General features: G+C 66.3%; 54 protein-coding genes, 1 tRNA gene and 2 pseudogenes (1 of these 57 running past the window's edge). 34 read left to right on the top strand and 23 right to left on the bottom strand.

The features are described from left to right. Positions 1-160, top strand: the 3' portion of a protein-coding gene (locus tag HWX22_RS26515) for an HU family DNA-binding protein (RefSeq protein WP_006401505.1). Its footprint begins 119 nt before the window's first position; only the last 160 of its 279 coding nucleotides appear in the window; its start codon lies beyond the left edge, outside the window; the stop codon is at positions 158-160. A 143-nt stretch (positions 161-303) separates the two neighbouring features. Here the strand turns inward: HWX22_RS26515 and HWX22_RS26510 are convergent, their stop codons facing one another. After that, a complete protein-coding gene (locus tag HWX22_RS26510) occupies positions 304-1617 on the bottom strand; it encodes a GTP-binding protein (RefSeq protein WP_175916711.1) in 1314 nt (437 codons plus the stop codon). A gap of 158 nt (positions 1618-1775) precedes the next feature. After that, entirely contained in the window at positions 1776-2225 is a 450-nt protein-coding gene (locus HWX22_RS26505) for a lytic transglycosylase domain-containing protein (RefSeq protein WP_059691488.1), read from the bottom strand. A 367-nt stretch (positions 2226-2592) separates the two neighbouring features. Between HWX22_RS26505 and gspD the strand changes: the two genes are divergently transcribed. Genes gspD through gspF form a run of 3 tightly spaced genes read left to right on the top strand, consistent with a single transcriptional unit; the run spans position 2593 to position 7635 of the window. Then, complete coding sequence (gspD, locus tag HWX22_RS26500; protein ID WP_175916710.1) at positions 2593-4917, top strand: type II secretion system secretin GspD; 2325 nt, start codon at positions 2593-2595, stop codon at positions 4915-4917. Continuing rightward, positions 4914-6413, top strand: coding sequence for a type II secretion system ATPase GspE (gene gspE, locus HWX22_RS26495; protein WP_059531283.1), 1500 nt, complete (start codon positions 4914-4916; stop codon positions 6411-6413). Before gspD ends, gspE begins: the two co-directional genes overlap by 4 nt. Positions 6414-6417: 4 nt before the next feature. Further along, complete coding sequence (gspF, locus tag HWX22_RS26490) at positions 6418-7635, top strand: type II secretion system inner membrane protein GspF (RefSeq protein ID WP_059531287.1); 1218 nt, start codon at positions 6418-6420, stop codon at positions 7633-7635. 30 nt (positions 7636-7665) lie between these two features. On the opposite strand, the gene HWX22_RS26485 is transcribed toward gspF, so the two are convergent. Continuing rightward, entirely contained in the window at positions 7666-8076 is a 411-nt protein-coding gene (locus HWX22_RS26485; RefSeq protein WP_059448336.1) for a type II secretion system protein N, read from the bottom strand. A gap of 177 nt (positions 8077-8253) precedes the next feature. Here HWX22_RS26485 and gspG point away from each other — a divergent pair, with 177 nt between their 5' ends. The 8 genes from gspG to HWX22_RS26445 are packed head-to-tail and all read left to right on the top strand — an operon-like array spanning position 8254 to position 14226. Then, positions 8254-8706 carry a type II secretion system major pseudopilin GspG gene (gspG, locus tag HWX22_RS26480; RefSeq protein ID WP_059531290.1) on the top strand — a complete coding sequence of 151 codons (453 nt, stop codon included), beginning with the start codon at positions 8254-8256 and terminating at the stop codon, positions 8704-8706. Between the two features lie 43 nt (positions 8707-8749). After that, on the top strand, positions 8750-9292 hold the full coding sequence (locus tag HWX22_RS26475; RefSeq protein ID WP_175916709.1) for a GspH/FimT family pseudopilin: 543 nt from the start codon (positions 8750-8752) through the stop codon (positions 9290-9292). Further along, on the top strand, positions 9289-9693 hold the full coding sequence (gene gspI / locus HWX22_RS26470; RefSeq protein ID WP_059531297.1) for a type II secretion system minor pseudopilin GspI: 405 nt from the start codon (positions 9289-9291) through the stop codon (positions 9691-9693). The genes HWX22_RS26475 and gspI overlap by 4 nt, the downstream gene beginning before the upstream one ends. Beyond that, positions 9671-10375 (top strand): prepilin-type N-terminal cleavage/methylation domain-containing protein, encoded by a 705-nt coding sequence (locus tag HWX22_RS26465; RefSeq protein WP_175916708.1) that lies wholly within the window; start codon positions 9671-9673, stop codon positions 10373-10375. Before gspI ends, HWX22_RS26465 begins: the two co-directional genes overlap by 23 nt. 2 nt (positions 10376-10377) lie before the next feature. Beyond that, the gene (gspK, locus tag HWX22_RS26460; RefSeq protein WP_059531422.1) at positions 10378-11505 is read left to right on the top strand and encodes a type II secretion system minor pseudopilin GspK; all 1128 of its coding nucleotides are present in this window, start codon (positions 10378-10380) and stop codon (positions 11503-11505) included. Positions 11506-11529: 24 nt separating this feature from the next. Beyond that, positions 11530-12903, top strand: coding sequence for a type II secretion system protein GspL (gene gspL, locus HWX22_RS26455; RefSeq protein ID WP_175916707.1), 1374 nt, complete (start codon positions 11530-11532; stop codon positions 12901-12903). Continuing rightward, positions 12900-13406 (top strand): type II secretion system protein M, encoded by a 507-nt coding sequence (locus HWX22_RS26450; protein ID WP_059531425.1) that lies wholly within the window; start codon positions 12900-12902, stop codon positions 13404-13406. Before gspL ends, HWX22_RS26450 begins: the two co-directional genes overlap by 4 nt. A 31-nt stretch (positions 13407-13437) precedes the next feature. Continuing rightward, positions 13438-14226, top strand: a complete 789-nt coding sequence (locus HWX22_RS26445; RefSeq protein WP_175916706.1) for a type II secretion system protein N — start codon at positions 13438-13440, stop codon at positions 14224-14226. A 29-nt stretch (positions 14227-14255) separates the two neighbouring features. Here HWX22_RS26445 and HWX22_RS26440 read toward each other — a convergent pair whose 3' ends face one another. Then, positions 14256-15806 (bottom strand): efflux transporter outer membrane subunit, encoded by a 1551-nt coding sequence (locus HWX22_RS26440; protein WP_175916705.1) that lies wholly within the window; start codon positions 15804-15806, stop codon positions 14256-14258. 275 nt (positions 15807-16081) lie between these two features. Next, entirely contained in the window at positions 16082-16366 is a 285-nt protein-coding gene (locus HWX22_RS26435) for a multidrug ABC transporter ATPase (protein WP_175907841.1), read from the bottom strand. A 176-nt stretch (positions 16367-16542) separates the two neighbouring features. On the opposite strand from HWX22_RS26435, the gene HWX22_RS26430 reads away from it, so the two are divergent. Both HWX22_RS26430 and HWX22_RS26425 read left to right on the top strand, forming a co-directional pair. After that, positions 16543-17031, top strand: coding sequence for a MarR family transcriptional regulator (locus HWX22_RS26430; RefSeq protein WP_059531315.1), 489 nt, complete (start codon positions 16543-16545; stop codon positions 17029-17031). Positions 17032-17205: 174 nt separating this feature from the next. After that, positions 17206-18768: a DHA2 family efflux MFS transporter permease subunit gene (locus HWX22_RS26425; RefSeq protein ID WP_059814597.1), complete on the top strand. Its 1563-nt coding sequence runs from the start codon at positions 17206-17208 to the stop codon at positions 18766-18768. A gap of 57 nt (positions 18769-18825) precedes the next feature. Here HWX22_RS26425 and HWX22_RS26420 read toward each other — a convergent pair whose 3' ends face one another. Continuing rightward, positions 18826-19752: a LysR family transcriptional regulator gene (locus HWX22_RS26420; RefSeq protein WP_059531322.1), complete on the bottom strand. Its 927-nt coding sequence runs from the start codon at positions 19750-19752 to the stop codon at positions 18826-18828. 140 nt (positions 19753-19892) lie between these two features. Between HWX22_RS26420 and HWX22_RS26415 the strand changes: the two genes are divergently transcribed. The 9 genes from HWX22_RS26415 (at position 19893) to fliR (ending at position 25790) form a co-directional block, all read left to right on the top strand. After that, positions 19893-20369 carry a CidA/LrgA family protein gene (locus tag HWX22_RS26415; RefSeq protein ID WP_059814600.1) on the top strand — a complete coding sequence of 159 codons (477 nt, stop codon included), beginning with the start codon at positions 19893-19895 and terminating at the stop codon, positions 20367-20369. Between the two features lie 13 nt (positions 20370-20382). Beyond that, on the top strand, positions 20383-21105 hold the full coding sequence (locus tag HWX22_RS26410) for an LrgB family protein (protein WP_059531328.1): 723 nt from the start codon (positions 20383-20385) through the stop codon (positions 21103-21105). A gap of 179 nt (positions 21106-21284) precedes the next feature. Beyond that, entirely contained in the window at positions 21285-21821 is a 537-nt protein-coding gene (gene fliL / locus HWX22_RS26405; protein ID WP_059531331.1) for a flagellar basal body-associated protein FliL, read from the top strand. 22 nt (positions 21822-21843) lie between these two features. Then, positions 21844-22842, top strand: coding sequence for a flagellar motor switch protein FliM (gene fliM, locus HWX22_RS26400; protein WP_059531334.1), 999 nt, complete (start codon positions 21844-21846; stop codon positions 22840-22842). Further along, positions 22835-23326: a flagellar motor switch protein FliN gene (gene fliN, locus HWX22_RS26395; RefSeq protein WP_059531336.1), complete on the top strand. Its 492-nt coding sequence runs from the start codon at positions 22835-22837 to the stop codon at positions 23324-23326. The genes fliM and fliN overlap by 8 nt, the downstream gene beginning before the upstream one ends. Then, the gene (gene fliO / locus HWX22_RS26390) at positions 23323-23892 is read left to right on the top strand and encodes a flagellar biosynthetic protein FliO (protein ID WP_175907843.1); all 570 of its coding nucleotides are present in this window, start codon (positions 23323-23325) and stop codon (positions 23890-23892) included. The genes fliN and fliO overlap by 4 nt, the downstream gene beginning before the upstream one ends. Before the next feature lie 36 nt (positions 23893-23928). Beyond that, positions 23929-24690 (top strand): flagellar type III secretion system pore protein FliP, encoded by a 762-nt coding sequence (gene fliP, locus HWX22_RS26385; protein WP_059465943.1) that lies wholly within the window; start codon positions 23929-23931, stop codon positions 24688-24690. A 16-nt stretch (positions 24691-24706) separates the two neighbouring features. Continuing rightward, entirely contained in the window at positions 24707-24979 is a 273-nt protein-coding gene (fliQ, locus tag HWX22_RS26380; RefSeq protein ID WP_006750427.1) for a flagellar biosynthesis protein FliQ, read from the top strand. A gap of 28 nt (positions 24980-25007) precedes the next feature. Then, positions 25008-25790: a flagellar biosynthetic protein FliR gene (gene fliR, locus HWX22_RS26375; protein ID WP_175916704.1), complete on the top strand. Its 783-nt coding sequence runs from the start codon at positions 25008-25010 to the stop codon at positions 25788-25790. Between the two features lie 78 nt (positions 25791-25868). On the opposite strand, the gene HWX22_RS26370 is transcribed toward fliR, so the two are convergent. The 10 genes and pseudogenes from HWX22_RS26370 to HWX22_RS26325 form a co-directional block, all read right to left on the bottom strand. Beyond that, a complete protein-coding gene (locus HWX22_RS26370) occupies positions 25869-26084 on the bottom strand; it encodes a hypothetical protein (RefSeq protein ID WP_175916703.1) in 216 nt (71 codons plus the stop codon). Positions 26085-26151: 67 nt separating this feature from the next. Continuing rightward, positions 26152-26412, bottom strand: a complete 261-nt coding sequence (locus HWX22_RS26365; RefSeq protein ID WP_175916689.1) for a hypothetical protein — start codon at positions 26410-26412, stop codon at positions 26152-26154. After that, positions 26409-26774 carry an RHS repeat-associated core domain-containing protein gene (locus tag HWX22_RS32075; RefSeq protein WP_244135292.1) on the bottom strand — a complete coding sequence of 122 codons (366 nt, stop codon included), beginning with the start codon at positions 26772-26774 and terminating at the stop codon, positions 26409-26411. The genes HWX22_RS26365 and HWX22_RS32075 overlap by 4 nt, the downstream gene beginning before the upstream one ends. A gap of 9 nt (positions 26775-26783) precedes the next feature. Further along, a complete protein-coding gene (locus tag HWX22_RS26355; RefSeq protein WP_175916702.1) occupies positions 26784-27254 on the bottom strand; it encodes a hypothetical protein in 471 nt (156 codons plus the stop codon). Further along, positions 27247-28064 (bottom strand): annotated as a pseudogene (locus tag HWX22_RS32290) (RHS repeat-associated core domain-containing protein); the annotation flags it as partial. The pseudogene HWX22_RS32290 and the gene HWX22_RS26355, both read right to left, overlap by 8 nt. A gap of 118 nt (positions 28065-28182) precedes the next feature. Continuing rightward, positions 28183-28488, bottom strand: coding sequence for a hypothetical protein (locus HWX22_RS26345; RefSeq protein ID WP_175916701.1), 306 nt, complete (start codon positions 28486-28488; stop codon positions 28183-28185). 543 nt (positions 28489-29031) lie between these two features. Then, positions 29032-29286 (bottom strand): hypothetical protein, encoded by a 255-nt coding sequence (locus HWX22_RS26340; RefSeq protein WP_175916700.1) that lies wholly within the window; start codon positions 29284-29286, stop codon positions 29032-29034. Then, positions 29283-33821, bottom strand: a complete 4539-nt coding sequence (locus HWX22_RS26335; protein ID WP_175916699.1) for an RHS repeat-associated core domain-containing protein — start codon at positions 33819-33821, stop codon at positions 29283-29285. The genes HWX22_RS26340 and HWX22_RS26335 overlap by 4 nt, the downstream gene beginning before the upstream one ends. 64 nt (positions 33822-33885) lie before the next feature. Next, positions 33886-36621: a type VI secretion system Vgr family protein gene (tssI, locus tag HWX22_RS26330; RefSeq protein ID WP_175916698.1), complete on the bottom strand. Its 2736-nt coding sequence runs from the start codon at positions 36619-36621 to the stop codon at positions 33886-33888. A 17-nt stretch (positions 36622-36638) separates the two neighbouring features. Beyond that, positions 36639-36890, bottom strand: a complete 252-nt coding sequence (locus tag HWX22_RS26325) for a PAAR domain-containing protein (protein WP_082725317.1) — start codon at positions 36888-36890, stop codon at positions 36639-36641. Positions 36891-37148: 258 nt separating this feature from the next. On the opposite strand from HWX22_RS26325, the gene HWX22_RS26320 reads away from it, so the two are divergent. The 8 genes from HWX22_RS26320 to HWX22_RS26285 all read left to right on the top strand — a co-directional run bounded on the left by HWX22_RS26320 (position 37149) and on the right by HWX22_RS26285 (position 48878). Next, on the top strand, positions 37149-38153 hold the full coding sequence (locus tag HWX22_RS26320; protein ID WP_059690698.1) for an ABC transporter substrate-binding protein: 1005 nt from the start codon (positions 37149-37151) through the stop codon (positions 38151-38153). Between the two features lie 121 nt (positions 38154-38274). Next, on the top strand, positions 38275-39072 hold the full coding sequence (locus HWX22_RS26315; RefSeq protein ID WP_059531344.1) for an ABC transporter ATP-binding protein: 798 nt from the start codon (positions 38275-38277) through the stop codon (positions 39070-39072). A 24-nt stretch (positions 39073-39096) separates the two neighbouring features. Beyond that, entirely contained in the window at positions 39097-39954 is an 858-nt protein-coding gene (locus HWX22_RS26310) for an ABC transporter permease (protein WP_107938093.1), read from the top strand. A gap of 73 nt (positions 39955-40027) precedes the next feature. After that, positions 40028-41395, top strand: a complete 1368-nt coding sequence (locus tag HWX22_RS26305; protein WP_175916697.1) for a sensor histidine kinase — start codon at positions 40028-40030, stop codon at positions 41393-41395. A gap of 12 nt (positions 41396-41407) precedes the next feature. Then, positions 41408-42085, top strand: a complete 678-nt coding sequence (locus HWX22_RS26300; protein ID WP_059531350.1) for a response regulator — start codon at positions 41408-41410, stop codon at positions 42083-42085. Positions 42086-42357: 272 nt separating this feature from the next. After that, positions 42358-43488, top strand: a complete 1131-nt coding sequence (locus HWX22_RS26295; protein ID WP_059814617.1) for a porin — start codon at positions 42358-42360, stop codon at positions 43486-43488. Between the two features lie 348 nt (positions 43489-43836). After that, positions 43837-45843, top strand: a complete 2007-nt coding sequence (locus tag HWX22_RS26290) for a site-specific DNA-methyltransferase (protein ID WP_175916696.1) — start codon at positions 43837-43839, stop codon at positions 45841-45843. After that, a complete protein-coding gene (locus HWX22_RS26285; RefSeq protein ID WP_175916695.1) occupies positions 45843-48878 on the top strand; it encodes a DEAD/DEAH box helicase family protein in 3036 nt (1011 codons plus the stop codon). Before HWX22_RS26290 ends, HWX22_RS26285 begins: the two co-directional genes overlap by 1 nt. A 227-nt stretch (positions 48879-49105) precedes the next feature. Here HWX22_RS26285 and HWX22_RS26280 read toward each other — a convergent pair whose 3' ends face one another. The 6 genes from HWX22_RS26280 to HWX22_RS26255 all read right to left on the bottom strand — a co-directional run bounded on the left by HWX22_RS26280 (position 49106) and on the right by HWX22_RS26255 (position 53212). Beyond that, entirely contained in the window at positions 49106-49480 is a 375-nt protein-coding gene (locus tag HWX22_RS26280) for a hypothetical protein (RefSeq protein ID WP_175916694.1), read from the bottom strand. Positions 49481-49712: 232 nt separating this feature from the next. Next, entirely contained in the window at positions 49713-49967 is a 255-nt protein-coding gene (locus HWX22_RS26275; RefSeq protein WP_059531365.1) for a hypothetical protein, read from the bottom strand. 56 nt (positions 49968-50023) lie between these two features. Further along, positions 50024-50326, bottom strand: coding sequence for a hypothetical protein (locus HWX22_RS26270; protein ID WP_059531368.1), 303 nt, complete (start codon positions 50324-50326; stop codon positions 50024-50026). A 249-nt stretch (positions 50327-50575) separates the two neighbouring features. Continuing rightward, on the bottom strand, positions 50576-51589 hold the full coding sequence (gene egtD / locus HWX22_RS26265; protein WP_175916693.1) for an L-histidine N(alpha)-methyltransferase: 1014 nt from the start codon (positions 51587-51589) through the stop codon (positions 50576-50578). Next, positions 51573-52802 carry an ergothioneine biosynthesis protein EgtB gene (gene egtB, locus HWX22_RS26260; protein WP_175916692.1) on the bottom strand — a complete coding sequence of 410 codons (1230 nt, stop codon included), beginning with the start codon at positions 52800-52802 and terminating at the stop codon, positions 51573-51575. Before egtB ends, egtD begins: the two co-directional genes overlap by 17 nt. Continuing rightward, entirely contained in the window at positions 52799-53212 is a 414-nt protein-coding gene (locus tag HWX22_RS26255; RefSeq protein ID WP_175916691.1) for a hypothetical protein, read from the bottom strand. The genes egtB and HWX22_RS26255 overlap by 4 nt, the downstream gene beginning before the upstream one ends. A 173-nt stretch (positions 53213-53385) precedes the next feature. Between HWX22_RS26255 and HWX22_RS26250 the strand changes: the two genes are divergently transcribed. Beyond that, positions 53386-53862 carry a carboxymuconolactone decarboxylase family protein gene (locus HWX22_RS26250; protein ID WP_059814637.1) on the top strand — a complete coding sequence of 159 codons (477 nt, stop codon included), beginning with the start codon at positions 53386-53388 and terminating at the stop codon, positions 53860-53862. Then, on the top strand, positions 53862-54743 hold the full coding sequence (locus tag HWX22_RS26245; RefSeq protein ID WP_175916690.1) for a sigma-70 family RNA polymerase sigma factor: 882 nt from the start codon (positions 53862-53864) through the stop codon (positions 54741-54743). The genes HWX22_RS26250 and HWX22_RS26245 overlap by 1 nt, the downstream gene beginning before the upstream one ends. A 210-nt stretch (positions 54744-54953) precedes the next feature. On the opposite strand, the gene HWX22_RS26240 is transcribed toward HWX22_RS26245, so the two are convergent. Then, positions 54954-55030 (bottom strand) — tRNA-Val (locus tag HWX22_RS26240). A gap of 697 nt (positions 55031-55727) precedes the next feature. On the opposite strand from HWX22_RS26240, the pseudogene HWX22_RS26235 reads away from it, so the two are divergent. Continuing rightward, positions 55728-55943 (top strand): annotated as a pseudogene (locus HWX22_RS26235) (Imm71 family immunity protein); the annotation flags it as partial. Positions 55944-56087 lie beyond the last annotated feature (144 nt).

The following is a 56087-nucleotide window of genomic DNA, read 5'->3' as shown; positions in this document are numbered from 1 at the left end:
TGCGGTTCAGCTGATCGGCTTCGGCAGCTTCGGTTCGGGCAAGCGCGCAGCACGTACGGGCCGCAACCCGAAGACGGGCGAAACCATCAAGATCCCGGCAGCCAAGACGGTCAAGTTCACGGCTGGCAAGGCGTTCAAGGACGCCGTCAACAAGCGTTAATTCAGCGCCTGTTCCAGGAAAAAAACCCGCCTTCCGGCGGGTTTTTTGTTGGGTGCGCGCGGCATTTTCGCCACAGTTCGCGTCACTCTTGCAAGATTTAACGGTTACTGTTCGCAGCCGTTTTTCCCGAGTTTTACCGTGTATTACGCGTGCACGATCTGCGTGTCGCCCGGGTCTTCGTCGTCATGCGAATCGACATCCCACACCGGAAACGGGTCGTCGAACGTGGCCCATTGCGGCGCGTCGAGCGCGAATTCCGCATCGGTGAGCAGGCATGTGTCGAGTTTCGCGCGCCATGCGTCGGCATCGAGCCCGATGCCGATCAGCACGAGTTCCTGACGGCGATCGCCGACCGAGCGGTCGTCGAGGTCGCCCTGCCACTCCGTGCGAATTTCGGCGAGCAACTCGTCGTCGTCCGGCCATTCCGCGCGATCCTGCGCGGCCCACCAGAGACCTGCCGGGCCATGCCGGCACACGCCGCCCGCCTGCGACAGCGAACCCGCGATGTCGTTGCGCGTCGCGAGCCAGAAGAAGCCCTTGCTGCGCAGCACGCCCGGCCACTCCTGATGCAGCAGCGCCCAGAGTCGCGCCGGATGAAACGGCCGGCGCGCGCGGTAAACAAAATTGCCGATGCCGAATTCGTCGGCTTCGCCATGCACGTGCGCGTGATGCGGATCGTGGCACTCCGGATCGTCGCAATGCGTGTGATCGTGATCGAGCGACGCGAGCCAGCCCGGCGCGTTCGCGGCTTCGTCGAAATCAAAGCGGCCGGTGTTCAGCACTTCGCCGAGCGCCACGTTGCCGAACGTCGACACGACCTGGTGCGCGCGCGGGTTGAGCCGCGCAAGGATGTGCTGCAGGCGCGCGAGTTCGTCCGCGCCGACGAGATCGGCCTTGTTGATCACCAGCACGTCGCAGAATTCGATCTGCTCGATCAGCAGCTCGACGAGCGTGCGATCGTCTTCGTCCGATGCGGCGATCCCGCGCGTCGCGAGCGCGTCGTCGGAACCGTAGTCGCGCAGGAAATTGTAGGCGTCGACCACGGTGACGAGCGTGTCGAGGCGCGCGACGCTCGACAGCGACGCGCCGTCGTCGTCGACGAACGTAAAGGTTTCGGCAATCGGCATCGGCTCCGCGATGCCGGTCGATTCGATCACGATCGCATCGAAGCGGCCGTCCGCCGCGAGATTGCGGATCTCGACGAGCAGGTCGTCGCGCAGCGTGCAGCAGATGCAGCCGTTCGACATCTCGACGAGACGTTCCTCGACGTGCGACAGCGCCTGCGCATCGCGCACGAGCGACGCGTCGATGTTGACCGCCGCGAGATCGTTGACGATCACGGCGACTTTCAGGCCCGCGCGGTTCGCGAGGATGTGATTGAGCAGCGTGGTCTTGCCGGCGCCGAGGAAACCGGACAGCACGGTGACGGGCAACGGCTGGTTCATTGCCGGATTCATAACGATTTGCACCAACGGAAAAGAGGGAAAAGCGGCCGCGGCGCCCTGGCGGGGCGCGATCGGCCCGGGCCGGTCGAAATCGCGGCGTGAGATGCGCATTGTGCATCAAACGCGCGCCGGCCGAGCGGCATGGCGTCAGCCGGCGCTGCGGCGCGGCGTCACTGCTCGGGCGGTAGCAGCTTCCACTGCGCCAGGATTCCGGCGATCTGCCGTGCGTACTTGTCGCGCAGCGACGGCGTTTCGGAATGATAGGCGCCGACGGCCTGCCATGTGTTGCCGTAGCGATTCATCTTCTGGCGCAGGTGCCACGCGGCGATGTAGACGCTCTTGCACGGCTGCATCAGCGTGTCGCGGCCGATGCCGTAGCGCGACAGCGTCGGCAGGTGGATCGAATTGATCTGCATCAGGCCGTAGTCGACCGAGCCGTTCGTGTTCTTGTTCAGCGCGTCGGGCCGGTTGCGCGACTCCTGCCACGCGATCGCGCGCAGGATCAGCGGATTGACCTTCTGGTAGCGGGCGGCTTCGTCGAAACAATCCGCGCGAGCGTTTCCGCAGGCGAACCACGCGCCGGCGGCGATCAACGCGATCGAAGCGAACCGTCTGTTCATGTTGCGGAAACGAAAAGGAAATGACGCAAGGATCGGGAAAACCCGTGTCTGTTATTCGTACGACTGGAAACGCGCCGCCCGTATCATACAGACAGTCCGTCGCGTGACGACAAGCGAAAGGCGGCAGCCCGTTTATACCGCATTTTCGTGTCGATTCATCGCAAAACGACGGCGATGGCCTGAATGCCGGGGCATTGCCGAAATCTTACATATTGCATACGGCGTGCCGGATACATGTCGTATGTGAGACAGTCTTCGGATCAATGTGATATTTCGGACATGAAAAACTGCTAATGTCGCGCCTTTAGGACCTGGATCCCAGCACTACCGCCGGAAGTGGCCTGAGCCGGCATCGACCCAATCATCCATGACAAGAAATCGCTTCGTTATGCGGCGCATCGCCACGACCTTGATGGTCGCCGGCATCATCGTCTCGCAGGCCGCCTACGCTCAGGTCACGCTCAATTTCGTGAATGCGGATATCGACCAGGTCGCCAAGGCGATCGGCGCCGCAACCGGCAAGACCATCATCGTCGACCCCCGCGTGAAGGGGCAGCTTAACCTCGTGGCCGAACGGCCGGTGCCGGAAGACCAGGCGCTGAAGACGCTGCAGTCGGCGCTGCGCATGCAGGGCTTCGCGCTCGTGCAGGATCACGGCGTGCTGAAGGTCGTGCCGGAGGCCGACGCGAAGCTGCAGGGCGTGCCGACCTATGTCGGCAATGCGCCGCAGGCGCGCGGCGACCAGGTCATCACGCAGGTGTTCGAGCTGCGCAACGAATCGGCGAACAACCTGCTGCCGGTGCTGCGGCCGCTGATCTCGCCGAACAACACGGTCACCGCCTACCCGGCGAACAACACGATCGTCGTCACCGACTACGCGGACAACGTGCGCCGCATCGCGCAGATCATCTCGGGTGTCGACAGCGCCGCGGGCGCGCAGGTTCAGGTCGTGCCGCTGCGCAACGCGAACGCGATCGACCTGGCCGCGCAACTGCAGAAGATGCTCGACCCCGGCGCGATCGGCAACAGCGACGCGACGCTGAAGGTGTCGGTCACGGCCGATCCGCGCACCAACTCGCTGATGCTGCGCGCGTCCAGCGCGTCGCGCCTCGCGGCCGCGAAGCGCCTCGTGCAGCAGCTCGACGCGCCGAGCGCGGTGCCCGGCAACATGCACGTCGTGCCGCTGCGCAACGCCGACGCGGTGAAGCTCGCGAAGACGCTGCGCGGGATGCTCGGCAAGAGCAGCAACGACAGCGGCTCGTCGGCGTCGTCCAACGATGCGAACAGCTTCAACCAGGGCGGCGGCTCGTCGTCGAGCGGCAACTTCTCGACTGGCACGTCGGGCACCCCGCCGCTGCCGTCGGGCGGCCTGGGCGGTTCGTCTTCGTCGTCGTACGGCGGCGGCGCGACGGGTAGCGGCGGCCTCGGTACCGGGGGCCTGCTCGGCGGCGACAAGGACAAGGGCGACGACAACCAGCCGGGCGGGATGATCCAGGCCGACTCGGCGACCAACTCGCTGATCATCACCGCGTCCGATCCGGTCTACCGGAACCTGCGCTCGGTGATCGACCAGCTCGACGCACGGCGCGCGCAGGTCTATATCGAAGCGCTGATCGTCGAGCTGAACTCGACGACGCAGGGCAACCTCGGCATCCAGTGGCAGGTCGCGAGCGGCCAGTTTCTCGGCGGCACGAACCTGAGCCCGCAGCTGGGCATGGGTAACAGCATCGTCAACCTGACGACGGGCGCGGCGGGCAGCACCGCGCCTGGCCTGGCGGCCAACCTCGCTACGCTGACCCCGGGCCTCAACATCGGCTGGCTGCACAACATGTTCGGCGTGCAGGGCCTCGGCGCGCTGCTGCAGTATTTCGCGGGCGTGAGCGACGCGAACGTGCTGTCGACGCCGAACCTGATCACGCTCGACAACGAGGAAGCGAAGATCGTCGTTGGCCAGAACGTGCCGATCGCGACGGGCTCGTATTCGAACCTGACGAGCGGCACGACGAGCAACGCGTTCAACACGTACGATCGTCGCGACGTCGGCCTGACGCTGCACGTAAAGCCGCAGATCACCGACGGCGGGATTCTGAAGCTGCAGCTCTACACGGAGGATTCGGCGGTCGTCAGCGGGACCACCAACGCGCAGACCGGCCCGACCTTCACGAAGCGCTCGATCCAGTCGACGATCCTGGCCGACAACGGCGAGATCATCGTGCTCGGCGGCCTGATGCAGGACAACTACCAGGTATCGAACAGCAAGGTCCCGCTGCTCGGCGACATTCCGTGGATCGGCCAGCTGTTCCGTTCGGAATCGAAGGTGCGCGCGAAAACCAACCTGATGGTATTCCTGCGCCCCGTGATCATTTCCGATCGCAACACCGCGCAGGAAGTCACGGGCAACCGCTACGACTACATCCAGGGCGTGACGGGCGCGTACAAGTCGGACAACAACGTGATCCGCGACAAGGACGATCCGGTCGTCCCGCCAATGCCGCTCGGCCCGAGCCAGGGCGGCACGCCCGCCGGGAACCTGTTCGATCTCGACAAGATGCGTCGCCAGCAACTGCAGCGCCAGGTGGCGCCGGTGCCGGCCCAGCCGTTGCCGGAGGCAACGCCCGCGCAGCCGCAGAGCGTGCCGCAGCAGTCGGTGCCGCAACAACCGCTGACCGCCACGCCGGGAGCCTCGCAGTGACCGACGTGCTCGCGTCCTCCGCCCACGACGGCGCGCCGGGCGAACGGCAGCCGCCGTCGCCGCTCGCCGCGCGCCTGTTGCCGTACGGCTTTGCGAAGAGCGGCCAGGTGCTGATCGCGCACCAGCTCGACGACACGCTCGAGGTGTGGATCAGCGAACGCACGAACGACGCGGCGCTCGCCGAAATCGCGCGCAACTTCGGCTCGATCTCCGTGCATCGCGTGCCGGCCGACGAGCTCGCGCAGGCAATCAACCAGGCCTACGCGCGCCAGGACGGCAGCGCGGCGCAGATCGTCGGCGAGGTCGAAGGCGAAGTCGACCTGTCGCGGCTGATGCAGGACATCCCCGAAGTCGAGGATCTGCTCGAATCGGAAGACGACGCGCCGATCATCCGGATGATCAACGCGCTGCTCACGCAAGCGGCGCGCGAACAGGCCTCGGACATTCACATCGAGCCGTTCGAGAACGCATCGGTCGTGCGCTTTCGCGTCGACGGCACGCTGCGCGACGTCGTGCGCCCGAAGAAGGCGCTGCACGGCGCGCTGATCTCGCGGATCAAGATCATGGCGCAGCTCGACATCGCCGAGAAGCGCCTGCCGCAGGACGGCCGCATCACGCTGCGCGTCGGCGGCCGGCCGGTCGACGTGCGCGTGTCGACGCTACCGACCGGGCACGGCGAGCGCGCGGTGCTGCGTCTGCTGGAAAAGGATGCGCAGCGCCTGAACCTCGAGGCGCTCGGGATGGGCCGCGACACGCTCGTCCAGTTCGACAAGCTGATCGGCCGCCCGCACGGGATCGTGCTGGTGACGGGCCCGACCGGTTCGGGCAAGACGACGACGCTGTATGCGTCGATGTCGCGGCTCGAAACGGCGACGACCAACATCATGACCGTCGAGGATCCGATCGAATACGACTTGTCCGGCATCGGCCAGACGCAGGTGAACGAGCGGATCGGAATGACCTTTGCCCGCGCGCTGCGTTCGATCCTGCGCCAGGACCCGGACGTGATCATGATCGGCGAAATCCGCGATCTGGAAACCGCGCAGATCGCGGTGCAGGCATCGCTGACGGGCCACCTCGTGCTCGCGACGCTGCATACCAACGATGCCGCATCGGCCGTCACGCGCCTGACCGACATGGGCGTCGAGCCGTACCTGCTCGCGTCGTCGCTGCTCGGCGTGCTCGCGCAGCGCCTGGTGCGCCAGCTCTGCCCGGTCTGCAAGGAAGAGCGGCACGAGGAAGGCCGCACCGTGTGGCATCCGGTCGGCTGCGACAAGTGCGGGCATTCGGGCTACACCGGCCGGCGCGGCGTGTACGAACTGCTGGTCGTCGACGATTCGATCCGCACGCTGATCCACCGCAACGCGGCCGATGCGGAGATTCTCGCCGCTGGCCGCGCGGAAGGGATGCGCACGCTGCGCGACGACGCCGAGCGCTGGCTCGCGGCCGGCGCGACGTCGCTCGAGGAAGTGCTGCGCGTGACGGGAGGCGCATAGCGCGATGCCGGCATTCCGTTTCGAAGCAATCGATTCGGCGGGGCGCGCGCAGAAAGGCGTGATCGACGCCGACAGCGCGCGCGCCGCGCGCGGCCAGCTGCGCACGCAGGGGCTCACGCCGCTCGTCGTCGAGCCGGCCGCCAGCGCGACCCGCGGCGCGCGCTCGCAGCGCCTCGCGTTCGGCCGCAAGCTGTCGCAGCGCGAGCAGGCGATCCTCACGCGCCAGCTCGCGAGCCTGCTGATCGCGGGGCTGCCGCTCGACGAGGCGCTCGGCGTGCTCACCGAGCAGGCTGAACGCGACTACATCCGCGAACTGATGGCCGCGATCCGCGCGGAAGTGCTCGGCGGCCATTCGCTCGCGAACGCGCTGGGCCAGCATCCGCGCGACTTTCCGGAAATCTACCGCGCGCTCGTCGCGGCGGGCGAGCACACCGGCAAGCTCGGCATCGTGCTGTCGCGCCTCGCCGACTACATCGAACAGAGCAACGCGCTGAAGCAGAAGATCCTGCTGGCGTTCACGTATCCGGGAATCGTCACGCTGATCGCATTCGGCATCGTCACGTTCCTGCTGAGCTATGTCGTGCCGCAGGTCGTCAACGTGTTCGCGAGCACGAAGCAGCAACTGCCGCTGCTGACGATCGTGATGATGGCGCTGTCGGATTTCGTCCGGCACTGGTGGTGGGCGATCCTGATCGCGGTCGCGCTCGTCGTGTGGTTCGTGAAGGCGACGCTGTCGCGCGACGGGCCCAGGCTCGCGTTCGACCGCTGGGTGCTGACGGCGCCGCTCGCGGGCAAGCTCGTGCGCGGCTACAACACGGTGCGCTTCGCGAGCACGCTCGGGATCCTGACCGCGGCCGGCGTGCCGATCCTGCGCGCGTTGCAGGCGGCCGGCGAGACGCTGTCGAACCGCGCGATGCGCGCGAACATCGACGATGCGATCGTGCGCGTGCGCGAAGGCTCCGCGCTGTCGCGCGCGCTGAACAACGTGAAGACGTTTCCGCCGGTGCTGGTGCACCTGATCCGTTCAGGCGAGGCGACGGGCGACGTGACGACGATGCTCGATCGCGCGGCGGAAGGCGAGGCGCGCGAACTCGAGCGGCGCACGATGTTCCTGACGAGCCTGCTCGAGCCGCTCTTGATCCTCGCGATGGGCGGCATCGTGCTCGTGATCGTGCTGGCCGTGATGCTGCCGATCATCGAGCTGAACAACATGGTGCAGTGACGGCCCGGGCGCCGGTCGGGCCGCCGCCGTTCAACGCATGTAGATCGCGGGGGACGGCGTGTTCGCGGGGAGCTGGATTTCGGCGCGGGCGCCGTTGCGGTCGACGATGATCGAGCGGCTGCGGACTTCGGCGAGCTTCGCGCCGGGCGTGACTTCCGCGCCGAGCGACACGGCACGCGGCGGTTCGCCGCCGACGCCGACGATCGCGGCGCCGCCATGATCGAGCGCGAGAATGCCGAACAGGTGGATGTCCTGCACGGGATTCTTGTCGAGCTGTCCGCCGAAGAGCGCGGCGGCGTCCTCGGTGCGGATCGGCAACCGCGCAGCGGCGGCGGGCAGCGGCGCTTCGCGGGCCGACAGCGTGACGACCCAGTAGGTGGCCGTCGCGCACAAACCCGCGAAGAGGGCTAGGGAGAGGATCCGGATCGAGAGCGCGTTCATGCGCGCTATTGTACGGATGTATATGAAATTTGCGTTGGGTGAAAGCCCTCGGCAATGCGCGCCTTACAATGCGTGCTCCGCGCCCGGGGAAACGGAAGCCAGCCGTCAGGCAAGCGTCCGGAATACGCCGGGTGCGTCACTCAATCGACGATATTTTTTGGAAAGAGGTAGTCAGTCATGCAAACGTGGATCACTCGCCGTAATGCGGCCGTGCGCCGTCAGCGCGGTTTCACGCTGATCGAGATCATGGTGGTGGTCGCGATCCTCGGGATCCTGGCGGCACTGATCGTGCCGAAGATCATGAGCCGTCCCGACGAGGCACGCCGTATCGCCGCAAAGCAGGACATCGGCACGATCATGCAGGCGCTCAAGCTGTACCGTCTCGACAACGGCCGCTATCCGACCCAGGAACAGGGCCTGAACGCGCTGACCCAGAAGCCGACCACCGATCCGATCCCGAACAACTGGAAGGACGGCGGCTATCTCGAGCGCCTGCCGAACGATCCGTGGGGCAACGGGTACAAGTACCTGAACCCGGGTGTGCACGGCGAGATCGACGTGTTCAGCTACGGCGCCGACGGCAAGGAAGGCGGCGAGAGCAACGATTCCGACATCGGTTCGTGGCAGTAAGCCCGCACTAACCGGACCGACGTTCTTCCCGCTTCTTCACTTCATGCCCGCCTTTCGCACGCCCTTGCGCTCCGCTCGCGCTCGCCGCGATGCCCGCGACGGCCGCGTGCGTCGCGGCGCGGCCGTGACCGCGGCGCGCGCGCACGGCTTCACGCTGCTCGAGATGCTGGTCGTGCTCGTGATCGCGGGCCTGCTGGTGTCGCTCGCGTCGCTGTCGCTCACGCGCAATCCGCGCACCGACCTGCGCGAGGAAGCGCAGCGCATCGCGCTGCTGTTCGAGACGGCCGGCGACGAAGCGCAGGTGCGCGCACGTCCGATCGCGTGGCAGCCGACCGAGCACGGCTTCCGTTTCGACGTGAGCTCGCCCGACGGCTGGCGCACGCTGCGCGATGACGTGCTGCGCCCGCGCGACTGGGACGGCGGCGTCACCGGCGCCGACATCGACTATCCGGGATCCGACACGCGTGCGAGCCGCGTCGTGTTCGGCATCGAAAGCGTCGACACGCCGGTGCGCGTGACGCTCCATTCGGCAGTCGGCAGCGCGACGATCGTCGGCACCGGCAACGGCCGCTACGAGGTGCAATGACGATGCGTCGTCGCCTGCCCTTCCCGGCTCCTTCCCGAGGCTTCACGATGATCGAGGTGCTGGTCGCGCTCGCGATCATCGCGGTCGCGCTCGCCGCGTCGATCCGCGCGGTCGGCACGATGGCGACCAATGCATCCGATCTCCATCGCCGGCTGCTCGCCGGCTGGAGCGCCGACAACGCACTCGCGCAGCTGCGGCTCACGCATGCGTGGCCGGAGGTCGGCGAGCAGAGTTTCGACTGTTCGCAAGGCAACGTGCAGCTGGTCTGCACGCAGCGCGTGAGCACGACGCCGAACCCGGTGTTCCGGCGCGTGCAGATGTCGGTGAGCATGCCGGGGCACGCCGGCGTGCTCGCGCAAATGGTGACGGTGGTCGCGAATGAAACCAGCCGTCCGCTCTGACGCGCCGATGCGGCGCCGGCCCGTGCGTTCCGTCGGCTCGCGCCGCGTGCGCGGCTTCACGCTGATCGAACTGATGATCGCGATCGCGATCCTCGCGGTGGTCGCGATCCTCTCGTGGCGCGGCCTCGACCAGATCATGCGCGGCCGCGACAAGGTCGCGTCCGCGATGGAGGACGAGCGCATCTTCGCGCAGATGTTCGACCAGATGCGCATCGACGCGCGGCTCGCCGCCACCGACGACGAAGCCGGCCAGCCGGCGATCGGCGTCGCCGGCAACACGCTGCAGATCGTCCGCGAACTCGACGTGCCGGGCGCCGCGCCTCGGTTGCAGGTGGTCCGCTACCGGATCGCCGGCGGGCGCGTCGTGCGCTATGCGTCGCCGCCGCTCGACGACGCGAACCGCCTGCGCGACGTGCTGAAGGACAGCAGCGTCGACGGCTGGAGCTGGGTCGCGCTGATGGGCGGCGTCGGTGCGATCGACGCGAAGCTGTACGTGCCGCGCGTCGGCTGGACCACCAACCTGCAGGCGGCCAGCGACGCGCTGTCGCAGAACAACGATGCGCTGAAGGTGCCGCAGATCGGCAATGCGCCGCCGACGCGCGCGGTGACGGGGCTGCAGGTCAGCATCGGCGCGACGTCGCTGCGCATGCCCGTCACGCGCATTTTCCTCGTCGGGGAATGACGATGCGCGCGCGCCCTCACCGTTCCCGGTTCGCCGCTCGCGGCGGCGCACGCGCGCATGCACGCACGCGCCGCGAGCGCGGTGCGGCGATCATCACCGCGCTGCTCGTCGTCGCGCTGTCGGCGATCCTCGTGTCGGGGATGCTGTGGCGTCAGCAGGTGCAGATTCGCCGCATCGAGAACCAGCGCGTGATCGCGCAGGCGCAGTGGGTCGCGCGCGGCGCGCTCGACTGGACGCGCATGATCCTGCGCTCCGAAGGCGACACGGCGCCCGGCATCACCTATCTCGGCGGAATCTGGGCCGTGCCGATCGCGAAGACCAAGCTGTCCGACTTCCTCGGCCGGATCGGCGCGCCGAACGACAACGGCGGCGAAGACACCTACATCTCCGGATCGATCGAGGACGCGCAGGCGAAGTACAACCTGCGCAACCTCGTGTCGTCGCCGGCGCCCGGCGTGCTGCAACTCAACGTGATGCAGCTCCAGGCATTCCAGCGGCTGTTGACGACGCTCGGCTACGACGGCGCGTTCGCGAAGCGGATCGCGCTGCAGATGCGCGCGGGCCTGATGCATTCGGCGACGCGCTTCCAGACGCCGACGCTGCCCGGCGCCGGTACGGCCGCGACCGCGCCGGTGCCCGGCGGCGACATGACCGGCAACATCACCGACGAACCGGGGATGTCCGACGGCGATCGCGGGCCCGCGCCGCTCCAGATGACCGGCGTCGACAGCCTGCTCGACGTCGACGGCGTCACGCCCGAGATGGTCGCGCGGCTGCGCCCGTTCGTCACCGTGCTGCCGACCACCACGCCGGTGAACATGAATACCGCGCCGGCCGAGGTGATCGCGGCGCTGGTGCCGGGGATGAGCGTGTCGTCCGCGCAGGCGCTCGTGGCGCGGCGCGAGACCGTGTTTTTCCGCAACGTCGGCGACGTGCAGCTCGCGCTGCGCGGCGCCGGAGCGCCGCCGAACGCGACGATCGACTCGAGCCTCGTCGACGTCAATTCGAACTATTTCATCGTGCATGGCCGGATTCAGCACGATCGCGCGGAGGTCGATCGCACCTCGCTCGTGTATCGTGATTCGACCACGCACTCGACGCGGGTCGTGCGCATCCGCGACCAGCTATAACGACGCCATTCGGGAGAGGAGCTCTTGAGCACGCTGATTGTTTCTTTGCCGCCGCGCGAGCCGGCCGTGCCGCTGCAGGAGTGGCAGTGGCCCGAGCTGCCGTTCACGCTCGTGGACAAGGCCGGCCAGGTGCAGCGCGCGGGCCGCGCCGCGCTCGCGCTGCTGCCGCGCGCGAACGCGACGGTGCTGATCGTCGCCGCGCGCGACGTGCTGCTGCTGGCCGCGACCGTGCCGCCGCTCAAGGGGCCGAAGCTGCGCCAGGCGCTGCCCAACATCGTCGAGGACCAGCTGATCCAGGATCCGCTCGGCTGCCATATCGCGCTCGATCCGGTCGCGCTGCCGGACGGCCGCCGCGTGCTGGCCGTCGTCGATCGCGCGTGGTTCCGCGCGATCTGCGACGCGTTCACGGCGGCCGGCCATCGGCACCTGAGCGCCGTGCCCGCGACGCGCTGCCTGCCCGCGCCGCGGGCGCCGGCGGCGGACGCTGCGCCCGATGCGCCTGCCGAGGGTGAGGCCACGCCGGCCGCCGCAATCACGGCGGCGGACGAGCCGCCCCTTCGCCCGACGGCGGTGGCCGCGGTGCTCGGCCTCGCGACGACGGTCGAACCCGTGCTCGTGGAAGCCGGCGCGCAGCCGGCCGCGGCCGGTGCGCCGCGTCTCGAGCTTGCGATCGCGCGCGGCGCGCTCGGCGAAGGTTTCGCGGCGCCGGCATCCCGCGCGGGCGGCACGCTGGCCGCGCTCGCCGGTGGCGGCGACGTCGAGCTGTACGAACTCGGCGAACCGGGCGCGGAGCCGCGCCTCGCGTCGGTCGGTCGTGCCGACGGCCCGCTGCTGCCCGGCGCGCAACCGCTGTCGTTCGACGCATTCGCGCGGCGTGCGCTGACCGAGCGCTTCGATCTGTGCCAGTTCGAATTCGAATCCCAGCCGTGGCGCTTCGACCGCGCGACGGTGAAGCGCCTGCGCGTGCCGATCGCACTCGCCGCGGCCACGCTCGGCGTCGCGGTGATCGGGATGAACCTGCACTGGTGGAAGCTGTCGCGCGAGCGCGACGCGCTGTCCGCGCAGATCACCGAGACGCTGCTGTCGGCCTTCCCGAAGACGACGACGGTGCTCGATCCGCCCGCGCAGATGCAGCGCCAGCTCGACCAGCTGCGCCTTGCGGCCGGCGAGCTGTCGCCGAACGATTTCCTCGCGCTGTCGAGCGGGTTGTCGCGTTCGATGGGCGCACTGCCGCTGAACGGAATCGCGTCGCTCGATTATCACGACCGGCGGCTCGACGTCGGCTTCAAGCCGGAGGTCAAGGTCGACCCCGATTTCCCGCAGCGTCTCGCACGCAACGGGCTGTCCGGCGAAGTCGACAGCAGCACCGGCAAATGGACGATCCGGAGCCGCTCATGAAGACCGAACAACTGAACCAGACGCTGGCCCAGTTCTGGGGCGAACGCACGCCGCGCGAGCGGACGCTGCTCGGCTGGGGCGGCGCCGTGCTGGCGGTCGCGATCGCGTATTCGGTGCTGTGGTCGCCCGCGCAGGAAGGCCGCGCGCGGATCCGCCACGAACTGCCGACGATGCGCCGCGAGCTCGCGCAGATGACCGCGCAGGCCACCGAGGCGAAGTCGCTGACGGCCGCCGCGCAAGGCGTCGCGCCGACCGGCCTCGCGCTGAAGGACGCGCTCACCGCGTCGCTGTCCGATCACGGGCTGCAGGGCGCGCAGGTGCAGGTCGTCGGTAACGGCGTGCAGGTCCAGATGAAGAACGTGCCGTTCCCGGTGTGGACGCAGTGGCTCGACGACGCGCGCCGGCAGTTCAAGGTGCAGGTCGGCGAAGCGCACGTGACCGCGCTGAAGGAAGACGGCCAGGTCGACCTGACGGCCGTGATGCAACCCTCGACGCAGAAATGACGCAGTGGATGAAACAAGCGACGGTCGGCCGATGAGGCCAGGGATCCGGCGGCTCGTCGCCGCATTGCCGTGGGTGGTGGCGGGCGGGCTCGCGACGGCGCTGACGCTCGTCGCGCTCGCGCCGGCCGCCTGGATCGCCCCGCGGTTCGCGCGCGCGACCGGCGGGCACGTCAACCTCGTCGATCCGGACGGATCGCTGTGGCACGGCTCGGGCACGCTGATGCTCGCGCCGGGCGCCGACCAGAGCGCGGCGACGCTGCTGCCGGGCCGGGTCGAATGGACCACGGGCTTCTGGCCGCTCCTGACCGGGCGCGTGCAGATGCGCATGCGGCAGACCGAGGCAATGCCCGACGCCGTCACGCTCGACGCGACGTGGCGCGGCGCGGTGCTGTCGGCGGGCTCTATGGCCGTGCCCGCGTCGCTGCTCGCCGGGCTCGGCACGCCGTTCAACACGCTCGACCTGCAGGGTGACGTGCGGCTTGGCTGGACCGACTGGCGGATGATCGGCAACAACGCGTTCGGCCAGTTGACGGTGACGATCGATTCGATGAGTTCGCGCGTGTCGCGCGTGAAGCCGCTCGGGTCGTACCGGGCAGTGCTACAGGCGAAGGGGGCGGACGCCGATCTCGACCTGTCGACGACGCAGGGCCCGCTGTTCCTCGACGGGCACGGCAGCTTCGGCCCCGGTCAGGGTTCGTTTCGCGGCACCGCGCACGCGGCGCCCGAGCAGCAGGCGAATCTCGCCGGGCTGCTGAACTTGCTCGGCCATCCGATCGGCAACAACCAGGTGTCGCTGATCTTCGGCGACGCGACGCGCTGACGCGCCCGGCGCGCTCGCCTTTTCCCGTCTTACTTCTGCGCGAGCGGTGCGGCAGCCGACGGCGCCGCCGCACCGGATGCCGGCACCGGCGCTGGCACCGGCGCCGCCACATCGCCCGTTTCGCGCGCCATGTCCGATGCATCCCAGCCGCCGCCGAGCGCCTTCACGAGCCCGACCGACGACACCATCCGCTGCCCGCCGATCGTCGCGAGCTTTTGCTGCGCGGTGAACGCGGTGGTCTGCGCGGTCAGCACGTTCAGGTAGGCGACCGTGCCGGCCTTGTACTGGTTCGTGACGATCGCGAGCGCGTGCTCTGCGCTGTCGACGGCCTGCCGCTGCACGTCGACTTCCTGCGCGAGGATGCGCTGCGACGCGAGGTTGTCCTCGACGTCCTGGAACGCGGTGAGCACCGCGAGGCGGTACGCGGCGACGTCCTGGTCGTAGGTCGCGCGCGCGGCATCTGTCTGCGCGGCGCGCAGGCCGGCGTCGAACAACGTCGCCGCGAGCTGCGGGCCGACCGTCCAGAACCGCGCGGGCAGCGTGAACAGCTGCGACCACACCGAGCTCTGGAAACCGCCGGTGGCCGACAGCGTGAGCGTCGGGAAGAACGCGGCAATCGCGACGCCGATCTGCTCGTTCGCGGCCGCCGCGCGGCGCTCGGCCGCCGCGATGTCGGGCCGGCGCTCGAGCAGCGCGGACGGCACGTCGACCGGCGTGATCGGCGGCTCCGCCGCGAGCGGATTCGGCGGCAGCGAGAACGTCGAGGCCGGTTCGCCGATCAGCGTCGCGATCGCGTGCTCGTACTGCGAGCGCGCGACGCCGTTTTCGATCGCCGCGGCCTGCGCGCTCTGCAGCTGCGTCTGCGCCTGGATCACGTCCGCGCGCGCGGCGACGCCCTGCGCGTACTGGTTCTGCGTGAGCTTCAGCGATTCGCCGTACGACTTCACGGTGTCGTCGAGCAGCTTCTGCAGCGCATCGGACGTGCGCAGCTGGAAGTAGGTCTGCGCGAGCAGCGCCTGCTGCGACAGCCGCGCGTTCGCGAGATCGGCCGCGGCGGCCGCCTCGCCGGCGCGCTGCGCGCTGACGCTGCGGCTCACCTTGCCCCACAGGTCGGGCTCCCAGCTCGCATCGAGACCGACGCTGTAGCTGTTGCCGATCGACGAACTGCTGCCGAAGCCCGACGTGCTCGACGTCGACGCGCGCCCGGTGCGGGAGCGCGAGCCCGACGCGGTCAGCCCGACGGTCGGGAAGTACGCGGCACGCGCTTCGGCGACGAGCGCGCGGGCTTGCCGGTACGCGGCGGCCGATTGCGCGATGGTCTGGTTCGATGCGTTGAGCTTGCCGATCAGCGCGTCGAGCTGCGGATCGTTGTAGACGGTCCACCACGGGCCGCGGTCGGCCCGGTCGGCGGGCTGCGCGACCTTCCAGCCGGCCGGCGCTTCCTTGAAGGCGGCGGGGATCGACGTGTCGGGCCGGTGATAGTCGGGCCCGACGGCGCAGCCGGCGAGCAGCACGGCCGTCGCAACGGCGACGGCGGCGCTCAGCGGGCGAAGGGCGCGCGGGAGGGGGGCGTACGGCATCGTGGTATTCCTGTCTGGGCGCGATGGCCGGCGAGCGGCGTCGCGCGATGCGGTCGTTGTGCCGCTGGCGGACAAATGGTAACTGACGGCGGGAAAGCTGCGCAGCCCTAAGGGTACGGTGCGCGGCGGCACGAATGTGTTACCGGCTCGGCCGGCCGGTTTACCGGTCATTACGGATCGCTTGCGCACGGAGCGGGCAACGAATGCGGCGCGGACGGCGCCGGGCCGCGGGGATGCGGCCGGCGTTCAGTCCGGATGGCGGGGGTGGCGCGGGGTCAGTGGCAGTGCACGGGCGCCGGGACGGGATCGGCGGCGGACCGCCATGTCGACGGCTCCGTTGCCGCCGGCTGGCTCGTGCGGCGGGCGGTGTGCTTCGCGTTGCGCTGCCGGCGGTGATCGAACCATGCGAACCCGAGTGCCGCGAGCGATCCGCCCGGTACCACCAGCATCGTCACGTACAGCGCGATCTTCCAGCCGCGGTGCGGCCCGGAGAACACATGATGAGCGGTATCGGTCAGGTTGCGGCGCAGCGCGCCGGCGGCATTTTTCAGGAACAGCATCGCGAACATCCTCGGGGTGCCCGGCAGCGCGGGCGAAGCGGTCAGAACATCGTCTCCGGCAGTGCAACATGCACGTCGTAACTGGTTGCCTGAAATAATATTGACTAAGCAATTAATTTTCAAGATACTGGGCGCGTTTTGACCTGAAACGCACTATTGCTGCGCGCGCAATTCGCATGAACGGCGGCCTCTACGATCCCGACACCATCGCACTGGAAACGAGCCTCGGTTATTACCTGACCAAGGCCCGGCAGGCGCTCGTCGAGCGAATGGACCGCGCGCTCGAGCCGTACGACCTCACCGCGCAGCAGATCGGCGTGATCCTGCTGTTGTCGCGCGGCTATGCGCGCACGCCGTTCGAGCTGTCGCGCAAGATGTCGTACGACAGTGGATCGATGACCCGGATGCTCGACCGTCTCGAGCGCAAGGGCCTGATCGCACGCTCGCGCAGCGAACAGGACCGCCGGGTGATCGAGCTGACGCTGACCGAACGCGGCGCCGAAGCGGCCCGCGCGCTGCCGTCGCTGATCGCGACCGCGCTGAACGCGCAGCTTGCCGGCTTCTCGGCCGACGAGCTCGCGCTGCTCACCGGCCTGCTGCAGCGGTTCATCGCCAACGGGCCCGGCGACACCGGCTGCCCGAAGCCCGACGAACCGGATTGTTGAGCACGGAGGCCCGATGTCTAGGTTAAGCAGTCGCTTATTTCTCTGTCTGGGCAGAAGATGACAAGGCACGCGCTCCGTCTCTCCCCTCACCCGTTCCCACCAGCCGGGCCGCGCGATATCGTGCGCCCGTGCGCTGTGCCGGCGCGTCGCGCGCGCCGCGTCTAGGAGATTCCGATGTCCGCCACCACGGCATCCGCCGCGCCCCGTCCCGCCGAACCCGCGCCGCTGACCGGCGGCGCGCTCGCGCTCCTCACCGTCGGGCTCGCGCTCGGCACCTTCATGGAAGTGCTCGACACGTCGATCGCGAACGTCGCGGTGCCGACCATCTCGGGCAGCCTCGGCGTCGCGACGAGCGAAGGCACGTGGGTGATCTCGTCGTATTCGGTCGCGTCCGCGATCGCGGTGCCGCTGACCGGCTGGCTCGCGCGACGGGTCGGCGAAGTGCGCCTGTTCACGCTGTCGGTGCTCGCGTTCACGATCGCGTCGGCGCTGTGCGGCCTCGCGGAGAACTTCGAGACGCTGATTGCGTTCCGGCTGCTGCAGGGCCTCGTGTCGGGGCCGATGGTGCCGCTGTCGCAGACGATCCTGATGCGCAGCTATCCGCCCGCGAAGCGCGGGCTCGCGCTCGGGCTATGGGCGATGACGGTGATCGTCGCGCCGATCTTCGGCCCGTTGCTGGGCGGCTGGATCAGCGACAACTACACGTGGCCGTGGATCTTCTACATCAACCTGCCGATCGGGATCTTTTCGGCGGCCTGCGCGTACTTCCTGCTGCGCGGCCGCGAGACGAAGACGACGAAGCAGCGGATCGACGCGGTCGGCCTCGCGCTGCTCGTGATCGGCGTGTCGTGCCTGCAGATGATGCTCGACCTCGGCAAGGACCGCGACTGGTTCAACTCGACCTTCATCGTCGCGCTCGCGCTGATCGCGGTCGTGTCGCTGGCGTTCATGCTCGTGTGGGAGGCGACCGAGAAGGAACCGGTGGTCGATCTGTCGCTGTTCAAGGACCGCAACTTCGCCCTCGGCGCGATGATCATCTCGTTCGGCTTCATGGCGTTTTTCGGCTCGGTCGTGATCTTCCCGCTGTGGCTGCAGACGGTGATGGGCTACACGGCCGGCAAGGCCGGCCTCGCGACCGCGCCGGTCGGGCTGCTCGCGCTCGTGTTGTCGCCGCTGATCGGCCGCAACATGCACCGGCTCGACTTGCGGATGGTCGCGAGCTTCGCGTTCATCGTGTTCGCCGGCGTGTCGATCTGGAACTCGACGTTCACGCTCGACGTGCCGTTCAACCACGTGATCCTGCCGCGGCTCGTGCAGGGGATCGGCGTCGCGTGCTTCTTCGTGCCGATGACGACGATCACGCTGTCGAGCATCTCCGACGAGCGGCTCGCGAGCGCGTCGGGGCTGTCGAACTTCCTGCGCACGCTGTCCGGCGCGATCGGCACCGCGGCCAGCTCGACGTTCTGGGAGAACGACGCGATCTACCACCACGCGCGGCTGTCGGAATCGGTGAGCGTCTATGCGCAGAGCACGACCGACTACCAGGGCGCGCTCGCGCAGCTCGGCATCGTCGGGCAGACGGCCAACGCACAGCTCAACCAGCTCGTCACGCAGCAGGGCTTCATGATGGCGACCAACGACTTCTTTCACCTGTCGGCGGGCGTGTTCATCGCGCTCGCGGCGCTCGTGTGGATCACGAAGCCGAAGAAGGGCGCGGGGCCGGCGATGGGGCACTGAACGCGCGGCGGGCCGCGCCGGCGCCGGCCCGCTCCCCATCCATCCCGGCGGCGGGCCTCACTCCCGCGCCAGCAATCCGCCGAAGGCCAGATCGTCGCCCGACGCGATCGGCAGCGTCGCTCGCGCGACCTCGAGCCATGCACGCGCCGCGTGCGACAGGTAACCCTTCTTCAGCCAGCCGAGCGCGATCGCCCAGGTGATTTCCGGCTCGACGATCGGCCGGCACGTGAACTGCCGCGCGTCGAGCCGCCGGCAGTACGGCTCCGGCAACAGCGCGATGCCGACGCCCGCGTGCACGAGGGCCGCCATGAAATCCCAGTGTCCGCTGCGGCTCACGATCGACGGCGTGAAGCCGGCCTGCCGGCACGCGTCGAGCACCGCGTCGTGCAGCGCGAGGCTCTCCGCGTAGAACACGAACGACTCGCGCGCGAGATCGGCGAGCGGCACGGCCTTGTGGTCCTCCCAGCGCGACTCGCGCGGCGCGACGAGCCACAGCGGCGCGCGCACCATCGGCAACCGCTCGAACGTGGCGGGATCGACCGGCTCCAGCAGCCCGCCGAGCTCGAGCTCGCCCGACATCAGCGCGGCCTCGATCATCCGCGCGCCCTGCTCGAACAGCTTCAGCTCGATGTTCGGATAGCGTTGCTTGTACGCGGCGATGATCGGCGTAAACAGCGACCCGCCGAGCGGCGGAATGCCGATCGTCAGCTCGCCGCGCCCGAGCGTGCCGAGATCCTTCAGCTCCGACTGCAGCTGCGCCTGCGCGGCGAGCACGTCCTGGCCGCGCTGGAACACGATCCGCCCCGCGTCGGTCAGCACCATCTGCCGGCCGTCACGCAGCAGCAGCGGCGAGCCGATTTCGTCCTCGAGCGCCTTCACCATCTTGCTGATGGTCGGCTGCGTGACGAACAGCCGGTCGGCGGCCGCCGTGAAACTCTGCTGACGGACCACCTCGACGAAGTACCGCAGCGCGCGCAATTCCATCGATCACTCCCCAGGTTGGTGCAGCGAACACAAACTGAATTCCGAATTGGAATGATAAGGATAGAGACAAGTCATTTTATTTATGGTTAGGGGAAACCCTATACTCACACCATCGACGAAACATCTGTATGGAGCCCGCCATGACCCAGCCGACCGCCACTGCCGCCGCCCGCCCCGCCGCTTCGGGCAACGTTGCGCGTACGGGCCGGATCGTGCTTCAGGCCGCCGCGCTCGGCGTGCTGTGGATGGCCGTCGACTGGACGGTACGCGCGGTCGGGCTGCCGGTGCCGTCCGGCGTGATCGGCCTCGCGGTGCTGCTCGCGCTGCTGTTTTCAGGCCGCGTCGCGCCCGCGTGGGTCAAGGACGGCGCGAACTGGCTGCTGTCCGACATGCTGCTGTTCTTCGTGCCGGCCGCCGTCGCGGCCGTCCAGTACGGCGGGCTCTTCCGCGAGGACGGCTGGCGTATCGCGTTGGTCATGCTCGCCGGCACCGCCTTCGTGATGGTCGCGGTGGCGGTGGCGGTCGATCTCGCCGCGAAGCTCGAACGCCGCCTCGCCGCGCAGCGCGTGTTCGCCGAGCGCCGCCGCGCGCGCCTCGCCACCGTGTCCGCCCACTGAGCCGGAGCCTGGAATGCCCGCGCTGCTGTCGAACCTGTCCGCCGACCAAGTGAATACCGCGATTTCCGTCGGCTGCTTCGTGCTGACGGTCGTCCTGTATTTTGTGTCGAAGCGGCTTTACGCGTACAGGAAGACGCTGCTGTTCTCGCCGCTCGTGTTCGTGCCCGGCGTGCTGGTGCTGCTGGTCCTGCTGACCGGCATCCCGTATTCGGTCTATTTCCGCGACACGCGCTGGCTGATGTGGCTGCTCGGCCCGGCGACGATCGCGTTCGCGGTGCCGATCTACGAGTACCGCGACCTGATCCGCCGCCACTGGCTGTCGCTGTCGGTCGGCGTCGCGGTCGGGATCGGCGCGGGCGTGTGCGGGTCGCTGCTGCTCGCGAAGCTGCTGCACCTGTCGCCCGAGCTGCAGCGCTCGCTGATGACGCGCTCGGTCTCGACCCCGTTCGCGCTGGCCGTATCCGACAAGATCCATGCACCGAAGGACCTCACCGCCCTCTTCGTGATCGCGACCGGCATCTGCGGGATGCTGCTCGGCGAAATCGTGCTGGCGCTGGTGCCGATGCGCACGCGGCTCGCGCGCGGCGCGCTGTTCGGCGCGGCCGCCCACGGCGTGGGCACCGCGAAGGCGCGCGAGATCGGCAGCGAGGAAGGCGTCGTGTCGAGCCTCACGATGATGATCGCCGGCGTCGCGATGGTGCTGATCGCGCCGCTCTTGTCGCTGTTGCCGATCTGACGCCGCGCGGGCGGGCGCCGCCGCCAGCCCGCTCCGCCTCGCTGCCCCGGCGCCCGCCGGCCGCGCCTCGCCCCGCCGTTCCCGCCCTGCATCGAGCCGACACCCGCCCGACAATCGGCTGAGATAGCCGCAATTCCCCCCTCTTTTCCGCCCATCGGGCTCGGCCCGGATGCCGAACAATGCATGCTACGAGACATCACGCACGCATTCACATGGCCTCCACGACTGCAAACCCGACCGCCGACAAGCCGGCTTCGTCCGGCAAGTTCAAGCGCATCGCGCTCATCGCCGTCATCGCGCTGGGCGCGGCCGCCGCCGCCGCGGGCGGCATGTACGTGTTCCTGAGCAAGGCAGGCGTCGGCCATGCGAGCGCGCCCGCCGAACCCGCGCCGCTTGCCGCGCCGGTGTTCTTCCCGCTCGACCCGTTGACCGTGAACCTGCAGTCGGACGACGGCGTGCAGCACTACCTGCGCGTCGGCCTGTCGCTGAAGCTCACCGACCCGAAGGCGCAGGAGCAGCTGACCGCGCGCATGCCGGAGATCCGCAGCCGGATCCTGCTCGCGCTGTCGAACAAGCATCCCGAGGATCTCGCGACGCCGGACGGCAAGCGTTCGCTCGCGACGGAACTGCGGGAGCTGATCGAACAGCCGACGCAGCCGGGCAACCAGCGCGCGAAGGTCGACGACGTGCTGTTCACCGAATTCGTCGTCCAATAACGCGGCCGGACAAGGAGCGCGCATGGGCCACCAGGAGTTCATGTCCCAGGAGGAGGTCGACGCCCTCCTCAAGGGCGTCACGGGCGAAACCGATTCGGTCGACGAGCAGCGCGACACGTCGGGCGTCCGCCCCTACAACATCGCGACGCAGGAGCGGATCGTCCGCGGCCGGATGCCCGGCCTCGAGATCATCAACGACCGCTTCGCGCGCCTCTTGCGGATCGGCATCTTCAACTTCATGCGGCGCACGGCGGAAATCTCCGTGAGCCAGGTGAAGGTGCAGAAGTACAGCGAGTTCACCCGCAACCTGCCGATCCCGACGAACCTGAACCTGGTGCACGTGAAGCCGCTGCGCGGCACGTCGCTGTTCGTGTTCGACCCGAACCTCGTGTTCTTCGTCGTCGACAACCTGTTCGGCGGCGACGGGCGCTTTCACACGCGCGTCGAGGGCCGCGACTTCACGGCCACCGAGCAGCGGATCATCGGCAAGCTGCTGAACCTGGTGTTCGAGCACTACACGACCGCGTGGAAGAGCGTGCGGCCGCTGCAGTTCGAATTCGTGCGCTCGGAGATGCATACGCAGTTCGCGAACGTCGCGACGCCGAACGAGATCGTGATCGTCACGCAGTTCTCGATCGAGTTCGGGCCGACGGGCGGCACGCTGCACATCTGCATGCCGTACTCGATGGTCGAGCCGATCCGCGACGTGCTCGCGTCGCCGATCCAGGGCGAGGCGCTCGAGGTCGACCGCCGCTGGGTGCGCGTGCTGTCGCAGCAGGTGCAGTCGGCCGAGGTCGAGTTGAGCGCGAATCTCGCCGAGATCCCGTCGACTTTCGAGAAGATCCTGAACCTGCGTGCGGGCGACGTGCTGCCGCTGGAGATCGAGGACACGATCACCGCGAAGGTCGACGGCGTGCCGGTGATGGAATGCGGCTACGGCATTTTCAATGGTCAATATGCGTTGCGCGTGCAGAAGATGATCAGCGCGGGCGACACGATGAAGGAAGGTGGATATGAGTGAGCTGAACCCGACGCCCGAACTCGACCCGCAGGCGCTCGCCGACGCGGCGCTCGCGGAATCGGCCGCGGCCGTGCCGGCGGCACCCGCCGCGGCGGAAGAAGAGTCGAGCCTGGATGACTGGGCCGCCGCGCTGGCCGAGCAGAACCAGCAGCCGGTGCAGGCGGGCGCGACCGGCGCCGGCGTGTTCCAGCCGCTGTCGAAGGCCGCCGCCAGCTCGACGCACAACGACATCGAGATGATTCTCGACATCCCGGTCAAGATGACCGTGGAGCTCGGCCGCACGAAGATCGCGATCCGCAACCTGCTGCAGCTCGCGCAGGGTTCGGTCGTCGAACTCGACGGCCTCGCCGGCGAGCCGATGGACGTGCTCGTGAACGGCTGCCTGATCGCGCAGGGCGAGGTCGTGGTCGTCAACGACAAGTTCGGCATCCGGCTGACCGACATCATCACGCCGGCCGAACGCATCCGGAAGCTGAATCGGTGAACGTCGTGAAGTCCGGCCGCGGCGCGTGCCTTTTGCCGAGCGTGGCGGCACTGGCCATCGCCGCGTCGTTCGTCTGCGCGCCGGCCGGCGCCGCCGACATGAACGCGGTGAACAACGCCGGCGCCATCGCGTCGAGCGTGACGGTCGGCTCGGCCGTGCCGTCGCTCGGCGTCGGCGCGGTGCTGCAGACGCTCGTCGGGCTCGCGGTCGTGATCGGCCTCGTGTTCGGCTGCGCGTGGCTCGCGCGCCGCTTCGGGTTCCAGCCCGCGCGGCGCGGCGGCCCGCTGAAGGTCGTGTCGAGCGTCGGGCTCGGCGCGAAGGAAAGCGCGACGATCGTCGAGATCGGCGATACCTGGCTCGTGCTCGGCGTCGCGCCGGGCAACGTGCGGCTGCTGCATACGCTGCCGGCCGGCTCGGCGGCGGTCACGACGGCGCCGGCTTCGGCCGACGCCCCCGCCGGGGCCGCATCGGACGAACGCGGCCAGCCCGGCACGTTCGGCGCGCGATTTCGCGACGCGCTCGCGGGCGAAGCCGCGAAGCGCTTCGGGCGCGGCAAGGACCGCTGACATGGCGTCGCGCCCTCTTTCCGTATTCGCATCTCGATGAAACACGAATTCCTGCGTCACGCGGCGCGCTTCGCGCCCGTGCTGATCCTCGGCCTAGCCCCCGCGCTCGCGTGCGCGCAGGCGGCCGGCCTGCCCGCGTTCAACACCAGCCCGGGCCCGAACGGCGGCACCACCTATTCGCTGAGCGTGCAGACGATGCTGCTGCTCACGATGCTGTCGTTTCTGCCGGCGATGCTGCTGATGATGACGAGCTTCACGCGCATCATCATCGTGCTGTCGCTGCTGCGCCAGGCGCTCGGCACCGCGACGACGCCGCCGAACCAGGTGCTGGTTGGCCTGGCGATGTTCCTCACCTTCTTCGTGATGTCGCCGGTGCTCGACCGCGCGTACGCAGACGGCTACAAGCCGTTCTCCGACGGCGCGATGCCGATGGAGCAGGCCGTGCAGCGCGGCGTCGCGCCGTTCAAGAGCTTCATGCTGAAGCAGACCCGCGAGACCGATCTCGCGCTGTTCGCGAAGATCTCGAAGGCCGCGCCGATGCAGGGCCCGGAAGACGTGCCGCTGTCGCTGCTGGTGCCGGCGTTTGTCACGAGCGAGCTGAAGACCGGTTTCCAGATCGGCTTCACGATCTTCATCCCATTCCTGATCATCGACATGGTCGTCGCGAGCGTGCTGATGTCGATGGGGATGATGATGGTGTCGCCGTCCACCGTGTCGCTGCCGTTCAAGCTGATGCTGTTCGTGCTCGTCGACGGCTGGCAGCTGCTGATCGGCTCGCTCGCGCAGAGCTTCACGTAAGCGGAGGAAGCGCGCGATGACGCCCGAACAAGTGATGACGCTGGCGCACCAGGCGATGATGGTCGGCCTGCTGCTGGCCGCCCCGCTGCTGCTGGTCGCGCTCGCGGTCGGCCTCGTCGTGAGCCTGTTCCAGGCCGCGACGCAGATCAACGAATCGACGCTGTCGTTCATCCCGAAGCTGCTCGCGGTGGCCGCGACGCTCGTGATCGCCGGCCCGTGGATGCTGACGACGATGCTCGACTACTTGCGGCAGACGCTGCTGCACGTCGCGACGCTCGGCGCCGGCTGAGCGGCACGCCAAGCTCCGTACCGCCGCGATGTTCTCGGTTACCTACGCGCAGCTCAACGGCTGGCTGACGGCTTTCCTGTGGCCGTTCGTGCGGATGCTCGCGCTCGTCGCGACGGCGCCCGTGGTCGGCCACGCGGCGGTGCCCGTGCGCGTGAAGATCGGCATCGCCGCGTTCATGGCGCTGGTCGTCGCGCCGACGCTCGGCGCGATGCCGGCCGTCACCGTGTTCTCGGCGCAGGGCATCTGGATCGTCGTCACGCAGTTTCTGATCGGCGCGGCGATGGGCTTCACGATGCAGATCGTGTTCGCGGCCGTCGAGGCGGCCGGCGACTTCATCGGCTTGTCGATGGGGCTCGGTTTCGCGACCTTCTTCGACCCGCATTCGAACGGCGCTACGCCGGCGATGGGCCGTTTCCTGAACGCGATCGCGATGCTTGCGTTCCTTGCGGTGGACGGCCACCTGCAGGTATTCGCGGCGCTGGCCGCGTCGTTCCAGTCGCTGCCGGTGTCGGCCGACCTGCTGCACGCGCCCGGCTGGCGCACGCTGGCCGCGTTCGGCGCGACCGTGTTCGAGATGGGGCTGCTGCTCGCGCTGCCGGTGGTCGCGGCGCTCCTGATCGCGAACCTCGCGCTCGGGATCCTGAACCGCGCGGCGCCCCAGATCGGCATCTTCCAGATCGGCTTTCCGGTGACGATGCTGGTCGGGCTGTTGCTCGTGCAACTGATGATCCCGAACCTCGTGCCGTTCGTGGCGCACCTGTTCGACATGGGGCTGGATGCGATGGGGCGGGTGCTGGTGGGGTGGCGGTAAGTGGCGACCCAGGCTGTTCCCCCCGAACGTCGTGCGCTCGCCGTTGTGCTTGCGCACCGTCAGGTTTCCTTGCTTGTCTTACGTGTAGTGCGTGCCGGCATATTCCTTCAGCAGGTTGTCCAGCAGCGGCGCGGCCGGCTTCCCGCCGAGTGCGCCAATCCCGTGCGCGTCTCGCTCCGTCGCTTCCACGATATTGCTCGCCGGATCGAACGCGAACGTCTCCACGCCCAGCGACGACTGCGCGCGCGTGAGCCGGCCAATCGGGTCGTACGCGTACTGGATGCTGGTTTCCACGCAGGACAAACTCGCTCCGTCGGATTAGGGGCGTATTGATCGCTTGTTAGTCCGATGAAGTCCTGCTCTAACCGTCAAGCGACTTCACTTTGTCTTGGTTGATGGCGATTACATCAACGTGACTCTCGTACGAAAAGTTCGATATCGCATCTTGCAGATGCACATGTTCCACATCGTTGGAATCCATCTCGTAGGCAGCGTTAATCAGGAAGACGCCCAGAGCACGTATAACTTCCGCATTGGCAAGTACAGATATTTCATCCAATGTTAGAGACTTGTCGCTACCTGCAACTGTTCCAAAAATCTTCAACTCACCAAGATCTCTCATAGCTCGAAACCCTCACTCCGCAAATATTCTTTCTCTGTTCGTGTCAACCCAGAGACAGCTCCGCGTGATCCATGGCTTTGGCTTCCATCCTTGTTCACAACAATCTCTTGCTTGCGTGACTTACATTGACAGTGAGCATGCGTCTGTTGGTTCGTGTTTTCCACATGTGGCGGATCAATTCTTATGCGACCGTTTCCAACGTTGACCCATTGCCCAGACCGAGCCAACCCCAACGGATCCACCCACTGTACCGGGTTCGGCGCGTACTGGAAGACGTTGATCCCACCCGCCAACCCAATCGGGTCCTTGCTAACGAACCGCCCACTACCCGGATCGTAGTGCCGATGCCGGTTATAGTGCAGTTAGCGCCATTATCTCCATTCGACAACGTCGATCAGGGCACTGCCATTCATCTCAAAGTAATCCAAGCTTATCGCTTTTTCCATGCCGCAGGAAATGAATACCAGATCATTGACGATTTCCCTACCGAATCTAAATGTTCGATTGATGATGTGTGGCTCAGCAATCCGTAATGCACCGCAATACATCCAGTCCTCGTCGATCAAGACGTAGGCGCCATCCCTGTATGTTTTGCTTATGTTCGACAGAACCAGCCCTATCCCAGACGGGGAAATGCGTCTCTTAAGTTCGTGAAGCGCAAGCCTACAAGCGTTAAATTCCGCTAATAAAGTTTCCGTCGACTCCAGTGAAATTAGATCTGCCTGACCAGCCGATGGAGCAAGCTCAGCCACCTTCTTAAGATAGCTGCTGAAGATTTTTTTCCCGTTTGCGCGTCGGTACAGCAACTCTCTCCGGCGCGCGGGAGTGTCAAAATCACTCATTACACCCTCCGTAGTACGCTTTGCCTTTTGGGTTTGCGATCTTAGGCCTACCGTAGTCGTTCATCCTAGTTTCACCGGAAATAGGATCAACCTTCACCTTACCTGCTTCCCAATGAGGGGCGTCCAGGTGGCTTACGTCCATCGTTTGCTGCTGGACAGTGGCTTGCACCGTTCCACCACCCGATTGCGGAACCTCATACCTGTACTCCCGACCAGAGGCATTCCGCGATTGGCTAATAGGTTGCTGGCTTTTCGGAATTCCAGCTTGACGCATCGCCTCACGGCGAGCGGCACGAGATGAAAGACCAGTTTGGCAATTCAACCCAAGCGGGTCAATCCAGCCTACCGGATTGGGCGCGTACTGGTAGACGTTGATCCCACCCGCGAGCCCAATCGGGTCCTTGCTAACGAACCGCCCACTACCCGGATCGTAGTACCGATACCGGTTGTAATGCAGCCCCGTCTCACGATCAAAGTACTGCCCCGCAAACCGAAGCGGATTCGCGATTCCAGCCTTGCGTGCCGCCTCGCTGATCACCTCCTGCGCTTCGCCCCACGCCTGATAGCGCGCCGACCACGCCAGTTCACCCGCCTCGTCCGTCAACTCCTGCGGCGTGCCGATCTGATCACAATGGTAGTACGCCAGCGACGTGAGATCCGGCGCTTCGTTCTCCCCATCCCCCAGCACCGCCGGCCCCGTCACACGCAACAGCGGCGTGAAGCTTCCCGGCTCATACACATAGTGCGTCGTCTCGCGCTTGTTCCACGATGTCTCATACGCCAGCGTATCGCTTCCCAACCGTACAACGTCAGCCCATAGCCGTGCTCCTGCTTCAGCCGACGCCGTTTCGCATCGGCACATCACCATCTGAGCGGATTGCCAGCAACCCCGCTAACATCAAGAGCCGCTCACGTGGCTCTTAGTTCGTCAGAGTGGTTCAATGGGTGTGTTGAGTTTCATATCTTTTTTTGAACCTATCAGATATTTATCCAACTTTAACGCCTTGATTTCTTCGAGTGTCGCCGCTCGCCACTGCCACGCTTCATCCCAACCAAGCCAATTGGCATGAGAGGCACTTTCTTCCATACATGCATTAGCCATATCAGCCGTACAGCTATCAAACTGCGATGAATACCCTATAACACGACCATCAGACAACTTAATCAAATGCAGCTCATCGCCATGCCCAAACCCGGCATCATATGCCGCAACCACGTAATATCTTTCTTCCATAAAATCCTCACTTAGGAAACGACGTGACCACCTTATTCGCCCCGCCCGGGCTAGTCACGATTCGAACGCTATCCAGTATCGGATGTCCCGCCGCAGCCCCTGGAATCCCTCCCTGCAAACCCACTTCCGGATAAGGAATGTCATAAACCAAGTTACCGTTTGGCCCCACGGTTGGAGAAACCCCTTTGTTGAACTGCCTTATCCCATGCCGCATTGGTTGTTGCAATCGGATCGTCAGTAAAAACGCCGTGTGGGACTTGCCTATTAGGTATGTCCTCTCCATGTCGCATCACATGCTCAGGTGCGGTTTCTCCTGTCCTTGGATTGGCCCTTGACCAATCCAAGCATCCACAAGCCGGAGGCGTTTTAGACGTCAGACCCAGAGGATCAATCCAGCTTATCGGATTCGGCGCGTACTGGAATACGTTGCTTCCGCGAGTGGGCCAATCGGGTCCTTGCCAATGAACCGCCCGAGTTCGGATCGTAATACCGATACCTGTTATACAGCAAAGATCACTTCATCGGCCCTTGCTGGATCGACTTCTACGCGCAACTATCGCAAGAAAGAAAATATTCAAACCTCTTCAGATCAAATTCCTCCCTCACGAAGGGTGCGAGCTGTAGCGCCTTATTAGCATCTATAGCATACTCATCGCACATTGGATCATCAGCACCATCCAAAAATATCTTCTGAAGCAAATTAAGAGTGGGTGCGCTTGAAAAAGAAATATCCCTCACATGCGCATCGCCATCCTTTTCAAAAACCGAAATATAGCGATATACGTTTTCCTCACTCATGGCTCAATCGTCCTTGCTGGGTCAACTCCCTTGCCAGATATAGCTTCGCCCGTCTCGGGATCAAATGCACCCATGTGCTTTCCTCGCTTGTTGTACATTTCAACTTCGCCGTGCTGAGAGTCCCACTCGCAAATGCATCCGTTTGCTCGCTTCCAACGCTTTCGTAATCCGCCGCCACCTTGCACCGGCGTCTTCGGTTTTACGCGCACGGCATCCGGGAAGCCGGGCAAACTCGATGGCGCAGGAATGTACTTGCTCAATCCAAGTGGATCGATCCATTCGATCGGGTTCGGCGCGTATTGGAACGCATTCAAGCCACCGGCCAGCCCGATCGGATCCTTGCTAACGAACCGCCCACTACCCGGATCGTAGTACCGATGCCGGTTGTAATGCAGCCCCGTCTCGCGATCAAAGTACTGCCCCGCAAACCGCAGCGGATTCGCGATCCCCGCCTTGCGCGCCGCCTCGCTGATCACCTCCTGCGCTTCGCCCCACGCCTGATAGCGCGCCGACCACGCCAGTTCACCCGCCTCGTCCGTCAACTCCTGCGGCGTGCCGATCTGATCACAATGGTAGTACGCCAGCGATGTGAGCTCCGGAGCTTCGTTCTCCCCATCCCCCAACACCGCCGGCCCCGTCACGCGCAACAGCGGCGTGAAGCTCCCCGGCTCATACACAAAGTGCGTCGTCTCGCGCTTGTCCCACGACGTCTCATACGCCAGCGTATCGCCGTCCCAGCCGTACAACGTCAGCCCATAGCCGTGCTCCTGCTTCAGCCGACGCCGCTCCGCATCCCGCCAGCCGCTGCCCGCGTTCATCAGATGCGGCACTTGCGGTTCCGTCAGCTTCGCGATGCGCCGACCCAGCGCGTCGTACACATACCGCGCCTCCATGTGCCGGTTTTCCGCCGTCACCAGCCGGCCCAGGCTGCTCCACCCGAACGTCGTACGCTCGCCGTTGCGCTTGCGCGCCGTCAGGTTCCCTTGCTTGTCGTACGTGTAGTGCGTGCCGGCATATTCCTTCAGCAGGTTGTCCAGCAGCGGCGCGGCCGGCCTCCCGCCGAGCGCGCCAATCCCGTGCACATCTCGCTCCGTCGCGTCCACGATATTGCTCGCCGGATCGAACGCAAACGTCTCCACGCCCAGCGACGACTGCGCGCGCGTGAGCCGGCCAATCGGGTCGTACGCGTACTGGATCTCGCCACGCCGCATGTCCGCAATCTGGGTCAGTTGACTCGCCGCGTCGTACTGGTAGCGGCGCTCCGCCACCTTGCCGCCCGCGCCCTGCAGCGTCTGCCGTGCAAGCCGGCCCGCCTCGTCGTACTGCGTCGCCTGCTTCAGCCCGTTGCCGAGTTCGCGCAGCGTCTCGCGGTGCGCGTCGTCCCGCTCGACATTCGCGACGCTCCTGCCGTCGAGCACGAGGCCGTGCACGTGCCCCGATCCATACGCCAGCCAGTCGAGCCGGCGGCCATCCGGACGCATGGTCGCAATCCGTGCATCCACCGCGTCGTACTCGTGCCGCCACACAAACTCGTAGCTTTCGCGCTCGACCGCAAGGCTCAAGGTTTCGCGCTCAAGGTTGCCGACCGGGTCGTAGAAGCGTCGTACGGTCGACTGACCGTTCTTCGCCTGCAGCAGCCTGCCCAGCCCGTCGTACTGGAACGACTCGCGCTCGATCTTCACCTCGCCCTGCGGCTTCAGGAACACCTGCCCCCGATCGGTGAACTGCGCCGGCCAGCCCTGACGTTGGGCAAGCCGTCCCATCGGGTCGTATTCGAACGCCTCCATGACGTCGCCATACAGGCGATTCGTCACGACGCCGCTACCTGAATGGCGGAAGTACTGCGTAACGCGTTCGTCGAAGTCCGTCTCGCTGACAACGCGCCCGACGCTGTCATAGCCGAACCGGTACTCGCGTCCGTTCTCGTTGCGCAGCAGCGTGATCCGTCCCTGCCGATCCCAGCCGTACTCCACCGCATCGCCGTTGGCATGGATCCGCCGGGCCGGCAGGCCGGCTTGCGTGTAGCTGTAGCGCGTTTGCCGGTTCAGTGCATCGGTATGCGTCAGCAGCCGCCCCTCGGCGTCGCGCTCGAACGTCTCGCGACTGCCGTCCGGATGCCTGACCCACGCAAGCTGGCCTGCCTCGTAGCCATACCGCGTCGCCTCGCCCGCCGGACTCTGCTGCTGGATGATCCGTCCTCGCTCGTCGTATTTCCACGTCGAGGTCTTGCCCGAGCAGTCCGTGTAACTGTCGATCTGCCCGTCGTCGCGCCACGCAATCCGCCGTGTCCCGCCCTTCGGGTCGGTGATCGCGATCGGCAGGCCCGCGCGGCCGTACTCGTACTTCGTCACCCGCCCGAGCGGATCGGTCGCCTCGGTCACACGGCCCTTGCTGTCGTAGTACCGCTGCCAGCGATGACCTTCCGAGTCCTGCAAGCCGATCATGTCGCCACCACGGTCGTAGACGTAATATGCGGTCCGCCCGTCCTGCTGCGTATGCGACGTCAAATGCCCTGCGTCGTCCCACGTGAACGATTCCTCGGTGCCGTCCGGGAACACGTGACGCGTCACGTGCCTGGCGACATCGCGAAAGAACCATTCCTCGGTCTGGTCCGGATACACGATCCGGTACACGTAGCCGTCGATGTCGTAGTACTGCTGCGTCGTATGACCGAGCGCATCCGTGACGAAGGTCAGTCGCAAACGGTCGTGCCACGTCAGCCGCGTATCGAATGTGCCGTCGTCCGCCCACTCGCGCACCGCCTTCGCGTCCAGGTGCGTGCCGTCCCATTCGAGGTTCGTCCCGCGTCCGGCTCGGTCCGTGTAACGCGTAACAAGGTGGTGCGAATAGGTGTAGCTCCACGACGCGTCGTTCTCATCGGCTGCTTCGACCAGATCGCCGGCTTCGTCGTAGCGATAGCGTGCAAGCGTGCGGATCACCGCACCCGCATCGTCGATCAACGCGACGCGCGTGATGCGGCCGGTCGCGTCGTGCGTCACGGTCGCGGTGGTCTCGCCCGCATCGATCGTTGCGAGAAGACCATTCGCCCAGGTCAGCGCCACCACATTGCCCGAACGGTCCTCGATCCTGGCGAGGACGAACCGGGTGCCGTATCGCTCGTAGGTCTCGATCAACGTTTCGCCGCGCACGACGCGGAGCCGGTCGCCCGATTCGCGCGTGATCGTGCACGACTCGACCGGGTCGCGATGCGGCTGACCCGGTCTCAGGGCCGGATAGACGAGGCTGCGCCCCGACGCATCGTGATAGACGAACGCGTCGCCTTGCGCCTCGAACGCCGCGTGATAGGGCGATGTCCAGCGCGGACCGAACGGCCCCTGCTCATCATGGGCACCGAAGTTCGAGCGATAGGTTCGTATCCATTCGATCGGAACGATACCGGGCAGCACGAAATCGGTGTGCGTGAACGATTCGTCTCCAAGCGCGAGCCCGATCGCGCCGCCAACCCGCGCAGGGGGCTGGCCGGGCTTGCACCTGCAGCCCGGACCGGGCTTGCGGGCGTTTGCCTGCTCGGAGACGTTGGTGACCTGTTGTCCGCCTTCCTTGCGTTTCGCCTGATTCGACTTGCGGCTGTCGACCGTCGCGAAGGCATGACGCTTCACCTGAAGCGCGCGGATCAGGACATTGAGCAGGTACATCACCGTGCCCACGTCTTCGCCGGCCAAACCGTGAATCCGCCGCTTGACGTCCGGAATACTCGCGCGGATATCGGCGGCCAGCTCGTGGATCGCCGCCCTGGCTTGCGCCGGCGTCAGCGATACGAGCACGTTCGCTTCGGCTTTCGCGCCGGCCTTGTACACGTCCCACACCGCGCCAAACAGGTTACCCAGTGTTTCGGCCGGCTCATGCAGCAGCGCGTCGGCCGATACGCGCGCCACCTTCCGCCGTGCAGAGGCCAGATTCTCGTTCGGGTCGGTCAAGCGTCCCGACGCCAACGCGTCGAGCCCGTTCGCCAACTGTGTCAGGCGCTTCTCGGCCTCCTTGCCCGCTTCGTTCAGGAGTTCAGTCAGCCGGTTCTTCGCCTCCACGACGAACGGCTCGAGATCCCCCATCAACGTGGCCGTGAAATGTCCCGCGATGATCGTCACCGATGCCGTGGCGAGATCCTTCGCGCCCTGCCGGACCTTCTGGCGCACCAGCCCCAACGTCGGACGCAATGACATGCGCGCGGCGGCCGTGCCGGGCGGCACCGGCATCACGCCGATCAGGTTGATCGCCAGATTCGCCCAGTCCAGCATTTGCTCGATTTCCTCGGCCTTCGAGCGGGGTTTGATGCTGCGATTTTGGATCAGCTTCGAGATGTCGCCACATACGTCGACAGCGGCGATGATATTGCCCAGCACCGGCAGGGCGCCCGACACTTCCTTGATGCGGCCAAGCGTTATGTATCCGCCGCTGACCGACCGCAGCCAGTTATCGAAGCTGGACGCTCCGGCCTCGAGATCCGCGAAGTGAACGCGGTCGAGCGGCACGATCGCCGCGTCGATGGAAGGAAGGGAGTGCGATGGATTGGCCATGTTGTTCTTGGTGTTGTTCTGCGTATTCGAAATCGGGCGTCAGACGCGGCGACGGCGGCTCAGATCAGGCCACGCCTTCGGGCTGCCATCGGGGTGGTCTGAGATAGCTGGACATGACCCACGAGTCATGCGAATCGCGTTCGTATGTCACCTGGGTCGCACCCGGGGCCAAACCACTCACGACCGCTCGGCCCGACGCATCAAGCGTGCCGCTATGCTTGGCACCCAGGCTGTCGGTGACCGTGAAGGTGCTTTTCTCGACCGGCGCATCCGTCACGTAATGGCGCAACACTTCGAGCTGGCCCGGCCCGGACTTCGGGAATGGCGGGAAGCCCCCACCGGTCCCCTGCGGTCCGTCCGTCTGATGGCTGCCCGCATGGATCGTGTGCGCGCCTGCCGTGCGCACCGTGTAGCCTTCGTCGCTGATGCGCACTTGGGTGCTGCCGGCGTGCAGTACGATTTCCTTGGCCGCGTGGAGCTGGATGCTGTCCGCGGTACTCATCACGCGAATCGACTGCCTGGCTTTCAGGTCGATGCCGTCGGCCTGCGCTTCGATGCGTACCTTCCCGGCGGCCGCGACCAGCGCCATCCCCGCCTTGTGCACGAACAGCGAGAACGCGTTCGACACGCTCGCGAACAACGATTGCCCCACTGCGAGCGCCACGTGACGGCCGCTCGTCACGGCAACGTCCTCGTTGCTCGCCACGTGAGCGTTACGCTCTGCCGCCACGCTGACGCCTGCCGCGCTCGCCAGCACCAGATCCGGTTCCTTCAACTCCGGGAAGTCGTTCTCGCCCGCCGGCACATCGCCCCGAATCGCATCGTTGCGCGCCTTGATCGCCTTCGCGACTTCGCTCTGATCCGCGCCGAGCTGCTGCGCCTCGTGCTGCTGCGAGAGACCAGACAGGCTCTCCTGCAGCTCACGCGCTCGCGTTAATCGTCCCAACCCCGCCTTGACTTCCTTCGCCTGGCCGGCACCGTTCGGCTGGCCGTCGGTCGAGACGACTAGCCCCATCAGCGCGCGCACCACGCCCCAGTAATCGGTACGCAGATCGAAGCCCTTTCCGCGCGCGTCTGCCCGGCCCGTCTTCCGCACGATGCGCCGGAGGTTGCCCAGGGCCAGCACCGAGCTGCCGGCATCGCTCGCAATCTGCGTCTGGATCTGCCCTTGCGTATCGTCGATCGCGACATGGCCGGATGCCGTACCATGGAACTCGCGACCGCGCAGCACCGCGACCGCCTGGTTCGCCGGCTGGTCCAGCGCCGGTTGCCGGAAAGCGTTCACCAGGCTGCCTCCGATCACCGGGAGGTCCGGATCGCCGTAGTAGTGCATCACCGCCACTTCGTGGCCGATCCGAGGCAGGAGCGTCGCCCCCATGTCGCCGCCCTGCCACGGCGACAGCACGCGCAACCAGATGCCCGCGTGCTCGTCCAATTTGCCTTGGCGGTCCCACTTGAACTGGACTTTTACCCGACCATAGCGGTCGGTCCAGACTTCTTGTCCGGCCGGACCTACGACGATTGCCTTTTCGGGGCCGCTCAGGCGCGGTTTCTGGACACTACGTTCGAGCCGGAACGGCTCATTCGCGGGTAGCAACTCGAACTGCGCTTCGCACCGATACGCTTGCCCCGCGCCCGAGCGATCCCCCACATCCTCGATGTCGAGCCGGCACGACACCACCAAATATTCGCGATTCGCCGCCTGCTGCGGGTAGCCAGTCAATGTGAAAGTGCGGCCGACCGTCAATCCGCGGAGATTACCTCGACCGTTGGCGCGCAATCCCGCGCAGCGCCTCGCTTCGAGTTGCACGCGCGCGAGGTGCCGCGCCTCCTGCTCGGTGTGATTGGCTTCTCCCGTGAGGCCGGATGAGCCCGCCAGCGGCTGGCTGTAGTCTCCCCAGTCGTAGATCTCGCCATCCGCGCACGAGGTCTCGCTCTGGCTCTCCTCGGTGACGGTGAGATTCGCGCGCGGCCGCGTGTAGTCGTAATCCACCACCGTCACGCTGCCCGACGTCAGCCGGCTCGTCACCGACAGCGCATGGATGTGTTCCTCATCGATTCGCTTGCCGTCAGGCGACAGGTAGCGCACCGTCTCGTAAGCCGCGCCGTGCGAATGGTGGCCACCCACCGTATCGCACAACACGAGCCGCTGGTGGCCACCGTCGTGTTCGATCCACCACCAGATGCCCCATTCCTCCCACAGCCGCTGCAGGAAGGCCCAGTCGGTCTCGAACGCCTGGCGCTGCACGTCGCGCTTCGGGTAGAGGCCGTGGAACGCGCCGGCCAGACGTTTGTCGACCGGGTACGGGTACTTCGCAAGCACCGCGTCCGTGATCTCGACCACGCTCATGTCCTGGAAGATCCGGCTGTCCTGGGTGAGCGTCGCGCGATACAACCAGGGCCGCAGTTCGAGTTCGTACAGGATCGAGTGGCGGTCCGCGCCCGCGACCCGCGCCTCGGTAACCAGCGCCGTGATCTCGCGTATGCCTGCGCCGATGTTGCCGAGCCCCGCATTGCCCGCGAGACCGGAAACAAATTGCCCCTTGCCCTCGAGCTGGATCGAGACGGTCACTTCCGTGCCGACTATCTGATCCAGATCCAGATTGGCGGTGACGCTCGGCGAGAACGCGTATGCATCATCGGTACGCAGCGTGACGAGATAGCGGCATGTGTCGATGCGACCGATCGCTTCGGTGCCTTGCAGGCGCGCCGGAGCAAACACCGGCAAACCGTCAACGCCATAGGTCGGCAGCGCCGCACCGGAAATCGCCAGCGTGCGGGCTTGATTGAGTGTTGTCATTGACAATCTCCCGTCGTTCACGCGCCGATTACGGTGGCGCCGCAACCGGTCTTGTCGCCGAGATAACCCACGCGTCGACCCCGATGCGTGCGCGGGCCGCTCGCCAATAGCGGGAAAACGCCACCACATTTCGGGCAGATCACGCCGTGGCCGTCCAGCGATACGGCAATCCCACGGTGCTTCAATTCGTCGGTTGCTTCGACAACTTTGCCACCGTGGTCGGTCACGTCACCAAGACGAACCATGTCGCGGCCCAGTGCATCTCGCATGACAACGCGCCTCGTAAGAGAAATGAAATATTTCTCTTCTACCCAACTTCAAAACGACACGCAATTTTTGAGATGAAGTCACGTGCTGCGGCCACAAACTCCGGCGCCTCCGAGTCCCCTCGCTGTCATAGGTTGCTGGAAAACCCCTAAAGGAATCGCCAGACCGCGAAAGGTAGCGGAAGGTTTCGTCTCCCTATACTCGTCAGGACGATGCAGCAAGCATCGCGCCAAACGAATACAACGAAGGAGACGACCCCGATGCGACCCATCCTGCGCACCCTCGCCGTTGCAGCCAGCCTGAGCTGCGCGCTCGCCGCTCACCCCGCCTTCGCCGACGACGGCGGCAAGGTCACGATCATGGTCGGCGGGATCGCCAAGCTGATCTACCTGCCCGCGCGGCTCACGCAGGAGCTCGGCTACTTCAAGGCGGAGGGGCTCGACGTCGAACTGCTGTCGCAGCCGGCCGGCGTCGATGCCGAGAACGAGCTGCTGGCGGGCGCCGTGCAGGGCGTCGTCGGTTTCTACGACCATACGATCGACCTGCAGAGCAAAGGCAAGGAAGTGAAGGCGATCGCCGTGTTCGGCCAGGTGCCGGGCGAGGTCGAGATGGTGTCGACCAAGGCCGCCCCCACCTTCAAGTCGATGGCCGACGCGAAAGGCAAGACGCTCGGCGTGACGGGCCTCGGCTCGTCGACGAGCTTCCTCACGCAATATCTCGCGCTGCAGCACGGGGTGACGTCGACGCAGTACACGATGCTGCCGGTCGGCGCCGACGCGAGCTTCATCGCCGCGATCAAGCAGGGCCGCATCGACGCCGGGATGACGACCGAGCCGACGGTGTCCGCCCTCGAGAAGATGGGCGACGCGAAGGTGCTGGTCGACCTGCGCACGCTGGAAGGCACGCGCGCCGCGCTCGGCGGCACCTATCCGGCCGCGAGCCTGTACGTGCAGTCGGCGTGGGCCGATTCGCACAAGGCCGAAGCGACCAAGCTCGCGCACGCGTTCGCGAAGACGATGCAGTTCATCCACACGCACAGCGCGGAGGAAATCGCCGCGAAGATGCCGGCCGACTACCAGAAGGACAAGGCGCTGTATGTGTCCGCGCTGAAGGCGTCGCTGCCGATGTACACGGCCGACGCGAAGATGCCGGCCGACGGCCCGGCGACGGTGCTGAAGGTGCTGTCGGCGTTCAACCCGTCGGTGAAGGGCAAGCACATCGACCTGGCGCGCACCTACACCAACGATTTCGTGAACGCGAAGTAATCGAGAGCGATACAGGCGCCCGCGGCGGCGATCCCGCCGCCGCGCGTTCCCCGTTCCGGCCCGGTTGACCGGCCCGGCGTCGCCACGATGCGGCGCCCTCCTCACCCGCAGGACGAATGCGATGAATCAGGCAGTTTCCCCGAGCACACCGGCGATCGAGTTTCGCAATGTGTCGTGCCGCTTCATTTCGCCGGAAGGCAAGGCCACCGTCGCGCTGCGCGACTTCAGCATGAACGTCGCGCGCGGCGAGTTCATCGCGATCGTCGGGCCGACCGGCTGCGGCAAGTCGACCACGCTGAACCTCATCACCGGCCTGCTCAAGCCGGCGTCGGGCGAGGTGCGCGTGATGGGCCGCCCGGTCGACGGGATCGACCCGCGCATCGGCTTCGTGTTCCAGGCCGACGCGGTATTCCCGTGGCGCAACGTGATCGACAACGTCGCGGCGGGCCCGCTGTTTCGCGGCCGCTCAAAGGACGTCGCGTACGCGCAGGCCGAGGAATGGATCCGCAAGGTCGGCCTCGACAAGTTCACGAAGCACTACCCGCATCAGCTCTCCGGCGGGATGCGCAAGCGCGTCGCGCTCGCGCAGACCTTCATCAACCAGCCGGAAATCCTGCTGATGGACGAGCCGTTCTCGGCACTCGACATGCAGACGCGCACGCTGATGCAGGACGAACTGCTGCAGTTGTGGTCCGCGAACAAGGGCTCGGTCGTGTTCGTCACGCACGACCTCGAGGAGGCGATCGCGCTCGCCGACCGCGTGTTCGTGCTGACCGCACGCCCCGCGACGCTCAAGCGCGTGTACGAGATCGACCTGCCGCGCCCGCGCGTCACGTCGGAGATTCGCTACGACACGCGCTTCATCGAAATTTCCAAGGACATCTGGCACGACCTGCGCGAAGAAGTGCAGATCGGCTGACAGCAGCAAGGACAGGACAGGAGCATGACCGACATGACGCTTCCCCCCACCGCCATTCCGGCAACGTCGCTCGAGGACGAGTCGCGCGCCGCTCAAACCCGGCTGCGCCGCCGCCGGCAACTGATCATCGGCCTGCGGATCGCCGTGCTCGTCGTCGTGCTGGGCGGCTGGGAACTCGCCGCGCGGCTCAAGTGGATCGATTCGTTCTTCTTCTCGCAGCCGACGCTGATCTTCGCGCAGATCCAGGACTGGTTCGTCAACGGCACGTCGCAGGGGCCGCTGCTCACGCAGGTCTGGGTGACGCTCGAGGAAACCACGATCGGCTTCCTGATCGGCTCGGTCGCCGGCGTGATCTGCGGGATCGTGCTCGGCCGCAACAAGCTGATGGCCGACGTGTTCGGCCTGTACATCCAGATCGCGAACTCGATCCCGCGCGTCGTGCTGGGCTCGGTGTTCGTGATCGCGCTCGGCCTCGGGATGGCATCGAAGATCGCGCTGGCCGTCGTGATGGTGTTCTTCGTCGTGTTCGGCAACGCGTTCCAGGGCGTGCGCGAAGCCGACCGCTACCTGATCGCGAACGCGCAGATCCTCGGCGCGTCGCGCCGGCAGATCACCACGTCGGTCGTGATCCCGTCCGCGCTCTCGTGGATTCTCGCGAGCCTGCACGTGAGCTTCGGCTTCGCGCTGGTCGGTGCGGTCGTCGGCGAATTCCTGGGTTCCAAGCAGGGCATCGGCCTGCTAATCTCCACCGCCCAGGGCGCGTTCAACGCGAGCGGCGTGTTCGCGGCGATGATCGTGCTGGCCGTGGTCGCGCTGGCCGCCGACTATCTGCTGACCTGGCTCGAGAAGCGCCTGCTCAAGTGGCGCCCCGCCGCGTTCTGAGCAGCGCACGCATCGGATCACACGCCCGAACCGCGCCGGTTGCCCCGGCGCGGTTCGGCATTGAGGAGAAGGAATGGCGCACAGCCTGCGCGGGCGGCTCTTGTGGTGGCTGCTGCTGCCGCTCGCGGTGTTCGTGCTGATCGCGGGCGCGATGTCGTACGACACCGCGCGGACCACGGCCGGGCTCGTGCAGGACAGCGCGCTCGTCGCGTCCGCGCGCACGATCGGCGAGGACGTCGAATGGCGCGACGGCTATCTCGCGGCCGACGTGCCGCCCGCCGCGCTGGAGATCTTCGAGTCGCCGTCGGCCGATTCGGTCTACTACAAGGTGATCGACAGCCGCGAGCGGCTGCTCGCCGGCAATCCGGCGCTCGCCCTGCCCGAACGGCACGGCATCGAGCCGACGCTGTACGACATGGCAGTCGACGACGTGCCGCTGCGCGCGGTGGTCTACGACCGCCAGCTGTACAACGAGGGCAAGATCGAGACGGTCACGGTGGTCGTCGCGAAAACGACGCGCTCGCACGATGCGATGGTCGCGACGATCTGGCGTCCGCAGCTCGTGCGCCTGTCGCTGATGCTGGTGCTCGCGGTCGTGCTGGTCTATCTCGGCCTCACGCTCGAGCTGCGCCCGCTGATGAAGCTGAAGGACGACGTCGCCGACCGCGGGCCAATGGAGCTGGAGCCGATTCGCCCGGAGCGGCTGCAGCACGAGCTGCGGCCGATCGTCGACGCGATCAACCAGTGCATCGCGCGGCTCAATACGCACACGGCCACGCAGCGCCGCTTCATCGCCGACGCCGCGCACCAGTTGCGCACGCCGATCGCCGTGCTCGATACGCAGATCCAGTATGCGCGGCAGCGCGAGCACAACGATGAGGAACTCGCGTCGGTGCTCGACAGCATGCAGCGCAGCAGCCGCAAGATGGCCGACGTGACCGACAAGCTGCTGCTGCTCGCGCACGCGGAAGCGACGCCGTCGACGCTGCTCACGCATCGCGTCGATCTCGCCGCCGTCGTATCGAGCGTGCTGGAGGAAACGATCGTGCTCGCGCAGCAGCGCGACATCGACCTCGGCGCCGATCTCGGCGAACGGCTCGACGTCGCGGGCAGCGACAGCCTGCTGACCGCGCTGGTGATGAACCTCGTCGACAACGCGGTGCGCTATACGCAACCGGGCGGTTGCGTGACGGTCGCCGCGCGGCGCGACGGCGACGCCGTCGTGCTCGACGTGGTCGACAACGGCCCCGGCATTCCGGCCGAAGCGCGGCCGCACGTGTTCAAGCGGTTCTACCGCGTGTCGGCCGACACCGAAGGCTCGGGCCTGGGTCTCGCGATCGTCCGCGAGATCGCGCAGGCGCACGGCGGCAGCGCGTCGCTCGCGCCGGGGCCCGGCAATCGCGGTATCGTCGTGACCGTGCGGCTGCCCGCATACGCCTGAAGAGAAGTCGCCATGAAACTCCTGCTGGTCGAAGACAACGCCGAACTCGCGCACTGGATCGTGAACCTGCTGCGCGGCGAGGATTTCGCGGTCGACTGCGTCGGCGACGGCGAACGCGCGGACACGGTACTGAAAACCGAACGCTACGACGCGGTGCTGCTCGACATGCGGCTGCCGGGCATCAGCGGCAAGGAAGTGCTCGCGCGATTGCGGCGCCGCAACGACAACGTGCCGGTGCTGATGCTGACCGCGCACGGCTCGGTCGACGACAAGGTCGACTGCTTCGGCGCGGGCGCCGACGACTACGTGGTCAAGCCGTTCGAATCGCGCGAACTGGTCGCGCGGATCCGCGCGCTGATCCGCCGGCAGGCCGGTGTGGGCACGACACAGCTCGTATGCGGCGATCTCGTCTATGCATTCGGCACGCGCGAATTCCGTTGCGGCGACGCGGTGCTCGCGCTGCGCCGCCGCGAGCATGCGATTCTCGAAACGCTGATGCTGCAGCAAAACAAGACGGTGTCGAAGGCGCGGCTGATGGACAGCGTGTTCGCGCTCGACGACGAACCGAGCGCCGATGCGATCGACATCTACATCCACCGGCTGCGCAAGCATCTCGCGGGCAGCACGGCCGAGATCATCACGCTGCGCGGGCTCGGCTACATCCTGCGCGAGAAGAACGCGCAGGACTGACGGCCCCGCCTCCGGCGTCGATTCGTAGCACGTAACGTGTCGGCAGCCCGCGGGCGGCCTGCCGGGCTCGCGTCCGCCCGCCTGCCCGATTCGCGATTATTGCGCGTTCGGTGTTTTCACCGATCCGATTCTTTCCTCCGGGAAAGCGGCGTGAAGGATTCCACCCTCTACGATGCTACATGTCGGCCCCCTCGCTGTGGCCGGCAACAGCTGGCATACATTACGTACTGCCAACAAACAGATTTCAATGCGGCAGCTCGGAGGAGACGATCTTGAAACGAAAAACCCTTGCCCTTTCCATCGCGGCGGCAGGCCTGTGCGCCGGCACCCAGGCGCACGCGCAGTCGAGCGTGCAGCTCTATGGCCTGATGGACCTGAGCTTTCCGACCTACCGGACCCACGCCGACGCGAACGGCAATCATGTGATCGGCATGGGCAACGAAGGCGAACCGTGGTTCAGCGGTAGCCGCTGGGGCCTGCGAGGCGCCGAGGACATCGGCGGCGGCACGAAGATCATCTTCCGCCTCGAAAGCGAATTCGTGGTCGCGAACGGCCAGATGGAAGACGAAGGCCAGATCTTCGACCGCGACGCGTGGGTTGGCGTCGAGGACGAGCGCTTCGGCAAGCTGACGGCCGGCTTCCAGAATACGATCGCGCGCGACGCATCGGCGATCTACGGCGACGCGTACGGTTCCGCGAAGCTCACGACCGAGGAAGGCGGCTGGACCAACTCGAACAACTTCAAGCAGATGATCTTCTACGCGGCCGGCCCGACCGGCACGCGCTACAACAACGGCCTCGCGTGGAAGAAGCTGTTCAGCAACGGCATCTTCGCGAGCGCCGGCTACCAGTTCAGCAACTCGACCTCGTTCGCGACCGGCTCCGCATACCAGGTCGCGCTCGGCTACAACGGCGGGCCGTTCGCCGTGTCGGGCTTCTACAACCACGTGAACCACAACGGCTTCAGGAACCAGACCTTCTCGGTCGGCGGCGACTACTCGTTCAGCATCGTGCGCCTGAATGCCGGCTACTTCCGCTACAACGGCGATCAGGGCTCGCTCGGCCAGCGCCATGACGATTCGTGGACCGTGTCGATGAAGATCGCGCCGAAGGGCGCGCTCGATTACGAGCTCGGCTACCAGCAGATGCGCGTCAAGAACGCCGCGTACAACGCCGACGGCTTCACGCCGAACGCGAACCTCGGCGCGTTCAGCCTGACCAACGGCGTCGGCAACGGCTTCAAGGAGACGATCTACGGGTCGGTGTTCTACCACCTGAGCAAGCGCACCGAGGTGTATCTGGCAGGCGACTACATGAAGCTGCATGGCGGCTACACGGTGTCGTCGACGTTCGGCGCGAAGAACCAGCTCGAACTGACCTCGGGCATCCGCACGCGCTTCTGACCCCGCGGCCGGGGCGCGCCGCGCCCCGCCGTGCCCTTCGTTCGGGATTCTCCATGCGGGCACGCCGGCGCATTGCGCCGACCGTGCCCTTTTTTTCGTCGTTTTCGGCCCGTGCGGGGCCCCCGTGACACGGCGGTCGGCCGGCGCCGCGACAACCGGCCGACCGCCGCTTGCGGCCCGTGGGACGGGCGATCGCGGCCGATGCACGCACGATCGCCTCACATCGGTGCTTGACCTGCGCCGACCGACTCGCTAGCGTTTCGGGTTTGCCCGGGTGGCCATTGCCGCCGGTGCCGTGAGTGCGCCCGACGTCCTGGCGCACGCGGCCGGGCTCCGATGGAAAAAACGATGCAGAAACTCGATGCGGCGAGCCCGCAGGCGATGTCGACGGATTTCACCGCCGACAACGTCGCGCGCCTGAAGGCGCTGTTCCCCGAACTCGTGACCGAAGGCCCGGACGGCGCGTCGGTCGACGTCGACGTGCTGAAGGCGCTGGTCGGCGAGCGCACCGTCGGCGACGCCGACGAGCGCTACGGCTTCCACTGGCACGGCAAGCGCAGCGCGCGCCAGGCCGCGCTCACGCCGTCGACGGGCACGCTGCGTCCGTGCCCCGGCGACAGCGTCGCGTGGGACGACACGCGCCATCTCGTGATCGAGGGCGACAACCTCGACGTGATGAAGCTGCTGCACAAGAGCTACGCGGGCAAGGTGAAGCTCGTCTACATCGATCCGCCGTACAACACCGGCAGCGATTTCGTCTATCCGGACGACTTCAGCGACAGCATCCGCCACTACCTGGCGATGACGGGCCAGACCGACGGCGGCATGAAGCGCAGCACCAACACCGAGGCGAACGGCCGGTTCCACACCGACTGGCTGAACATGATGTATCCGCGCCTGAAGCTCGCGCACGCGCTGCTGTCCGACGAAGGGCTGATCGCCGTGCACATCGACGAGCATGAAGTGCACGCGCTCGTGCTGATGCTGCGCGAGATCTTCGGCGAGGAGAACGAGCTCGGCGTCGCCGTGTGGGACAAGCGCAACCCGAAAGGCGATGCGCGCGGCGTCGCGTATCAGCACGAATCGCTGGTGCTGTTCGCGCGCAACGCAGAGACGCTGCTCGAGCAGGCGCCGCTGAAGCGCCCGAAGCGCAACGCGCAGCGCATGCTGGATGCCGCGCACGACGCGGTGTACCGCAGCGGCAACGCGAAGGACGCGCAAAAGGCATACCGCGCGTGGATGAAGGCGCAGACCAACCTGTCGGGCGGCGAGGTGATGTACGACCGGCTGTCGGCCGACGGGCGCGTGTACCGCCTCGTGTCGATGGCGTGGCCGAACAAGAAGAAGGCGCCGGAAGAGTATTTCACGCCGCTGATCCACCCGGTCACCGGCAAGCCGTGCGCGATGCCGGCGCGCGGCTGGCGCAACCCGCCCGCGACAATGCAGGCGCTGATCGAGCGCGGCCAGATCGAATTCGGTCCTGACGAAACCACGCAGCCGCAGCGGATCTACTACCTCGACGAGAACATGTACGAGAACGTGCCGTCGGTGCTGCCGTTCGCCGGCTCCGACGACGCGCTGCTGAAGACGCTCGGCATCCCGTTCGACCAGCCGAAGCCGGTCGATTTCGCGGCGGCCGTGATCGGCTGGTGCACGCGCGGCGACGACATCGTGCTCGACTGCTTCGCCGGCTCCGGCTCCACCGGCCACGCGGTGATGCAGGTGAACGCGACCGACGGCGGCGCGCGCCGCTACATCCTCGTGCAGCTGCCCGAGGCGCTCGACCGCCGCGACAAGACGCAGCTGGCGGCCGCCGATTTCTGCGCGAAGCTGAAGAAGCCGCTGACGCTCGCGGAAATCACCAAGGAACGCCTGCGCCGCACCGCGCAGCAGGTCGCGCGCGACTATCCGGAAAGCTATGGCGATCTCGGTTTCCGCGTGTACCGGCTCGACACGACCAACGTGATCGAGTGGGATCCGCGCCGCGACGATTTCGACCACGCGCTCTTCGCATCCGTCGAGCACGTGAAGACGGGCCGCAGCGAGGACGACCTGCTCGCCGAACTGACGCTCAAGCTCGGCCTCGACCTGTGCACGCCGGTCGAGCATCACCAGGTCGCGGGCAAGACCGTGCACCTGATCGGCCGCTCGATCGTCGCGTGTTTCGATGCGCGCATTTCGCGCGACGACGCGGGCCCGCTCGCCGACGGCATCGTCGAACTGCTCGACGCGACCGGCGCGACGCGCGACGTCACGTGCCTGTTCCGCGACAGCGGCTTCGTCGACGACGTCGCGAAGCTCAATCTCGCCGCGCTGCTCGAACAGCACGGCGTGAAGCGCGTGCGGAGCCTGTGATGCGGCTGCATTTCGAAGCGGATCTCGACTACCAGCGCGAGGCGATCGACGCCGTCTGCGACCTGTTTCGCGGCCAGGAATCGTATCGCGGCGACTTCAGCGTGCTCGCGAACGCCGCGCCCGGCACGACGGCCGCCGCGCAAGGCTCGCTCGGCTTCGCGGTGTCGGAGCAAGGCGTCGGCAACCGGCTGTCGCTGACCGACGACGCGCTCGCGCGCAATCTCGCCGACGTGCAGCTGCGCGGCGGGCTGCCGCCGTCCGGCTTGCCCGGCTCGCGCGACTTCACCGTCGAGATGGAGACCGGCACCGGCAAGACCTACGTGTACCTGCGCACGATCTTCGAGCTGAACCGCCGCTACGGCTTCACGAAGTTCGTGATCGTCGTGCCGTCGATCGCGATCAAGGAAGGCGTACACAAGACGCTCTCGATCACCGAGGACCATTTCCGCGCGCTGTACGCGGGCGTGCCGTACGACTATTTCCTGTACGACTCCGCGAAGCTCGGCCAGGTGCGCCACTTCGCGGCGAGCGCGGCGATCCAGATCATGGTGATGACGGTCGCCGCGATCAACAAGAAAGAGATCAACAACCTCTACAAGGACAGCGAGAAGACCGGCGGCGAGAAGCCGATCGACCTGATCCGCGCGACGCGGCCGATCGTGATCGTCGACGAGCCGCAAAGCGTCGACGGCGGGCTCGAGGGGCGCGGGCGCGAAGCGCTCGCCGCGATGGCGCCGCTCTGCACGCTGCGCTATTCGGCGACGCACGTCGACCGCCACCACATGGTGTACCGGCTCGACGCGGTCGACGCGTACGAGCGCAAGCTCGTCAAGCAGATCGAGATCGCGTCGGCGATCGTCGAGGATGCGCACAACAAGCCGTACGTGCGGCTCGTCGGCGTGTCGAACCGGCGCGGCGCGATCAGCGCGCGCATCGAGCTCGACGTCGCGACCGCGGCTGGCGTGAAGCGCCAGATCGTGTCGGCGACCGACGGCGACGATCTCGAACGCCTGACCAGGCGCGCGCTGTACGCGGGGCTGCGAATCGGCGAGGTGCATGCGGTGAAGGGTGCCGAATACGTCGAGCTGCGCCATCCGGAAGGCGAGGCGTTCCTGTCGCTCGGCGAGGCGTTCGGCGACATCGACACGCTCGCCGTGCAGCGCGAGATGATCCGTCGCACGATCCGCGAGCATCTCGACAAGGAGTTGCGTCTGGCCGAGCGCGGTGTGAAGGTGCTGTCGCTGTTCTTCGTCGATTCGGTCGAGCGCTATCGCCGCTACGACGAAAACGGGATGCCCGTGAAGGGCGACTACGCGCTGATCTTCGAAGAGGAATATGCGCGCGCGGCGCGCGTGCCGGCCTACCGTGCGCTGTTCGACGGCGTCGACGTCGCGCTCGAAGTCGAGCGCGCACATAACGGCTACTTCTCGATCGACCGCAAGGGCGGCTGGACCGACACGAGCGAAAGCAGCGCCGCGGCGCGCGAGAACGCGGAGCGCGCGTACGGCCTCATCATGCGCGAAAAGGAAGCGCTGCTGTCGTTCGACACGCCGCTGAAGTTCATCTTCTCGCATTCGGCGCTGAAGGAAGGCTGGGACAACCCGAACGTGTTCCAGATCTGCACGCTGCGCGACATCCAGACCGAACGCGAGCGTCGCCAGACGCTCGGCCGCGGCCTGCGCCTCGCGGTCGACCAGGACGGCGAACGCGTGCGCGACCCGGGCGTGAACACGCTCACCGTGATCGCGACCGAGCGCTACGAGTCGTTCGCGGAGAACCTGCAGAAGGAAATCGAGGCCGATACGGGCATTCGCTTCGGGATCGTCGAGGAGCACCAGTTCGCGGCGCTGCCGGTGCAGGAAGGCGACGGGCCCGCGCACGCGCTCGGCATCGAGCTGTCACGCGTGCTGTGGACGCATCTGCATGAGCAGGGCTACGTCGACGCACAGGGCAAGGTGCTCGACCGGCTCAAGGATGCGCTGCGCCAGCGCGCGCTCGTGCTGCCCGAGGCGTTCGAGTCGCTGCGCGCGCCGATCGTCGCGACGCTGCGCAAGCTGTCGGGCCGCTTCGCGGTGCGCAATGCGGACGAGCGGCGCGCGATCGCGTTGCGGCGCGATGCATCGGGCAAGGCCGTCGTGTTCGGCGACGACTTCCGCGCGTTGTGGGACCGCATCCGCCATCGCACCGTGTACAGCGTCGAGTTCGACAACGCGAAGCTCGTGCGCGATTGCACGGCCGCGCTGCGCGACGCGCCGGACATCGCGCGCGCACGGCTGCAATGGCGCAAGGCCGAGATCGACATCGGCAAGGCCGGCATCGAGGCGATCGAGGTGGCGGGCGCCGGCACGGTGCTGATCGACGAAGGCGAGTTGCCGCTGCCCGACCTGCTCACCGAACTGCAGGACCGCACGCAGCTCACGCGCCGCTCGCTCGCGACGATCCTGGCCGACAGCGGCCGGCTCGACGATTTCCGCGTGAATCCGCAGCAGTTCATCGCGCTGGCCGCCGATGCGATTAACCGCTGCAAGCGGCTTGCGCTGGTTGCGGGCATCGCGTACCGCAAGCTCGGCGAACGCCACGTGCATGCGCTCGAATCGTTCGAAAGCGAGGCGCTGACCGGCTATCTGCGCAATCTGCGGCCCGATGCGCGGAAGTCGATCCACGAGGCCGTCGTGTGCGAGACCGACGCGGAGCGTGCGTTCGCCGATGCGCTCGAGGCGCACGACGGCGTGAAGCTGTACGCGAAGCTGCCCGCATGGTTCCGCGTGCCGACGCCGCTCGGCAGCTATCACCCGGACTGGGCGGTGCTCGCGGAGCAGGACGGCGGCGAGCGGCTGTATTTCGTCGTTGATACGCCGAATGCCGACGGCGACGTGACGAGCGAGCACGAGCGCGCGAAGCTCGTGTGCGGCGAAGCGCATTTCCGTGCGCTGGTGGACGGCGGAGAGGCCGCGCGATTCGTGCGCGTCAGGCAGGCCGATGCGTTGTTCGAGCCGGTCGCAGCCGTCGCGCCGCTGGCGGGCGCGGGACGCTGAAACGAAGGGCGGCGACGAGCCGCCCTTTTTTTCGTTTCATCGATCCGGCCGCGATGAATCCGCTTGTCATACGGATGAAAGCGATTCGTATCCTCGCGGGTTCGCGCATGTGGTTACGGCTGGTTGCAAATCGGGGTCGATGCGATCGCGGTGCCCAGCACCTCCGTTTTCTCCCCGCCACGAAAAAGGGCGCCGAAGCGCCCTTTCTCCACATGCGTGCGCCGCAGTTACAGCGTGCGGCCGAATGCGTTGCGATGTGCGTGATGCGTGGATGTCGACGCATGCGCGGTATGGCCGTGCGTGTGCCCATGACCGTGACCCGGCTGCGTGCCTGCACGATCGGCGATCGTGTCGGAGCGGTCGGCTGCGCGCGCGAGGCCCTTATCGCGGTCGCCCGCGTGCACGCTGTTCGAGTTGCTCAGCGCTTCGCCGCTCATGTGGCCGGCGGACATGCCGCCCGCGTTGCCACCCATGCCGCCGGCACCGTGACCACCACCGTTGCCGCCACCACCGCCATTGCCGCCGGCCGCCGCATTCGCGGAAACGGCACCGAGTGCGAGGAGTGCTGCAGCCAGTACGGACAGATATCGTTGCGTTTTCATTGTTTGCTCCCTGGAGCGTGTTCGAATGATTGCATTCTAGGAACACGCGGTTTCCGCGCGACTCGACGTTGTAAATGATCGTAACGGTGCGCAAGGTGCACATTCGTCAGATCAATGTGCGACATGCCGGTCGCGCGCGCGGACTGCGTGGCCGGCCGTCGTCGGACGAAGGGAGATGAAAGGCGGGAACGGCACCGTGGCACCGTCTCGCCGTTTCCGCCGGTGAGCGCGCTTACTGCGCCGGCTGCACACCCTGCGCGGCGGCCTTGCGCTGCGCCGCCACCTCCTGCTCGTGCTTCTTCGCCATGTGGTGGCCGACGATGCAGCCGCCGACCGCGCCGACCACGGCGTGATGTCCCGCGTAGTGGCCGGCGACGCCGCCCACCACCGCGCCCTTCATGCAGCCCGCCGCGTGCGCGCTGCCGATCGTTGCGAGCGCAACGACGGCGGCCGCCGCGCACGACCTGATGTGTCGAATGGGCATCATGCGATCACTCTCCTCTTGTCGTCGTGATCAGTATTCTCGTGAGCCGGTCGCCCGGTTCAGTTCCAGCGGCCGCGCCAGCCGTCGCCGTCACGCCAGGCGCGCTCGCGCCACTCGTGCTCGCGCCATTCACGGCGACGCCACTCGTGTTCACGCCATTGACGCGCACGCCAGTCGTCGTCGCGGTAACCCACCGGCGCGTACATCACCGGCGGAGGCGGCGCCACATAGACCGGCGCCGGCGCCTCATAAACGCCCGGCACACCGATCCCGACCGACAGGTCGACATGGGCCGATGCGACACCCGAAGCTGCCAGCGCCGCTACACCGAGAACTGCACCGAGGATAAGTTTCTTGCTCATTTCGCGACTCCCTGCACGTGTCGTGCGTCATGTGACTACGGTTCGGAGTCTAGGCACCGGGGGCCGACACAGGTGAAACCGGTCTGCGAGACCGGTAACGGACGTTTACGGAGAGGCGCAAAGCCTTGCAGGACAGGGATGGCGGACGGTTCGACACACCGTTGCGACGGCGCATCGAATCGGCAAAGGCGGGAATTTTTGCCGAAAAGCGCGCCGGCGACGCACGCCGTGCGCGCCGATCGAACGACGTTACGCGCGGATATCGTCGACGCTGCGCAGCCAGTGCACGCTGAACAGATTGTTCGCGTCGGTCCACACGGTGTCGGGCTCGAAGCCCGCCCGGCGCGCGGTCGCATGGAAGCCGCCGATCGTGAACTTGTGCGAGTTCTCCGTGTGGATGTGCTCGCCCGCCTCGAAGCGGAACGCGTGGCCACGCACGTGCACCGCTTGCGCGATATCGCTGACGAGATGCATCTCGATGCGCTGCCGTTCCCGGTCGTAAAACGCGTAATGCGAGAACGCGTCGAGATCGAAGTCCGCGCCCAGTTCCGCGTTCGCGCGGGCGAGGAGGTTCAGGTTGAACCGCGCGGTCACGCCCTGCGCGTCGTTGTACGCGCGATGCAGCGTGCGCGCGTCCTTCACGAGATCCACGCCGACCAGCAGGCCACCGCCGCGCAATAGCCGCGCGGCGTCGCGCAGGAACGCGTCGGCTTCCTCGGGCGAGAAGTTGCCGATCGTCGAGCCGGGGAAGAAGCCGATGCGCCGGCGCGGCGTCTCCGTCAGTTCGGCCAGTTGCTCTGCCTTCGTATAGTCGGCCGCGATCGGCGCGACGTCGAGCCACGGATACGCGGCACGCAGCCGCGCGGCGGCGCCGTGCAGGTAGTCGGCCGAGATGTCGATCGGCACGTAGCGCGCCGGCGCGTTCGCGTAGTTGTTCGCACACGCGTCGAGCAGCACGCGGATCTTCTCGAGCGAGCCCGCGCCGAATTCGACGATGTCCGCATGCGGGCCGACGCGCCGCACGATCTCGGCCGCGCGATCGCGCAGGATGCCGAGTTCCGTGCGTGTCGGGTAGTACTCGGGCAACTCGCAGATGCGGTCGAACAACGCCGAGCCGGCCGCATCGTAGAAGTATTTCGGCGAAATGCTGCGCGGCGTGCGCGACAGTCCGTCGATTAGATCGCGCTCGAACGCGCTCGGCCGCGAATCGCGGGCGGGTTGCAGGCCACCGCTCGTGGCCGTCAGATCAGACGTCTCGCGCAAGTCGCACTCCCGTGAATTGCCAGCGCGCGGCCGGCGGAAAGAAATTGCGGTACGTCGGCCGTTCGTGCCCCGGCGGCGTCGCGATGCTGCTGCCGCGCAGGACCTGCTGGCCCACCATGAACTTGCCGTTGTATTCGGCGGCGACGCCCGCGAGCGGCCGAAAGCCCGGATACGGCTCGTAGGACGAACGCGTCCATTGCCACACGTGCCCGAGCATCTGCTGAATACCGTCCGCGCCGACTGCGGCTTCCCATTCGAATTCGGTCGGCAGGCGTGCACCGGCCCACTCCGCGTACGCGGCCGCTTCGTAGAAGCTCACGTGACACACGGGCGCATCGGGCGCGAGCGGCTCCACGCCGTGCAGGCCGAACGCGCGCCATGCGTGTACGGTTTCCGGCTCACCGTCGTCGTCGGAAATCCAGTAAGCGGGCCCTCGCCACCCTTCCCGCTGCACCGTCGCCCAGCCGTCCGACAGCCAGTATTCAGGGCGTGCGTAGCCGCCGTCCGCGATGAAGGCCGCGAATTCGGCATTCGTCACGAGACGGTTCGCGATCTCGAACGGACGCACGAGCGCCGTATGGCGCGGCCGTTCGTTGTCGAACGAGAACGCGTCGCCGTCGTGGCCGATCTCGACGAGTCCGCCCGGCTGTTGCAGCCAGCGCAACGGGCCGGCATCGCCCGCGGCCAGGGCCGCAAGCTCCTCGGTGCCGTTGCGCGGCCGGAACGCGGGCTTCAGCGGGTTGCACGAAAACGCATGCAGCATGTCCGTGACGATCAGCTCCTGATGCTGCTGTTCGTGATGCAGGCCGAGTTCGATCTCGGGCGCGATCGCGGCGAGCATCGTCGGATCGGCGCCGTCGAGCGCGCGCAGCATCGCATCGTCGACGTACTGACGGTACGCATGCACCTCGTCGAGCGACGGACGCGTGAGCACCCCGCGCTGCGGCCGCGGATGGCGCGGGCCAAGCGCTTCGTAATAGGAATTGAAGAGGAACTGGAACGCGTCGTCGAACGGCCCGTAACCGCGCACGCGGCGCATCAGTACGACGGTTTCGAAGAACCAGGTCGTATGCGCGAGATGCCATTTCACGGGACTCGCGTCGGGCATCGACTGCACGGCCTGGTCTTCGGCGGACAGCGTCGCCGTCAACGCGACGCTATGGGCGCGCACGTCCTGATAACGGCGCTGAAGCTGGGATGCAAGGAGGCTCATCGGTTTACCGTCCACGTCGCGATTCGCTGCGTTGCGTTGCCGGAAAAAGGAAAGCCTTGCGCTCGGATGCGCGCGGCTGACGTGCGACCTTCAATGCTGCGTCGTCGGGCAGCCGGCGCGCGCGCCGGGCCGCTGGTGCGGCGACACTTCATCTGCCCGTGCAGAACAGTATGGGCCAGAAATGTGAACGTCGCGAATCGGATTTCGGGCGAAACGAAGACGAAAGAAAAATGAAAGCACTCGCGCTTTGAGCGGCGGCGGCGTAACGAACCGTCGATGCCCGTGATGGCGGGGCCGAGAGGTCGAACGCAAAGGGCATGCCTGCGCGTCGGCATTACCGTCGCCTCATGACAGCCGCGCGGCACGCATGAAAGGTCGACGATCCGGGTGCACCGGAGGAACGGCGTCATGCAGTCGACATCGGCCCCGATCCGCACGTTGGCATCGCGGCCGTCGGTGCGATGTTCAACTGCCCTGCCCTCCGTGCGCTTCCCGGCTTTTGAAAAATTTTTCGCGTCGATGTCACACGCGCGGGGGGCTCGTTCGTCATATCACCGGAACCCACACGAAAGGAGAAGGAACCATGACTGCGAAACTCAATCCGTTTGCCGCCGCCCCCGCGCTGATGAAGAACTGGATGACCGTATCGGTCGCCGCCGCCGGGAGCCTCGAGCCGACGCTGATCGAGCTGGTCAAGATCCGCGCATCGCAGATCAACGCGTGTGCGAACTGCCTTAACATGCACACCGTCGAGGCGCGCGAGCAAGGCGAGACCGAGCAGCGCATCAACCTGCTGGCCGCGTGGCGCGAAGCGCCCTGCTACACCGACCGCGAGCGCGCGGCGCTCGGCTGGACCGACGCGCTCACGCGGCTGTCGGAGGGCCATGGCGCGCACGAAGCCGCGTATGCGGCGCTGAACGACCACTTCAGCCAGGAGGAACAGGTGAAACTCACGGTGATGATCAACGTGATCAACGGCTGGAACCGGCTGGCCGTCGGCTTCGGGCTGTGGATCGATCCGGCTGAAGCGAAAGCCGCTGCCGCGAAGATGGTGGCCTGATGACCGACCTCGATCCGGCCGCGGGCAGCGCCGAAGACCGGGACGACGCTGCGGCGAGCTTCGATCCGCTGCGTCGCACGCTGATCCGCGTCGCGTACCGGATGCTCGGTTCCGTCGCGGACGCCGAGGACATCGTGCAGGAGGCGTTCATCCGCTGGATGGACGTCAATCGCACGGAGGTGCGCGTGCCCGAGGCGTTCCTGCGCCGCATGGTGATGCGCATGTGTCTCGATCAGCTGAAGTCCGCGCGGCACCAGCGCGAGACGTATATCGGCCCGTGGCTGCCGGAGCCGGTCGTCGAGGAAGATGAACAGGACGACGTCACGCTGCCGCTGATGCTCGCGCTCGAACGGCTCTCGCCGCTCGAACGCGCGGCGTTTCTTCTGCACGACGTATTCGGCCTCGAGTTCGACGAGATCGCGACGACGATCCAGCGTGCCCCGGCTGCATGCCGGCAGCTTGCGGCGCGGGCGCGCACGCATGTACGCGAGGCGCGGCCGCGGTTTCATGTCGAGAAGCAGCGCGGGATTGAGCTGGCCGAGGCGTTCTTCGCGGCGTCACGCAGCGGCGACATGGGCGCGCTCGGTGCGATGCTCGCCGAGGACGTGAGCCTGCATTCGGACGGCGGCGGCAAGCGGTCGGCCGCGGGCACGCCGGTGTTCGGCTTCGAGCGTGTGATGAAGGTGCACGAATACCTGGCCGGGCTGTTCGCCACGCATGCGTCGACGCTCGTGCGTGCCGGGTTCGTCAACGGGTTGCCGGGTTTCGTCACGCTGGAGGCCGACGGCGAGTTGCAGACCACGGCGCTCGAGATCGAAGACGGAAAGATCGTCGCGATCTATGTCGTGCGGAATCCTGACAAGTTGAAGCATCTGCATTGATGCTTGAGGAGCGGGGGCTTTGTGCCCTGCCTTGTCGATTGCTGGCCGCCAGTCGTGCATGTATCGCACATGGAGCATCGCGCGCGTACATGCGCTATTTCGACCGCAAAAAGAAAAACGCCACGCGATGTTGCCGCGTGGCGTTTGTATGTTGGCGAGCCGGATTGCCCGTAGGCAATGCGCACTGCCAGACCCCTTCATTTTGTTCGTTGGTAGGCTCGATTGGATTCGAACCAACGACCCCCACCATGTCAAGGTGGTGCTCTAACCAACTGAGCTACGAGCCTAAGAAGCCGCGAATTATAGAGAGGGTTTTGGAGGTGCGCAAGTCCCTTCGTGAAAATTTTTTGAATCGGGCGTGTGCGGGTGTCGACGATCGATGAAGTCTCGCGATGCCGGGCACGTTGGCTTCACTGCTTCGCATCACAGTAAAACGTGTCGATGCGCTGTGATGTTATCCACATTGCCCTCTGGATAACCGTCCGGCAAGCCTCTGGATTCACAGTGGAACGATTGAGGATATGTCGGCGTGGCTGTGAATCGACGAAAAGTTGTTCTGTGCTTCACAGAGTTTTGCGTGTGCTTCGCCGGTGGTTATGCGTTCCGATTCGTCTTGGAAATTCAGGGCGTTACGGATGTTATCCACTGTGAGGCACCGAGCTTGTTAACTATCACTACGTATGTATACGAACTCTGTTAACACCTTTGGATAAGCACGGTCCGCCGACTGTGATCCGGGCAGGATATGCACTGCGTGCGGTGGATGGATCAAGCGACGTCGAAGCCGGTGACCAATTCGAACGCTCGTATCTGTAGAATCGCCGGGGTTCAGGATCGTTGTCGGTTCAAGCGCCGACGATTCAACATGAGGTTCAATCCCGACGATCGATGAAGGCCCCCGTCGATCAGAGCTGGTGACGGATATCGCTGGCCGCGTCACGGGTGCTGATGGCCGATGTGGCCGCGGTTGCACGAGGATCCGTTATGACAAACACGCCACCGTCGTACGACATGACGGACGACACGACGCGGCGCAGGATCTTCTGGCTGCTTCAACGGCTGACCAGCTTTTCTCTCTGGAAGCGCAAGCGCGATGCGTTTGCGATCTTCGCGAATGAATATGAGAACGCGGTGAAGAACCAGTCCGCGGATGATCCGGAGCCCATGCCGGCAAATAATCTGCCGATGATCTTCGAGATTTGTTCCCGAACAGGGGGGTGCCCCTATGTGTTTCGTCAAGCGGTAGGGGCTGACTTGGGTTGGTAAATGGTGCCGTCGCGCAGCATGGCGAACAGGACGTCACAGCGTCGCCGTGCGAGCGCGATGAGCGCTTGGTTGTGGCGC

The sequence above is a fragment of the Burkholderia sp. BCC1638 genome, from assembly GCF_902833195.1.
In the GTDB taxonomy this organism is placed as follows: domain Bacteria; phylum Pseudomonadota; class Gammaproteobacteria; order Burkholderiales; family Burkholderiaceae; genus Burkholderia; species Burkholderia diffusa.
The sequence above is the reverse complement of the archived record's forward strand: the minus strand, read 5'-3'. Positions and strand labels throughout refer to the sequence as shown.

Excerpts from the sequence above, each read along its gene's own strand:
- HWX22_RS26510 (WP_175916711.1), bottom strand. The coding sequence starts at position 1,617 with ATGAATCCGGCAATGAACCAGCCGTTGCCCGTCACCGTGCTGTCCGGT.
- HWX22_RS26505 (WP_059691488.1), bottom strand. The coding sequence starts at position 2,225 with ATGAACAGACGGTTCGCTTCGATCGCGTTGATCGCCGCCGGCGCGTGG.
- gspD (WP_175916710.1), top strand. The coding sequence starts at position 2,593 with ATGACAAGAAATCGCTTCGTTATGCGGCGCATCGCCACGACCTTGATG.
- gspF (WP_059531287.1), top strand. The coding sequence starts at position 6,418 with ATGCCGGCATTCCGTTTCGAAGCAATCGATTCGGCGGGGCGCGCGCAG.
- HWX22_RS26485 (WP_059448336.1), bottom strand. The coding sequence starts at position 8,076 with ATGAACGCGCTCTCGATCCGGATCCTCTCCCTAGCCCTCTTCGCGGGT.
- gspG (WP_059531290.1), top strand. The coding sequence starts at position 8,254 with ATGCAAACGTGGATCACTCGCCGTAATGCGGCCGTGCGCCGTCAGCGC.
- HWX22_RS26475 (WP_175916709.1), top strand. The coding sequence starts at position 8,750 with ATGCCCGCCTTTCGCACGCCCTTGCGCTCCGCTCGCGCTCGCCGCGAT.
- gspI (WP_059531297.1), top strand. The coding sequence starts at position 9,289 with ATGACGATGCGTCGTCGCCTGCCCTTCCCGGCTCCTTCCCGAGGCTTC.
- HWX22_RS26465 (WP_175916708.1), top strand. The coding sequence starts at position 9,671 with ATGAAACCAGCCGTCCGCTCTGACGCGCCGATGCGGCGCCGGCCCGTG.
- gspK (WP_059531422.1), top strand. The coding sequence starts at position 10,378 with ATGCGCGCGCGCCCTCACCGTTCCCGGTTCGCCGCTCGCGGCGGCGCA.
- HWX22_RS26450 (WP_059531425.1), top strand. The coding sequence starts at position 12,900 with ATGAAGACCGAACAACTGAACCAGACGCTGGCCCAGTTCTGGGGCGAA.
- HWX22_RS26445 (WP_175916706.1), top strand. The coding sequence starts at position 13,438 with ATGAGGCCAGGGATCCGGCGGCTCGTCGCCGCATTGCCGTGGGTGGTG.
- HWX22_RS26440 (WP_175916705.1), bottom strand. The coding sequence starts at position 15,806 with ATGCCGTACGCCCCCCTCCCGCGCGCCCTTCGCCCGCTGAGCGCCGCC.
- HWX22_RS26435 (WP_175907841.1), bottom strand. The coding sequence starts at position 16,366 with ATGCTGTTCCTGAAAAATGCCGCCGGCGCGCTGCGCCGCAACCTGACC.
- HWX22_RS26430 (WP_059531315.1), top strand. The coding sequence starts at position 16,543 with ATGAACGGCGGCCTCTACGATCCCGACACCATCGCACTGGAAACGAGC.
- HWX22_RS26425 (WP_059814597.1), top strand. The coding sequence starts at position 17,206 with ATGTCCGCCACCACGGCATCCGCCGCGCCCCGTCCCGCCGAACCCGCG.
- HWX22_RS26420 (WP_059531322.1), bottom strand. The coding sequence starts at position 19,752 with ATGGAATTGCGCGCGCTGCGGTACTTCGTCGAGGTGGTCCGTCAGCAG.
- HWX22_RS26415 (WP_059814600.1), top strand. The coding sequence starts at position 19,893 with ATGACCCAGCCGACCGCCACTGCCGCCGCCCGCCCCGCCGCTTCGGGC.
- HWX22_RS26410 (WP_059531328.1), top strand. The coding sequence starts at position 20,383 with ATGCCCGCGCTGCTGTCGAACCTGTCCGCCGACCAAGTGAATACCGCG.
- fliL (WP_059531331.1), top strand. The coding sequence starts at position 21,285 with ATGCATGCTACGAGACATCACGCACGCATTCACATGGCCTCCACGACT.
- fliM (WP_059531334.1), top strand. The coding sequence starts at position 21,844 with ATGGGCCACCAGGAGTTCATGTCCCAGGAGGAGGTCGACGCCCTCCTC.
- fliN (WP_059531336.1), top strand. The coding sequence starts at position 22,835 with ATGAGTGAGCTGAACCCGACGCCCGAACTCGACCCGCAGGCGCTCGCC.
- fliP (WP_059465943.1), top strand. The coding sequence starts at position 23,929 with ATGAAACACGAATTCCTGCGTCACGCGGCGCGCTTCGCGCCCGTGCTG.
- fliQ (WP_006750427.1), top strand. The coding sequence starts at position 24,707 with ATGACGCCCGAACAAGTGATGACGCTGGCGCACCAGGCGATGATGGTC.
- fliR (WP_175916704.1), top strand. The coding sequence starts at position 25,008 with ATGTTCTCGGTTACCTACGCGCAGCTCAACGGCTGGCTGACGGCTTTC.
- HWX22_RS26365 (WP_175916689.1), bottom strand. The coding sequence starts at position 26,412 with ATGAGAGATCTTGGTGAGTTGAAGATTTTTGGAACAGTTGCAGGTAGC.
- HWX22_RS26355 (WP_175916702.1), bottom strand. The coding sequence starts at position 27,254 with ATGAGTGATTTTGACACTCCCGCGCGCCGGAGAGAGTTGCTGTACCGA.
- HWX22_RS26345 (WP_175916701.1), bottom strand. The coding sequence starts at position 28,488 with ATGGAAGAAAGATATTACGTGGTTGCGGCATATGATGCCGGGTTTGGG.
- HWX22_RS26340 (WP_175916700.1), bottom strand. The coding sequence starts at position 29,286 with ATGAGTGAGGAAAACGTATATCGCTATATTTCGGTTTTTGAAAAGGAT.
- HWX22_RS26335 (WP_175916699.1), bottom strand. The coding sequence starts at position 33,821 with ATGGCCAATCCATCGCACTCCCTTCCTTCCATCGACGCGGCGATCGTG.
- tssI (WP_175916698.1), bottom strand. The coding sequence starts at position 36,621 with ATGACAACACTCAATCAAGCCCGCACGCTGGCGATTTCCGGTGCGGCG.
- HWX22_RS26325 (WP_082725317.1), bottom strand. The coding sequence starts at position 36,890 with ATGCGAGATGCACTGGGCCGCGACATGGTTCGTCTTGGTGACGTGACC.
- HWX22_RS26320 (WP_059690698.1), top strand. The coding sequence starts at position 37,149 with ATGCGACCCATCCTGCGCACCCTCGCCGTTGCAGCCAGCCTGAGCTGC.
- HWX22_RS26315 (WP_059531344.1), top strand. The coding sequence starts at position 38,275 with ATGAATCAGGCAGTTTCCCCGAGCACACCGGCGATCGAGTTTCGCAAT.
- HWX22_RS26310 (WP_107938093.1), top strand. The coding sequence starts at position 39,097 with ATGACCGACATGACGCTTCCCCCCACCGCCATTCCGGCAACGTCGCTC.
- HWX22_RS26305 (WP_175916697.1), top strand. The coding sequence starts at position 40,028 with ATGGCGCACAGCCTGCGCGGGCGGCTCTTGTGGTGGCTGCTGCTGCCG.
- HWX22_RS26300 (WP_059531350.1), top strand. The coding sequence starts at position 41,408 with ATGAAACTCCTGCTGGTCGAAGACAACGCCGAACTCGCGCACTGGATC.
- HWX22_RS26290 (WP_175916696.1), top strand. The coding sequence starts at position 43,837 with ATGCAGAAACTCGATGCGGCGAGCCCGCAGGCGATGTCGACGGATTTC.
- HWX22_RS26285 (WP_175916695.1), top strand. The coding sequence starts at position 45,843 with ATGCGGCTGCATTTCGAAGCGGATCTCGACTACCAGCGCGAGGCGATC.
- HWX22_RS26280 (WP_175916694.1), bottom strand. The coding sequence starts at position 49,480 with ATGAAAACGCAACGATATCTGTCCGTACTGGCTGCAGCACTCCTCGCA.
- HWX22_RS26275 (WP_059531365.1), bottom strand. The coding sequence starts at position 49,967 with ATGATGCCCATTCGACACATCAGGTCGTGCGCGGCGGCCGCCGTCGTT.
- HWX22_RS26270 (WP_059531368.1), bottom strand. The coding sequence starts at position 50,326 with ATGAGCAAGAAACTTATCCTCGGTGCAGTTCTCGGTGTAGCGGCGCTG.
- egtB (WP_175916692.1), bottom strand. The coding sequence starts at position 52,802 with ATGAGCCTCCTTGCATCCCAGCTTCAGCGCCGTTATCAGGACGTGCGC.
- HWX22_RS26255 (WP_175916691.1), bottom strand. The coding sequence starts at position 53,212 with ATGACGCCGTTCCTCCGGTGCACCCGGATCGTCGACCTTTCATGCGTG.
- HWX22_RS26250 (WP_059814637.1), top strand. The coding sequence starts at position 53,386 with ATGACTGCGAAACTCAATCCGTTTGCCGCCGCCCCCGCGCTGATGAAG.
- HWX22_RS26245 (WP_175916690.1), top strand. The coding sequence starts at position 53,862 with ATGACCGACCTCGATCCGGCCGCGGGCAGCGCCGAAGACCGGGACGAC.